At 54.9% G+C, this 57,220-nt stretch carries 59 protein-coding genes (1 of these 59 running past the window's edge); 39 read left to right on the top strand and 20 right to left on the bottom strand.

From position 1 onward, the window contains the following. The 4 genes in view from E8D52_12430 to E8D52_12415 are tightly spaced (at most 57 nt apart) and all read left to right on the top strand, a layout consistent with a single transcriptional unit that may run on beyond the window. Window positions 1–865 carry the 3' portion of a hypothetical protein gene (locus E8D52_12430; GenBank protein TKB67379.1) on the top strand. The gene continues 344 nt to the left of window position 1, outside the view, so the window shows 865 of its 1,209 coding nt (coding positions 345–1,209); its start codon lies off the left edge, out of view; it ends in the stop codon at window positions 863–865. A 7-nt stretch (window positions 866–872) separates the two neighbouring features. Further along, window positions 873–1,895 carry an aspartate-semialdehyde dehydrogenase gene (locus tag E8D52_12425; GenBank protein TKB67378.1) on the top strand — a complete coding sequence of 341 codons (1,023 nt, stop codon included), beginning with the start codon at window positions 873–875 and terminating at the stop codon, window positions 1,893–1,895. A 57-nt stretch (window positions 1,896–1,952) separates the two neighbouring features. Further along, complete coding sequence (locus E8D52_12420; GenBank protein ID TKB67377.1) at window positions 1,953–2,207, top strand: DUF2905 domain-containing protein; 255 nt, start codon at window positions 1,953–1,955, stop codon at window positions 2,205–2,207. Then, on the top strand, window positions 2,189–3,427 hold the full coding sequence (locus E8D52_12415; GenBank protein ID TKB67376.1) for a SpoIID/LytB domain-containing protein: 1,239 nt from the start codon (window positions 2,189–2,191) through the stop codon (window positions 3,425–3,427). The genes E8D52_12420 and E8D52_12415 overlap by 19 nt, the downstream gene beginning before the upstream one ends. Here E8D52_12415 and E8D52_12410 read toward each other — a convergent pair. Next, window positions 3,424–3,624: a hypothetical protein gene (locus E8D52_12410; protein TKB67375.1), complete on the bottom strand. Its 201-nt coding sequence runs from the start codon at window positions 3,622–3,624 to the stop codon at window positions 3,424–3,426. The genes E8D52_12415 and E8D52_12410 overlap by 4 nt on opposite strands. Before the next feature lie 15 nt (window positions 3,625–3,639). Between E8D52_12410 and queA the strand changes: the two genes are divergently transcribed. Beyond that, the gene (gene queA / locus E8D52_12405; protein TKB67374.1) at window positions 3,640–4,659 is read left to right on the top strand and encodes a tRNA preQ1(34) S-adenosylmethionine ribosyltransferase-isomerase QueA; all 1,020 of its coding nucleotides are present in this window, start codon (window positions 3,640–3,642) and stop codon (window positions 4,657–4,659) included. Between the two features lie 79 nt (window positions 4,660–4,738). Here the strand turns inward: queA and E8D52_12400 are convergent, their stop codons facing one another. From E8D52_12400 to E8D52_12380, 5 genes are all read right to left on the bottom strand, one after another. Further along, window positions 4,739–5,272, bottom strand: coding sequence for a hypothetical protein (locus tag E8D52_12400; protein TKB67373.1), 534 nt, complete (start codon window positions 5,270–5,272; stop codon window positions 4,739–4,741). Beyond that, window positions 5,253–5,594 carry a hypothetical protein gene (locus tag E8D52_12395; GenBank protein TKB67372.1) on the bottom strand — a complete coding sequence of 114 codons (342 nt, stop codon included), beginning with the start codon at window positions 5,592–5,594 and terminating at the stop codon, window positions 5,253–5,255. The genes E8D52_12400 and E8D52_12395 overlap by 20 nt, the downstream gene beginning before the upstream one ends. A gap of 246 nt (window positions 5,595–5,840) precedes the next feature. Then, on the bottom strand, window positions 5,841–6,017 hold the full coding sequence (locus E8D52_12390; protein ID TKB67539.1) for a putative toxin-antitoxin system toxin component, PIN family: 177 nt from the start codon (window positions 6,015–6,017) through the stop codon (window positions 5,841–5,843). Beyond that, window positions 5,977–6,219, bottom strand: coding sequence for a PIN domain-containing protein (locus E8D52_12385; protein ID TKB67371.1), 243 nt, complete (start codon window positions 6,217–6,219; stop codon window positions 5,977–5,979). Before E8D52_12385 ends, E8D52_12390 begins: the two co-directional genes overlap by 41 nt. A gap of 378 nt (window positions 6,220–6,597) precedes the next feature. Further along, complete coding sequence (locus tag E8D52_12380) at window positions 6,598–7,299, bottom strand: hypothetical protein (protein TKB67370.1); 702 nt, start codon at window positions 7,297–7,299, stop codon at window positions 6,598–6,600. Between the two features lie 257 nt (window positions 7,300–7,556). Between E8D52_12380 and E8D52_12375 the strand changes: the two genes are divergently transcribed. From E8D52_12375 to E8D52_12285, 19 genes are all read left to right on the top strand, one after another. Next, window positions 7,557–8,015 carry an RDD family protein gene (locus E8D52_12375; protein ID TKB67369.1) on the top strand — a complete coding sequence of 153 codons (459 nt, stop codon included), beginning with the start codon at window positions 7,557–7,559 and terminating at the stop codon, window positions 8,013–8,015. An 86-nt stretch (window positions 8,016–8,101) separates the two neighbouring features. Next, the gene (locus tag E8D52_12370; protein TKB67538.1) at window positions 8,102–9,133 is read left to right on the top strand and encodes a rod shape-determining protein; all 1,032 of its coding nucleotides are present in this window, start codon (window positions 8,102–8,104) and stop codon (window positions 9,131–9,133) included. After that, window positions 9,075–10,019: a rod shape-determining protein MreC gene (gene mreC, locus E8D52_12365; GenBank protein ID TKB67368.1), complete on the top strand. Its 945-nt coding sequence runs from the start codon at window positions 9,075–9,077 to the stop codon at window positions 10,017–10,019. The genes E8D52_12370 and mreC overlap by 59 nt, the downstream gene beginning before the upstream one ends. After that, window positions 10,016–10,516 (top strand): hypothetical protein, encoded by a 501-nt coding sequence (locus E8D52_12360; protein TKB67367.1) that lies wholly within the window; start codon window positions 10,016–10,018, stop codon window positions 10,514–10,516. The genes mreC and E8D52_12360 overlap by 4 nt, the downstream gene beginning before the upstream one ends. A gap of 9 nt (window positions 10,517–10,525) precedes the next feature. Next, window positions 10,526–12,397 carry a penicillin-binding protein 2 gene (mrdA, locus tag E8D52_12355; GenBank protein ID TKB67366.1) on the top strand — a complete coding sequence of 624 codons (1,872 nt, stop codon included), beginning with the start codon at window positions 10,526–10,528 and terminating at the stop codon, window positions 12,395–12,397. After that, entirely contained in the window at window positions 12,394–13,515 is a 1,122-nt protein-coding gene (rodA, locus tag E8D52_12350; GenBank protein ID TKB67365.1) for a rod shape-determining protein RodA, read from the top strand. The genes mrdA and rodA overlap by 4 nt, the downstream gene beginning before the upstream one ends. Window positions 13,516–13,676: 161 nt before the next feature. Next, a complete protein-coding gene (locus E8D52_12345) occupies window positions 13,677–15,191 on the top strand; it encodes an Rne/Rng family ribonuclease (protein TKB67364.1) in 1,515 nt (504 codons plus the stop codon). 101 nt (window positions 15,192–15,292) lie between these two features. Beyond that, on the top strand, window positions 15,293–16,411 hold the full coding sequence (gene dprA / locus E8D52_12340; protein ID TKB67363.1) for a DNA-protecting protein DprA: 1,119 nt from the start codon (window positions 15,293–15,295) through the stop codon (window positions 16,409–16,411). A gap of 247 nt (window positions 16,412–16,658) precedes the next feature. Further along, the gene (gene topA, locus E8D52_12335; protein ID TKB67362.1) at window positions 16,659–18,998 is read left to right on the top strand and encodes a type I DNA topoisomerase; all 2,340 of its coding nucleotides are present in this window, start codon (window positions 16,659–16,661) and stop codon (window positions 18,996–18,998) included. 280 nt (window positions 18,999–19,278) lie between these two features. Next, a complete protein-coding gene (locus E8D52_12330) occupies window positions 19,279–19,884 on the top strand; it encodes an acyloxyacyl hydrolase (GenBank protein TKB67361.1) in 606 nt (201 codons plus the stop codon). A gap of 335 nt (window positions 19,885–20,219) precedes the next feature. Continuing rightward, a complete protein-coding gene (locus E8D52_12325; protein ID TKB67537.1) occupies window positions 20,220–21,410 on the top strand; it encodes a TCR/Tet family MFS transporter in 1,191 nt (396 codons plus the stop codon). Between the two features lie 279 nt (window positions 21,411–21,689). Further along, window positions 21,690–22,475, top strand: a complete 786-nt coding sequence (locus E8D52_12320; protein ID TKB67360.1) for a hypothetical protein — start codon at window positions 21,690–21,692, stop codon at window positions 22,473–22,475. 62 nt (window positions 22,476–22,537) lie between these two features. Continuing rightward, window positions 22,538–22,948 (top strand): DUF393 domain-containing protein, encoded by a 411-nt coding sequence (locus E8D52_12315; protein TKB67536.1) that lies wholly within the window; start codon window positions 22,538–22,540, stop codon window positions 22,946–22,948. Between the two features lie 140 nt (window positions 22,949–23,088). Next, window positions 23,089–23,406, top strand: coding sequence for a DUF4258 domain-containing protein (locus tag E8D52_12310; GenBank protein ID TKB67359.1), 318 nt, complete (start codon window positions 23,089–23,091; stop codon window positions 23,404–23,406). Further along, window positions 23,403–23,645, top strand: a complete 243-nt coding sequence (locus tag E8D52_12305) for a YgiT-type zinc finger protein (protein TKB67358.1) — start codon at window positions 23,403–23,405, stop codon at window positions 23,643–23,645. Before E8D52_12310 ends, E8D52_12305 begins: the two co-directional genes overlap by 4 nt. Before the next feature lie 93 nt (window positions 23,646–23,738). Further along, window positions 23,739–24,035 (top strand): XRE family transcriptional regulator, encoded by a 297-nt coding sequence (locus E8D52_12300; GenBank protein TKB67357.1) that lies wholly within the window; start codon window positions 23,739–23,741, stop codon window positions 24,033–24,035. Window positions 24,036–25,149: 1,114 nt separating this feature from the next. After that, window positions 25,150–25,440, top strand: a complete 291-nt coding sequence (locus E8D52_12295) for a BrnT family toxin (protein TKB67356.1) — start codon at window positions 25,150–25,152, stop codon at window positions 25,438–25,440. Further along, entirely contained in the window at window positions 25,358–25,651 is a 294-nt protein-coding gene (locus E8D52_12290; protein ID TKB67355.1) for a hypothetical protein, read from the top strand. Before E8D52_12295 ends, E8D52_12290 begins: the two co-directional genes overlap by 83 nt. Continuing rightward, complete coding sequence (locus E8D52_12285; protein TKB67354.1) at window positions 25,578–25,856, top strand: hypothetical protein; 279 nt, start codon at window positions 25,578–25,580, stop codon at window positions 25,854–25,856. The genes E8D52_12290 and E8D52_12285 overlap by 74 nt, the downstream gene beginning before the upstream one ends. Window positions 25,857–25,992: 136 nt before the next feature. Here E8D52_12285 and E8D52_12280 read toward each other — a convergent pair whose 3' ends face one another. The 4 genes from E8D52_12280 to E8D52_12265 form a co-directional block, all read right to left on the bottom strand. After that, the gene (locus tag E8D52_12280) at window positions 25,993–27,228 is read right to left on the bottom strand and encodes a hypothetical protein (protein TKB67353.1); all 1,236 of its coding nucleotides are present in this window, start codon (window positions 27,226–27,228) and stop codon (window positions 25,993–25,995) included. Window positions 27,229–28,380: 1,152 nt separating this feature from the next. Beyond that, window positions 28,381–28,617, bottom strand: coding sequence for a thioredoxin family protein (locus E8D52_12275; GenBank protein TKB67352.1), 237 nt, complete (start codon window positions 28,615–28,617; stop codon window positions 28,381–28,383). A 261-nt stretch (window positions 28,618–28,878) separates the two neighbouring features. After that, on the bottom strand, window positions 28,879–30,195 hold the full coding sequence (locus tag E8D52_12270) for a nucleoside permease nupX (protein ID TKB67351.1): 1,317 nt from the start codon (window positions 30,193–30,195) through the stop codon (window positions 28,879–28,881). Window positions 30,196–30,433: 238 nt separating this feature from the next. Beyond that, a complete protein-coding gene (locus tag E8D52_12265) occupies window positions 30,434–31,114 on the bottom strand; it encodes an FKBP-type peptidyl-prolyl cis-trans isomerase (GenBank protein TKB67350.1) in 681 nt (226 codons plus the stop codon). A 376-nt stretch (window positions 31,115–31,490) separates the two neighbouring features. Between E8D52_12265 and E8D52_12260 the strand changes: the two genes are divergently transcribed. Next, entirely contained in the window at window positions 31,491–32,618 is a 1,128-nt protein-coding gene (locus E8D52_12260; protein ID TKB67535.1) for a dicarboxylate/amino acid:cation symporter, read from the top strand. A gap of 77 nt (window positions 32,619–32,695) precedes the next feature. Here the strand turns inward: E8D52_12260 and E8D52_12255 are convergent, their stop codons facing one another. After that, a complete protein-coding gene (locus E8D52_12255; GenBank protein TKB67349.1) occupies window positions 32,696–33,247 on the bottom strand; it encodes a DUF1269 domain-containing protein in 552 nt (183 codons plus the stop codon). Window positions 33,248–33,423: 176 nt separating this feature from the next. On the opposite strand from E8D52_12255, the gene ccmA reads away from it, so the two are divergent. From ccmA to E8D52_12190, 13 genes are all read left to right on the top strand, one after another. After that, on the top strand, window positions 33,424–34,044 hold the full coding sequence (gene ccmA / locus E8D52_12250; GenBank protein ID TKB67348.1) for a cytochrome c biogenesis heme-transporting ATPase CcmA: 621 nt from the start codon (window positions 33,424–33,426) through the stop codon (window positions 34,042–34,044). Window positions 34,045–34,055: 11 nt separating this feature from the next. Beyond that, the gene (gene ccmB, locus E8D52_12245) at window positions 34,056–34,724 is read left to right on the top strand and encodes a heme exporter protein CcmB (protein TKB67534.1); all 669 of its coding nucleotides are present in this window, start codon (window positions 34,056–34,058) and stop codon (window positions 34,722–34,724) included. Between the two features lie 9 nt (window positions 34,725–34,733). After that, complete coding sequence (locus E8D52_12240; GenBank protein ID TKB67347.1) at window positions 34,734–35,489, top strand: heme ABC transporter permease; 756 nt, start codon at window positions 34,734–34,736, stop codon at window positions 35,487–35,489. Continuing rightward, window positions 35,489–35,674, top strand: a complete 186-nt coding sequence (gene ccmD / locus E8D52_12235; GenBank protein ID TKB67346.1) for a heme exporter protein CcmD — start codon at window positions 35,489–35,491, stop codon at window positions 35,672–35,674. The genes E8D52_12240 and ccmD overlap by 1 nt, the downstream gene beginning before the upstream one ends. Further along, entirely contained in the window at window positions 35,658–36,140 is a 483-nt protein-coding gene (ccmE, locus tag E8D52_12230) for a cytochrome c maturation protein CcmE (protein TKB67345.1), read from the top strand. The genes ccmD and ccmE overlap by 17 nt, the downstream gene beginning before the upstream one ends. Further along, the gene (locus tag E8D52_12225) at window positions 36,137–38,128 is read left to right on the top strand and encodes a heme lyase CcmF/NrfE family subunit (protein ID TKB67344.1); all 1,992 of its coding nucleotides are present in this window, start codon (window positions 36,137–36,139) and stop codon (window positions 38,126–38,128) included. The genes ccmE and E8D52_12225 overlap by 4 nt, the downstream gene beginning before the upstream one ends. Further along, entirely contained in the window at window positions 38,125–38,652 is a 528-nt protein-coding gene (locus E8D52_12220; protein ID TKB67343.1) for a DsbE family thiol:disulfide interchange protein, read from the top strand. The genes E8D52_12225 and E8D52_12220 overlap by 4 nt, the downstream gene beginning before the upstream one ends. Beyond that, window positions 38,649–39,110 carry a cytochrome c-type biogenesis protein CcmH gene (locus E8D52_12215; GenBank protein ID TKB67342.1) on the top strand — a complete coding sequence of 154 codons (462 nt, stop codon included), beginning with the start codon at window positions 38,649–38,651 and terminating at the stop codon, window positions 39,108–39,110. The genes E8D52_12220 and E8D52_12215 overlap by 4 nt, the downstream gene beginning before the upstream one ends. Beyond that, window positions 39,107–40,402 (top strand): c-type cytochrome biogenesis protein CcmI, encoded by a 1,296-nt coding sequence (ccmI, locus tag E8D52_12210; GenBank protein TKB67341.1) that lies wholly within the window; start codon window positions 39,107–39,109, stop codon window positions 40,400–40,402. Before E8D52_12215 ends, ccmI begins: the two co-directional genes overlap by 4 nt. Window positions 40,403–40,669: 267 nt before the next feature. Continuing rightward, on the top strand, window positions 40,670–42,352 hold the full coding sequence (locus E8D52_12205) for a hydroxylamine reductase (protein ID TKB67533.1): 1,683 nt from the start codon (window positions 40,670–40,672) through the stop codon (window positions 42,350–42,352). Beyond that, on the top strand, window positions 42,349–43,401 hold the full coding sequence (gene haoB / locus E8D52_12200; GenBank protein TKB67340.1) for a hydroxylamine oxidation protein HaoB: 1,053 nt from the start codon (window positions 42,349–42,351) through the stop codon (window positions 43,399–43,401). Before E8D52_12205 ends, haoB begins: the two co-directional genes overlap by 4 nt. A 143-nt stretch (window positions 43,402–43,544) precedes the next feature. After that, the gene (locus tag E8D52_12195; GenBank protein ID TKB67532.1) at window positions 43,545–44,261 is read left to right on the top strand and encodes a cytochrome C554; all 717 of its coding nucleotides are present in this window, start codon (window positions 43,545–43,547) and stop codon (window positions 44,259–44,261) included. Further along, complete coding sequence (locus E8D52_12190; protein TKB67339.1) at window positions 44,261–44,857, top strand: cytochrome C; 597 nt, start codon at window positions 44,261–44,263, stop codon at window positions 44,855–44,857. Before E8D52_12195 ends, E8D52_12190 begins: the two co-directional genes overlap by 1 nt. Before the next feature lie 1,246 nt (window positions 44,858–46,103). Here E8D52_12190 and E8D52_12185 read toward each other — a convergent pair. From E8D52_12185 to E8D52_12170, 4 genes are all read right to left on the bottom strand, one after another. Continuing rightward, complete coding sequence (locus E8D52_12185; GenBank protein TKB67338.1) at window positions 46,104–46,616, bottom strand: DUF1566 domain-containing protein; 513 nt, start codon at window positions 46,614–46,616, stop codon at window positions 46,104–46,106. A 448-nt stretch (window positions 46,617–47,064) separates the two neighbouring features. Then, entirely contained in the window at window positions 47,065–48,069 is a 1,005-nt protein-coding gene (locus tag E8D52_12180; GenBank protein TKB67337.1) for a nitrite reductase, copper-containing, read from the bottom strand. Between the two features lie 112 nt (window positions 48,070–48,181). After that, window positions 48,182–49,162 (bottom strand): nitrite reductase, copper-containing, encoded by a 981-nt coding sequence (locus E8D52_12175; GenBank protein TKB67336.1) that lies wholly within the window; start codon window positions 49,160–49,162, stop codon window positions 48,182–48,184. A gap of 108 nt (window positions 49,163–49,270) precedes the next feature. Continuing rightward, window positions 49,271–49,732 carry a cytochrome c gene (locus tag E8D52_12170; protein TKB67335.1) on the bottom strand — a complete coding sequence of 154 codons (462 nt, stop codon included), beginning with the start codon at window positions 49,730–49,732 and terminating at the stop codon, window positions 49,271–49,273. A 668-nt stretch (window positions 49,733–50,400) separates the two neighbouring features. On the opposite strand from E8D52_12170, the gene E8D52_12165 reads away from it, so the two are divergent. Further along, the gene (locus E8D52_12165; GenBank protein ID TKB67334.1) at window positions 50,401–51,006 is read left to right on the top strand and encodes a hypothetical protein; all 606 of its coding nucleotides are present in this window, start codon (window positions 50,401–50,403) and stop codon (window positions 51,004–51,006) included. 99 nt (window positions 51,007–51,105) lie between these two features. Here the strand turns inward: E8D52_12165 and E8D52_12160 are convergent, their stop codons facing one another. The 5 genes from E8D52_12160 to E8D52_12140 all read right to left on the bottom strand — a co-directional run bounded on the left by E8D52_12160 (window position 51,106) and on the right by E8D52_12140 (window position 57,017). Beyond that, window positions 51,106–52,662 (bottom strand): M28 family peptidase, encoded by a 1,557-nt coding sequence (locus E8D52_12160; GenBank protein ID TKB67333.1) that lies wholly within the window; start codon window positions 52,660–52,662, stop codon window positions 51,106–51,108. A gap of 105 nt (window positions 52,663–52,767) precedes the next feature. Further along, complete coding sequence (locus E8D52_12155; protein TKB67332.1) at window positions 52,768–53,487, bottom strand: MOSC domain-containing protein; 720 nt, start codon at window positions 53,485–53,487, stop codon at window positions 52,768–52,770. A gap of 205 nt (window positions 53,488–53,692) precedes the next feature. Continuing rightward, entirely contained in the window at window positions 53,693–54,406 is a 714-nt protein-coding gene (locus E8D52_12150; protein TKB67531.1) for a hypothetical protein, read from the bottom strand. A 506-nt stretch (window positions 54,407–54,912) separates the two neighbouring features. After that, window positions 54,913–56,172 carry a methane monooxygenase/ammonia monooxygenase subunit B gene (locus tag E8D52_12145; protein TKB67331.1) on the bottom strand — a complete coding sequence of 420 codons (1,260 nt, stop codon included), beginning with the start codon at window positions 56,170–56,172 and terminating at the stop codon, window positions 54,913–54,915. Next, entirely contained in the window at window positions 56,169–57,017 is an 849-nt protein-coding gene (locus tag E8D52_12140) for a methane monooxygenase/ammonia monooxygenase subunit A (GenBank protein TKB67330.1), read from the bottom strand. The genes E8D52_12145 and E8D52_12140 overlap by 4 nt, the downstream gene beginning before the upstream one ends. Between the last annotated feature and the right edge of the window lie 203 nt (window positions 57,018–57,220).

Genomic DNA, 57,220 nt, shown 5'->3' with positions numbered 1-57,220 from the left:
GAGCGGAACGGTCCGGTATTGGACGAATCACGCAGTCGCGTCTCCCAAACAGTATGGTGGAGACGGCGGGCCAGCGGTGAGTGCCCATCTCAACTTCCCGACGGCGGTCGTGGTGGATCGGGAGGGGAATCTCTATATCGCTGATACGATGAATCATCGCGTGCGGATGGTCGATGCTGAAACCGGGATCATGTCGACCGTGGCCGGAACTGGTCAGGCACGCTTCTCCGGCGATGGCGGTCCTGCCAACCAGGCGGCACTCAATGAACCAGCGGCGCTGGCCATCGACAACGCGGGACGACTCTATATCGCTGATCAGAGCAATCATCGTGTACGGATGGTCGATCTCAAGACCGGTGTGATTCAGACGATTGCTGGAAACGGGATTGCGACGTACGATGGTGATGGGAAGCGAGCGATCGAGATCTCTCTTGCCGGTCCCAGTGGATTGGCGCTCGTGGCGGATCGGCTCTATGTTGCTGATACGTTCAATGGCCGAGTGCGATGCGTCGAACTCTCGTCAGGGTTGATGACCACAGTGGCCGGCGACGGCGGAGTCTATCGGTATGAGTCGCCATCGGATGCGCCGTCAGCCAGTCTTTCGCGCCCGACTGGAATTGCATTCGATCATGAGGGACATCTCTTTCTGACCGATTCAGACAATCATGTCATCCGGCAGTGGGATTGGGAATCAGGGATGGGCTTCTGCGTTGCGGGGCAAGGCGTTCCATCTTATTCCGGCGATGGCGGCGTCGCACGAGAAGCAAGTTTGTGTTACCCATTCGGTATCGTTGCCGATCGCGACGGAGCGTTGCTGGTGGCCGACACCTTTAATCATCGTATTCGCGTATTGGCATTGGAGTAGGCGCTTCATGATCAAGAAGAAACCAGGGTATACGGTGGCCGTTCTTGGAGCCACCGGCGCGGTTGGGCAAGAAACGCTGGAGATTTTAGAGGAACGGAAATTTCCACTTGCCAGCCTCCGGCTTTTTGCGTCTAAACGGTCAGCCGGCGAAGTGATGACCTGTCAGGACAGGGAGTGGACAGTTGAAGAGCTGACCGAATCCTCTTCGTTCGAGGGAGTGGATTTGGCGTTTATCTCGGCTACTGATGCCATCAGCAAAGAGTATGGCCAGCGATTGGGCGCGGCTGGAATCGTTGTCATCGACGATAGTGCTGTGTTCCGGATGGATGATCAGGTTCCTTTGGTGGTTCCCGAAGTGAATGCCGCTGCATTAGGCTTGATGCCTCGAGGAATCGTGGCTATTCCAAACTGTACGACCACTCCGTTGGTGATGGCACTCAAGCCCCTTCATGACGCGGTGGGGGTGAAGCGTGTGGTGGTGACGACGTTTCAGTCCGTTTCGGGGACGGGTTCGGCAGCGATGGACGAGCTGATGGAGCAAACCAAAGATCTCCTGGCGTTTCGAGACATCAAAATCGAAATCTATCCCCACCAGATTGCCTTCAATCTCTTGCCGCACATCGGCTCGTTTAATGATGGGGGTGACTGTTCGGAGGAGGTGAAGATTGCCAAGGAAACACGAAAGATTCTCAATGCACCGGGCCTTCGGGTCACCGCCACGACGGTACGGGTTCCCGTGCTGCGCTGCCATTCTGAGGCAATCAACGTTGAATTGGAGCGTCCATTGACGGCGAACGAGGCGCGTGCTGCACTGGCCGCCATGCCCGGCGTGATTGTCTATGACGATCCAGTGAAGAAGCTGTATCCGATGCCGCTCGATGCGACCGGAAAAGATGAGGTCTATATCGGTCGCGTACGGGAGGATGAATCGATCACGAACGGCCTCAATCTGTGGGTGGTCTCCGACAATCTTCGCAAAGGAGCCGCGCTGAATGCCATTCAGATCGCAGAATGTTTGGTCAATGGCTAGTGCTGTGTGCTGTGTTCCCCGACTGCTTGCAGACGCCGCTCATTGGGATGAAAGTCGATGCCGGAATGGACGACGCTTGGCAAGGTCTTAATCGGAATAGGGTTTGGAATCGTTGCGCTCGGGGTTCTGTTGGTCGTTGTGGAGCGGATTCCTGGCTTAGGGAACGCCTTCAGTTGGCTCGGTAAGCTCCCGGGCGACCTCTCCATCAAACGTGACAATTTCGGCTTCTATTTTCCCATCGCGACAAGTATTGTTCTCAGCATCCTTCTGAGTCTGCTATTCTATTTTATAGGATGGCTCTTTCGCCGATGATAGCCGCGCGGTTCTGGGCCGGCGCAGCGGGAGTGGGGATCTGCCTCGGCTCGATCATGATGCCAGAGGCGGGGGCGGCGCAATCGATTCGCGTGCTCTTGGCTCCTGATGTCCAGCAGCTGGAAGTACATACCGATCAGACCATTTGGGTCACTGATGAACATGATGAGGCCTGGTCGTATCGGCCTGTTTTGCGGATTAAGGTGCGTGGCCGTGCGTTGATACTCAACGGCAAACCGGTCGTGAGCGATCAGCTGACGTTACGGGCTGGGAATCACGACCTCAAGCTCTGGCTCAATGGAAACGGCAGGAGGACAGCACTTCACGCGAGTGATGACAAAGGTGGCCTACAAATCAGTGGGGTGATCCAGCTGGTTCGGCGAGGGAAGGGACTGCTCCTCGTCAATCATGTCGATTTGGAAGAGTATGTCAAAGGGGTGGTACCGGCGGAGGTCAATTCTGCCTGGCATCCCGAGATGTTGAAGGTTCAGGCCATTGCGGCCAGGACCTATGCGCTGTACCAACATATGCTCAGTGCCACACGGGACTACGATGTCGTTGCTAGTACCCAAGATCAGGTCTATCGTGGCCGTCACGGTGTCGATGAACGGGTGATCCAGGCGGTCGAATCGACGAGAGGCTTGGTGGTGGTGTACCAAGGTGCTCCGATCTATGCGGCATTCTCGTCGACTGCCGCAGGAATCACGGAAGATGCCATGAATGTGTGGTCGAAGGATCTCCCATATTTAAAAGGTGTCGAATGCCCGTTCGATCTTGAGTCTCCGTTTTATCAATGGAAGGCCTCCGTCAAGCTCGACACGTTGGAAAAGAATTTGCGGCAACGGGGATTTGCGGTAGGAACAATCTTGGGAATCACACCGCTTGCCTATAGCCGTGCCGGACGAGTGGCGACCATACAGATTGTGCACTCGAGCGGGGAGTTGACGCTACGGGGCGAAGACCTGCGCAAAATGGTGGGGTATACGGTGGTGCCCAGTACACAATTTGCCATCGACTCGGTCGGGCAGGATGTCGTCTTCTCCGGCTACGGGGCAGGTCATGCGGTTGGCCTGTGTCAGTGGGGCGCGAAAGAATTGGCGGAATTGGGCTATTCGTTTTCGAGCATTCTTCGTTACTACTATCCTGGGACAGAGATTCAGGATGCGTCCTTGACTCAAGCCCCTCCTGTGCCTCCGATCCCTGCGGCCCCTCCATCCTAGCCCACACGATTCATGAGTGCTTCTACTGCAACCGCCGATACGCCGCTACGACCATCTTGGCCGCCAGCTTCGCGCGGCCAGTGGGCAGGCTCGTCCTTCGCAGCCTCGACATACTGTTTCAAGTATGCCTCGGCCACCTCAGGACTCCGCATGCTCGTCTCGCTTGGCGTCTTGGCGGTTTCGTCACGAACCATCATGAATACTGTGGGCTAATGCACCTCTCCGAGTTCGATTTTCCGTTCGATCCATCCCTGGTCGCGTCGGAGCCCGTTATCCCGCGTGACCGCGCGAGATTGCTGGTGTTGGATCGAGCAACCCAACAACTGACCCATCGTCATGTTGCCGAGCTTCCTGCATTGTTGGAGCCGGGTGACCTTCTTGTCGTGAACGACACAAAGGTGATGGCCGCACGAGTATCTGGGGTCAAGAAACCGACTGGGACATCAGTCGAAGTGTTGTTCGTGAAGGATCTTGGTCAGGGCCGGTGGGAAATCATGGTGAAAGGTTCGTTTCGCGTTGGCCAGGTTATTGAGTTTGATCAACAATCTCGCGCAACGATCGTGAAGCGTGATGCGACAGGCACCGAAGTGTTGGTGGACAGTCCGGTTCCGATGACACAAGTATTTCAAACACGAGGGGTCATGCCGCTTCCACCGTACATGAAGCGCGCAGCGACGCAGGAAGATCATCGCTGGTATCAGACGGTCTTTGCCAAACACGAGGGCGCGATCGCGGCTCCGACGGCGGGGCTTCACTTGACGGAAGACTTGTTGAGACGACTGCGCGAAGCCTCGATCAACATGGCGACGGTGACGCTCCATGTTGGCCCCGGTACGTTCAAGCCTGTGACGACCGAGCGAATTGAGGATCACCAGATGGGAGTAGAAGGATTCACGATCAGCGAAGATACTGCGAACGTGGTCCAGGCGACCAAACGGGCCGGTGGCCGAGTGGTGGCTGTCGGTACAACAGTAGTTCGTACGCTTGAAACAGTTGCCAAAGAAAAGGGGGAGGTCGTTCCAATGTCCGGCGAGAGCCGGCTCTTCGTCACACCGGGATTCCAGTTCAAGATCGTCGATGCCCTCATGACAAATTTCCATCTCCCACGGACCACGCTACTCATGCTGGTGTCGGCGTTCGCTGGAATCGAGTCGATACGGGCTGCATATGAAGAAGCAGTCAACGAGCGGTATCGCTTCTATAGCTACGGCGATGCGATGCTGATTCTTTGAATTGTACTCGTGCGCGATACGAAGCCACTTTTCTTCCTGAGTGACGTCGTACGGCTCCCACTTGTCTTTAGGGCCCGAACTAGTTTTCTGTGGTTTCAGGGAGATTCTGGCAAAACAGATCGACGGTCTTGCGAAATAGGAAGAGGGCTGTATCCTGGGGAGAGGCTGCGAGAGCTGATTGCGCGGTGATACGAATGTCCTCAGCGCTGATCCGGTGCTGTTGGGCGACAAGCAAGGCATCTTCCAAATCTACATCGGTTCCCCGGCGCAGTTTCGCGAGAACGAAATCGAGTGGTGTGAGGATACGGATGCGGAAATTCGGCCGATCAACCAAGATCGTCGACCGGTCTCGGTAGCCTGGAGGCATGGCGACAATCGACCAGCCTGAAAAGTTTTGCGTCAGATCCGCCGGTACCTGTGCGTTGGTCAGAAAGTCCAATAAGCTACCAATCGGGCCTGCTACTTCAGCATCCACATCGTGAGTGGCGCGACCTGGAATTCCATAGGCCGGTAATGCCAGCGCACCGATGAGGAGAAGATCAAGCGTTTCCCCGGTTTCGGTGACATAGCGTGTGAGAAGGGAGACCAGTTGGTCAAGGGTGAGCGTAGACAAAGTAGAGCGCCTCGGCAAAGGTCCGATAATCCCGAGCGTCGATTGGCCCAGGAGTGGTCGGGAGCGGGGCACGGTTCAAGACGAAGGTGATCAGTCGTCGATAGTGTGTGTACCAGCGGCATGCTGTGAGATAGGCGGCCTGTACGGCTGGCTCCGAACTCCACGGTGTCAGATCCAGCCGGTCATTGACCAAAATTTCAAGCCACAGCACTCGTCGACCACGGGCCGTACGAACGGCTTCCTCAATAGATGACGTGCCCAAGTAAGCTGGTAGCAACCGCAGTGTGGGGGCAGTTGGGGATGTTGTGCTAGAAGAAGTCATAGTCGCAGTGTAGCATAGCGCTATCAAAATGGGGCGCTTCCGGGTTCCTCATGGATAGGGGTGAAAAGCGTGTCGGGCTACTTTTCTGATGGGGGTGCCCAATTAGGGTATGACTATAGTTGAACGTGCAGGTGCGTTGTGAGCTGTGGTAAAAGATTTTCGATGAGCAGAGAGCGTGTGCGCACGATCTGTACGAATGAATCAACCAGATCTCTCATTCCGATGGGATCATCCTTAAGAAATCGGCTAGTCTGACAATGGGAATGCTTTCGAACTCTTTTGCTTCAGCAGATGATGGTCGCCGGTGACGATGAGGTCAGCCTGTGCTGTCACGGCGCACTCCAGAATTCGATTATCAGGTGCATCGTTGAGCACCGCGATATTACGTGACGGGCGGACGATGGTTGCTGCTCGCCCTACGATCTTGAATCTTTAATGGGGCGGTGACATCCTTTTCTGGCTGATCAAACTTGGTACGGAGGATGCGAGCAGTCTCGGTCAGGATGGGAATGGAACTGTACAGTCCTATCTTTCGGCGATGTGCGACAAGAAATGCTTGTTCGCCTCGACTACCAGGAAGGATGAAAGCCGACACGAAGATATTCGCGTCGAAGACGGCCTTCATCAGCGATCTGTGAACATGATCCGTTCGACATCTTCTTCGGTGAGTACGTCTGCTTTGCAAATGCGGCGTGCCATCTTCCGTTGCAGCGCGAAGAATTCCTCGTCCTCGCGCTCCACCTCATACGCATTCACCATAGGACGGAATAAATTGTTTCTTGTCGCTCCTTCACGTTCCGCAATCTGTTCGTACTCTGTAAAACTCTGCCATGCCTGCTAGCTCATGGTAACCCGATTGCTACCACACTCTTTCGGACATCCGCCCAGGTATTTGGGCCACTTTCACCGCAGAGATAAGCTGTCGGTAGAGAATTATTTTTAAACAACAATGGTTTGTGCGGATATTTTCGATGGTGAATAAGTCTGACGGGTCGAACGATTCTTACAGCATCTCCCGCCTGATGACAACCGGCAGTTTCGCTTTCATGGACTGTTGGAACGAGACCAGGGCTCGTTGCTGTTTCTGCAAGAGCATGTCATCCAACACTCTTTGCTTGGCCTCAGCCATCTTCGCGGGGTCGTTCCCATCCGCAGGTCTGGTTATGAGCGACTGTCCTTCGGCGATCTCTTCGGGGGTGAGCGCAACGGAATCCCGAACGATCATTCGCGCTTTATTGGCCAGGACTTCTTGGTGCTGCATCGACTCAAACGCGGCTGGTGTGAGATGATTCGCGGCTAGGACGCGCTTGTAGAGCTCCGGGTCGAAGGCGCCGGTTTTCTGGAAGACCGGCATGTGTATGATGAGCTCACGCAAATCGGCATCAGAGACCCGCACGCCCATTTCTTCAGCTGCAATGATCCAGATACGACTGTCGACCAGTTGTCCGACGACGAAGTCCTTGAACTCTTCTTCCTTGAAATCGGTCTTGACGCTGTCTTTGTAGAGGCGGTGCATGTTTTCGTAGGTGCGCTTAAATTCGTCCAGGGAGACGGATTGATCTCCGATCGTGGCAACGGGTCCGCCAGCTTGTTCACCGAATCCCCACCAGCCCATTGTAATTATGAAAGCAACAGCCAGGGTTCCCATGATGGACTTGAGGAGCCACGGGTAGTTGTGAGCAGCATCGCGCATCGTCTTAATCATCTGAATCCTCTTCCTTTTGTGAAGCCAACAGTGTACTTATGGAGAGGTTGGAAGACAAGAGCCGCTTTTAACGGGAATGTCAGGAGATGGGTTTAAGTTGCTGGTTTCGGGAGTGTGCCGAAGGGGCGTATCTTTACGGGGAGAGTCATGAGAGGATTCAGGATGGCTCTGAACGCAACGCTCCAAAAAAGATTGTACATTGTTTGTGCAAGTTGCTGCTTTTTGCTATACTTTGCGACTAATTAGAAGGAGATCCCTTGGCAGGGGATGGGCTAACCTCGACGGCGCTAGAAGCAAGAGTCTATCCGAAGGCCCATGTCCTGAATAGATTCATCGCGAAGTTAATTGATCTGTTCATTGTCGTCGCTGCCGGCGAAATCGCTCCTCCGGTCGGCTTTCTTTCAGGCTTGGCCTACATTTTAATCGCTGACGGGTTTGCAGGAGGAAAAAGTATCGGCAAACGGTTGGTCGGTCTGCAAACGATGCGATTAGATGGCCGAGAGACGGCTGGCTTCCGAGAATCGATCATCCGGAATCTTCCACTGGGCGGTGCCCAGATAGCGTATGCGATCCCATATGTTGGATGGCTCGTCGCGCTGGCTGTTTTAGCGTTTGAAAGTTTTTTGATCATTGGGAATGAGCAAGGTCGTCGGTTGGGTGATGAAGTAGCAAGAACTCACGTGTTAGACGCCGGTCAACTTTCGGTTCCGGATTAGGTCCGTCGTACACGAAGCACACAGGCTGGGCGCTGGATTGCTCAGCCAAGATGAAGGGAGCGATCGCTGTGGGGTTTCCGGGAAACATGTTTGGGTGGTTCTCCGACGACCTGGCGATTGATTTAGGCACCGCCACCACGCTCGTGTATGTTCACGGGAAGGGGATCGTGCTGAATGAGCCTTCCGTGGTCGCGATTGAAAAGAAAAGTGAAAAAGTGCTGGCCGTCGGCACCGAGGCGAAGAAAATGCTCGGCCGCACGCCCGGGAATATTGTTGCCGTTCGGCCGATGAAGGAAGGCGTGATCGCCGATTTCGAGATGGCCGAGCAAATGTTGAAACATTTCATCCGAAAAGCCCACAATCGCAGCGCGTTCGTGCGGCCACGCATCATTATCGGTGTCCCCTCCCGCATCACGCAGGTGGAGCAACGGGCGGTGCGTGACTCGGCGGAATTGGCCGGGGCCCGAGAAGTCTATCTGATCGAAGAGCCGGTTGCGGCTGCAATCGGGTCCGGATTGCCGATCACGGAGCCGTCCGGTAACATGGTGGTCGATGTGGGAGGTGGGACGACGGACATTGCGGTCATTTCGTTGGGCGGGATCGTGTACAGCGAATCCGTCAAGGTCGCCGGCGATCGGATGGATGAAGCGATCATGAATTACATCAAGAAGAAGTACAATCTGCTCATCGGCGAACACATGGCGGAACGGATTAAGTTTGAAATCGGGTCCGCCTACCCGTTTGAGGAGCGAAAAACCATGATGATCAAGGGGCGGGATTTGATTTCCGGCATTCCGCGCACGTTGGTCATCGATGACGCTGAGGTTCGTGAAGCGTTGCAAGAACCCATTGGGACAATTGTGAATGCGATCAAGATTGCGTTGGAAAACACCCCGCCTGAACTGGCCGGGGATATTATCGATCGCGGGATTGTGTTAACCGGAGGCGGGTCGCTCCTGAAGGGGATGGATACCCGGTTCCGCGAAGAAACGAATTTACCAATTATTACGGTCGATGATCCACTGACTTCCGTGGTGTTGGGAGTTGGCAAGATTCTCGATGAACTGGATCTTCTCCGGAAAATATCAGTCATGTCTCAAGCGAACAACCTCCGGTAAGGTTCCATCCCTCATGCGGATGGTCAATTTACGCGTATCGTACAACGCTCGGCGTATCGCTCTCGGTCTTGCCGTCATTCTCGTGCTTGGCTTCCTGCTTCTACCCGGCCAACTCCAAAGTGTTTTCCAATCGATCGGTAGTCCCCTCGGATGGGTGATCAGTTGGCCTCTCCAGGCCGTGGCTGGGATCCATGATCGGATCGCCGATATCTGGGGACGATACGTGGCCCTCCAAGGGGTTGAAGAAGAAAATCAGCAGTTGAAGCGAGAGCTGGATCTGCTCAAGGAACAAAACGGGCAACTGCGAGAAGCGTCGGCGGCGACGGAGCGGCTGTCAGCGCTGCTGGAGTTTAAAAGGCAAGCCCTTCCCACATCCGTGGCCGCCCAAGTGATCGGACGTGATATCGGTAATTGGTATAAGACGATCATTCTGAACAAGGGGGCATCCGACGGGATTCAATCAGACCAGGGCGTGATTACTCCGGCAGGTGTGGTCGGTCGTATCGTCAAGACTACGGCCTCCACGGCCGTTGTCCTGCTCGTGACCGATCCCAATAATGCGATCGCCGGACTCATCCAACGTACGAGAGATGAGGGAATCGTCGAAGGGACGACGCAGGGACAGGCTCGACTCAAGTACATTCCGCTGTTGTCCAACGCACGGCCTGGTGATCATGTTGTCACGTCAGGACTGGTTGGGGGGTTCCCCCGAGGTATCCCGATCGGCACGATCATACGAATCGATAAAGAAGAGGAAGCGCTGTTTCAATCTGCGGAGCTTTCTCCGGAGGTAGATCCGAATCGTGTCGAGGACGTCTTAGTCATTCGGTCTTTCCCGCTTCCGACCGAAGGGGAGAGACTTGGCGTTCCAAAGCCCAAGCCATGAAAGCGCTGATTTATTGTACCGTCATCGTTGGTCTTGTGCCGGTTCAGTCTGTTCTTCTCTCGCACCTCAGCGTGTGGGGGGTGAAGCCGGATCTGGGTTTCGTTGCGGTGTGTTTGATCGGTCTCATCGCAGGAGAGCTTGATGGCTTATTGGTCGGGCTCGCACTTGGATGGGCGATGAGCCTGTTCTCCGCGCAAGACCTGATTTCGAGCGCGATCCTCAAGGGAGCCGTAGGGTATATCGCGGGTCTCGCAGGCCGGCAGGTGGTGTATCTAAGCCCCGTTGTGCTCGTCATGGGGCTACTCGTTGTCTCGTGTGTGATCGGGCTGGTTACGCCGCTCGCCCTGACGCTCAGCCCTCAGCAAGATCTGTGGTGGGCTGCCTGGACGGTCGTACTGCCCCAAGCCTGCCTTGATGCAGTTATTGGAGGAGCGATCTACTGGCTGCTGTGGAGTCGGTTGAATATTGAGCAGGTGATGTCCGAATCTCGAATGTAGGCGTTCAGTATGGCGACTGTGCACTATCCTGAAGCAGAGTTTGGCGACCTCCATCGACGGCTCTTCATTCTCCGTGTGGGGCTCTTGCTGGTGGTGGCGCTGCTCGGACTTCGCCTCTGGCATCTTCAAATTCGTGAAGGGCCGTACTATCGAGACTTGTCGGAAAACAATCGTACCAGACTGGTGCTGCTCGAACCGGCACGTGGCCTGATCTATGACCGGCACGGTGTTCTCTTGGCGAATAACGTCCCGAGCTTCAGTCTCTACGTGACGCTGGAGGACGTGAAGGATCGCGAAGTATTGATTCAGCAGTTGAGCAACTTGCTCGGCTTCGACCCGACCCTCATTCGAAAAAAAATGACCGTCAGAGGCAGCAAGCTGCTTCCGCGCAAGATCAAAGACCGTATGACCTTGCGCGATGCCATGTTGGTGGAATCCAACCGTCTCGATATGCCTGGGGTCATGATTCAGGTCGAGTCGCAGCGCAATTATCCAGGTGGAGTGACGGCGGCCCATCTCCTGGGCTATGTGGGAGAAATTTCAGCGGATCAATTGGAGAAACCCGAGTTTGTCGATCTCCACCAAGGTAGCATTGTGGGGCAATATGGTGTGGAAAAGTCCTATGATCGACACATGCGTGGAATGGCCGGACAAAAGAACGTTGAAGTCGATGCGCTGGGCCACGAGAAGAAAGCTGTGGTTGTCGAGCGACCGCAAGCGGGGAACGATCTCTATCTCACGATCGATGTACGGCTCCAGAAAGTGGCTGAGGATCTACTGGGTCAAGAATACGGCGCCATCGTCGCACTTGATCCGAGCAGCGGTGATATTCTGGCGATGGCCAGCCGTCCCGGCTTTGACCCAAACATGCTCTCACGGGAACTGACTGCCAAGCAATGGGTGGAAATCGTCCAGGATGAAGGACGTCCCTTGAACAATCGGGCCTCACAGGGGCAATACCCCCCCGGTTCTACCTTCAAAATTCCTATGGCCGTCGCCGCGTTGGAGACACAAACGATGTCGCCCTCCAGTACCGTGTTCTGTAATGGGGGATACCAGTTCGGCAAGCGGGTGTATCATGACTGGAAAGCCAGCGGGCACGGGTACGTCGATCTGCACAATGCGTTAGTGCATTCGTGTGACGTGTACTTCTATACGATCGGTCAACGGATGGGGATCGATGTAATGGCCGAGTTTGCGAAGGATCTCGGGCTTGGAAAGGCCACAGGCGTGGAGTTGCCATCGGAGCGATCCGGTATCATGCCATCAACTGCCTGGAAACAAAAGGCCAAGCATGAGCAGTGGTTGCCTGGCGAGACTATTTCAGCCGCCATCGGACAGGGCTATGTGACGGTGACACCATTACAGATGGCGAGTCTCGTCGGTACGGTGGCGAACAATGGCGTGATCTACCGGCCTCGTCTGGTGCAGGCGGTCATGGATCGAACGTCGGGGAACCTTCAAGAGTTGCCGGCCGTTCCGCGTGGAAAAATTAATGCGAAACCGGAAACCTTCCGCATCATCAAGGACGCGCTTGCGGATGTCGTCACCAAGGGAACGGCGACGAGGGCGAAATCCTCTATGGTGACGATCGGTGGAAAGACGGGCACGGCTCAGGTGGCGGCGCTCCGAACCGGACCGGAAGAAAATATTCCCAAAAAGCTGAGAGACCATGCGTGGTTCGTTGCCTTTGCGCCAGTGGAATCGCCGAAGATCGCCGTTGCCGTGCTTGCGGAACATATGGGGCACGGTGGGGCCGCCGCGGCTCCTCTTGCGAAAGAAGTGATTGAAACATATATGAAGCTCGCTCCACAGGTGCCGGCCGTCACCTCGGATCTATCCGGCGTGAAGAGGTCGGAGCGATCCGCGAAAGACTCATGATCGATCGATTGACCGAACATCGAGGACTTGATAGTTTTGACATCCGTTATGTTGCCTTGATCCTGGCCATCCTAGGGATCGGTGTGTTGTCCATTTATAGCGTCACGCATGGGCAGAAGGGTGGGATAGCCCCGTATTATCTCAAGCAGTTGATATGGATCGGTCTCGGTGCGGCGGCCTTTCTCGTCATGTGGGCATCGGACTACCATTCTCTTGCGCGGTTTGCCTATCCCGCCTACGCCGTGATCTTGCTGATGCTGGTGTTTGTATTATTCGAAGGGCGAACCAGCAAGGGTGCGCAGCGGTGGATCGCGCTAGGCCCGTTTACGTTTCAACCGTCTGAATTCGCCAAGCTGATCCTCATCCTGGTGTTGGCTCATTACTACTCGAAAGCCCCTCGTGTAGGATGGTTGCAGCGTGTCATTGTTCCGGGGCTATTAGTGTTGCCCGGTCTCCTCCTCATCTTAAAACAACCAGACTTGGGGAGTGGACTCAGCTTTGTCGCGGTGTATGCCGCGATGTTGCTCATGGTGGGCGTTCGTTCGAAAGCCTTAGGGTTTATCCTGCTCTTCTCGATCATGCTGTTCCCGTTTGCGTGGGAGGGCGTGTGGGGGTCCTTGCATGATTACCAGCGACAGCGCATTATGGCGTTTGTCGACCCCGGTTACGACCCTGGAGGGAAGGGGTACCATGCCTTGCAATCCAAGATTGCGATCGGGTCGGGAGAACTGTTTGGGAAGGGGCTCTACGGCGGCACCCAAAGTCAGCTGAAGTTTTTGCCGGAGGGCCATACCGATTTTGTATTCGCCGTCTTTGCAGAGGAATGGGGATTTCTCGGCGTGCTGGTCTTGTTGACGTTGTTTGTGGGGCTGATTTGGCTCTCGCTGGAGATCGCGTCCAAGGCGAAGGATCAACTTGGAGCACTGCTTGCCGTGGGGATCGTGGCGATGTTGTGTTTCTGTGTCGTGGTGAACATCGGCATGACGGTGGGGATGTTTCCGATCGTCGGCATTCCCCTGCCTTTGGTGAGCTACGGTGGAAGCGCCACGATTATGACCATGGCGGCATTAGGCTTGTTATTGAACGTCAAGCGGAAGAGGTTAAGCCTGTTTTATTAAACGGTGACCGATCAGGCGGAACGCTCGAGTTTCGTCATTCGGAGAAGCTACTATCGAAAGCCGGGAGCGCCGGTGTGTGGAGCGAGTGACGGACCTGGGCGTGGGCCTGCGTTCTAGCACTCTCAGCCGAGTCTTGTGGCTTGCAGACCAAAGGAGTCAATATGGGAAGTGAAATTGCGATCACTGTTGCGCGGGAAGAAACCCGTGTGGCCGTGCTGGATGGTGGAGTCGTCACCGATTTGTTCGGAGACCGCGCGAAGCATAAGGATTTTGTCGGAAATATCTATAAGGGAAAGGTGGCCAAGGTCTTGCCGGGGATGCAGGCTGCGTTTGTGGATATCGGCCTGGACAAGGCGGCGTTTATGCATGTCTCGGATCTACTCGTGGATGCCGAGCCTGGTGATATGCTGGTTGAGGCCGAAGCCGAAGAAGACGATAAAGACTCGGATATGCCCCGGCCGAAGCGTCAGAGCGCGAAGCCGATCGAACAACTGCTCAGTGAAGGCCAGGAGTTGATGGTCCAGATTTCAAAGGGCCCGATCGGCACCAAGGGGTCGCGCGTGACGGCCTACGTCTCGCTTCCAGGACGCTATCTGGTCTTTATGCCGAACGTCGACCATATCGGCGTGTCTCGGCGAATTCCGCGAGATGAAGAACGGGCGAGACTGAAAGAGATCATGCGCCGGGTGAGGCGCCCTGGTTTTGGGTATATCGTGCGGACGGTCAGTGAAGGCGTCAAGGAAGATGAATTGAAGTCCGATGTCGACTTTCTCCACGTTCTTTGGCAGGACATTTTGACGAAGCGAGAACGCTTGCCAGCTCCTGCATTGTTGCATTCGGATTTGAGCTTGAGCTTCCGTGTCGTGAGGGACTTGTTCGGCAAAAAGGTGGATCGATTATGGATCGATTCACGAGAGGAATACGAAGCCATTCGAGGCTTTGTGCAGCGATTTTCCCCTGAACAGACCTCGCGGATTCATTTCTACGATAAGGATGCGCCCTTGTTCGAGCATCTCGGGGTGGAGCAAGAAATTGCCCGCGCAATGAGCCGAAAAGTCTGGCTCAAGTCGGGAGGGCATCTCGTGATTGATCATACCGAAGCGATGACGGTGATCGACGTCAATACGGGACGCTTCGTGGGAAAACGAGATCAAGAAGAGACGATCCTTCGCAACAATCTCGAAGCGGCCAAAGAGGTCGCCTATCAATTGAAGTTGCGGGGCATCGGCGGCATTATCATTGTCGACTTTATCGATATGGAGCGGGAGAAGAATCGAGATAAGGTCTATCATGCGTTGATGGATGCCATGGCATCGGATAAGGCGAGAACGAGGATCTCCAGGATTTCCGATCTCGGCCTGATTGAAATCTCACGTGAGCGGGTACGAGAGGATCTCTTACGGTCGCTGTCAGAGCCCTGCCACTATTGCGAGGGCCGTGGATACACGAAGTCTCCTACGACTGTGGCGTACGAAATTTTCCGCGAGATCCGGCGGATTGAATCATCGGGTGATCAGCAACGGATTTTCGTGGGAGCCCATCCCACAGTGGCGGAACTGTTACAAGACGAAGAACGATACGGAGTGGAAGTATTGGAGCGAGACTGTTCCGCGAAAATCATCGTGACACCGGATAATCAGTTGCATCTTGAACAGTACGATCTGGTCGTGTTCTAGTTGAGCGTCATCGCTGCAGCCGCTTGTGTCGGGGGAGATGTGCTGCCTGCCGGACCCTCCAACTGTTGAAACGAACTTCCTCCTGATGCTCAAGATCGATCATGGACGATGCATCTTTGACCTCCTGGCTCACGCTCCAAGCGGTTGACGGTGTCGGCGATCGCACTCTTCTCAAGCTGATCCATGCGTTTGGAGCGCCCGATGCGGTGCTTAGCGCAACGAGGGATGACTTGATCGGTGTCGGGTGTAGTCCGGAACTGGCTGAGTCCGTTCGGCGAGGCCCAGAATCGAGTGTTCGGCGGCAGATCGATGGGCAAGTGAAGACGGTTGAACGCCTCAAGATCCAAACCGTCACTCTGTTCGATCGATCCTATCCGGCCCGTCTGAAAGCCATTCCCGATCCCCCACCGTTGTTATATGTGAGCGGAAGCGTCTTGCTGAAGGACGAGGTCGCGGTGGCGATCGTGGGTGGACGGCGGGCGACGCCATCCGGCAGACTCATCACCGAGGAGATTGCGAAGGACTTGGCAGGATGTGGGGTGACGATCGTGAGCGGCCTCGCTCGTGGAATCGATGCCGCGGCGCACCGAGGCGCGCTAACGGGGAAGGGCCGCACGATTGCAGTACTGGGGTGCGGCATTGATCGGACTTATCCATCAGAGCATCACACGCTGAGGCGGAACATCGAATCGCATGGCGCCGTTATTTCAGAATTGCCGATCGGTGCTGCGCCACAAAGTCATCACTTCCCTCGAAGGAATCGGATCATCAGTGGGCTCTCATTGGGCGTGCTCGTCGGCGAAGCCGCAACCAACAGTGGTTCCTTGATCACCGCAAAACTGGCGTTGGAGCAAGGTCGAGAGGTGTTTGCCGTACCCGGTTCCATCAAGGAAGACGCTTGTCGTGGATCGAACCGCTTGATCAAAGAGGGGGCGAAACTGATTGAAGGGGTCCAAGACATTCTCGACGAGATTCTTCCACAAATCGATGCGCGGCAGCGGGCCATGCTGTATCTTGACGGAGCCGTGGTGGACGCGCGCGCACCATTAGCAAAAGAAGATGCGTTGGTGTATGACGCCCTGTCCTATGAGGCGCGATCCGTCGATGCCGTCATCGAGAGCACGGGACTGAGCGCCGCGCAAGTATCGGCGACTTTGCTTTCGTTAGAATTGAATGGGCAGATCCGCCAACTCCCGGGTCAACAATACATTCGCCTGTAGCCTCAGCGAGGGATGGAATCCTGCCTCAACCGTCGCTCGAGTAAGACTCAACAGTTCGCTAGACGCGAGAAACGTCTTCACCTGTGAAAAGGATGTATGACGAACATAGCAGGTGCGGCCTATCACAAGGGTGATGCTGTATCGTCACCGAATGGTGCCTCGCCTGTTGCCGACTGCCATTCTAGTTGCACGAACCTTGGATATTTGGTACGGATGATACAATTCTTGAGAGGTCGATGGAGTCGTCATGGCAAAAAACTTGATCATCGTTGAGTCGCCGACGAAGGCGAGGACGATTACGAAGTATCTGGGCCGTGGGTATACCGTGATGGCGTCGGTGGGGCACATCAAGGATCTTCCGACCAGTAAATTGGGCGTCGATCTCGAGCACGATTTCGAACCGCAGTACGTTACCATTAAAGGCAAGTCGAAGGTGTTGGCTGAGATCAAGAAGAAGGCTGAGGAAGCCGACAAGATCTTTCTGGCGCCGGACCCTGACCGTGAAGGCGAAGCGATCGCGTGGCATCTTGAACAGGAGCTGCTGGGAAAATCGAAGAAGAAAAAAAAGGATACAAAAATCTTCCGAGTGTTGTTCAACGAAATCACGGAGTCCGCGATCAAACGCGCGCTGCAGTCACCGGGCGAGATCGACATGAAACGGGTGAATGCGCAGCAGGCACGCCGCGTGCTGGATCGTATCGTGGGGTATCAAGGCAGCCAATTGCTCTGGAATAAAGTTCGGCGCGGGCTCAGCATGGGGCGAGTGCAGTCGGTGGCCATGCGGCTGATTTGCGAGCGAGAGGCAGAGCGGGAAGCCTTCCGAACTGAAGAATATTGGTCGATCATTGCGCTGCTGGCAGGAACCAATCCACCGTCGTTCGAGGCGAAACTCCACAGCATCAATGGCGAAGAGGCGTCGATTGAAAATGCTGAGCAAGCCGGACGCATCGTTGGCGAGATTCAAGGTAAGGCCTTCGTCGTCCAATCCATCGAGCGCCGAGAAAAGAAACGGAATCCCGTCGCGCCGTTCATTACCAGCCGTCTGCAGCAGGAAGCCTCCAGAAAGTTGCACTTTTCGCCGAAGAAAACGATGACGCTGGCGCAGCAGCTCTACGAGGGGATCGAAATCGGAGCTGAAGGCGCGACCGGTCTCATTACCTATATGAGAACTGACTCGCCCCGTATTTCCAACGAAGCGATGGCCGATGCTCGCGAGGTGATTCAGTCCCGATTCGGGGCGGAGTATCTTCCCGCAACGCCCAACGTCTACAAAACAGCGAAGGCTGCGCAAGAAGCTCACGAGGCCATCAGGCCGACGTCGGCGAGCCGCGATCCCGAGTCGATCCGCCAGTACTTGGATCACGATCAGTACAATCTCTATAAGTTGATCTGGAATCGGTTCATCGCCTCGCAGATGGTGCCGGCCATCTTGGATGTCACGCGTATTGATTCCACACCGGTCAGCACCAAGGAGCGGTACGTGTTCCGTTCTACCGGAACGGTCGTGAAGTTTCCCGGCCACACGATCGTCTATATGGAAGGTGTTGACAAAGAAGCGCCATCGCAAAAGCCCAAGGCCGGGCAAGAGGCGGATGACGACGAGCGCCAGCTCCCGTCCTTGTCAGAAGGGGAGCGGTTGCGATTGGTCGAGCAGGACGGGCAGACGGTACCGGGCATGTTGTCAAAACAGCATTTCACACAGCCGCCGCCACGCTATAACGAAGCGCTCTTGATCAAGGAGTTGGAGGAGAAAGGTATCGGCCGTCCGTCGACCTATGCCGCTATTATTTCCACAATCCAAGACCGGAAATATGTGGAAAAGACGGAAGGGCGGCTCGTGCCGACGGAAACGGGAAAAACCGTCCACGATTTCTTGATCCAAGGCTTCCCTGATCTCATCAACGTGGATTTCACGTCGCAGCTCGAAGAACAGTTGGATGAAGTGGAAGAGGGGAGTAAGCCTTGGGTGACAGCGGTGCGCGATTTCTATACACCGTTTACCAGAGAACTGGAGCGAGCGAAGACGATTCCTGGGCCGAAAGACATCGTTGAGCCGCCGACCAACATCCCCTGTGAAAAGTGTGGTCGGATGCTCGAAATCAAGTGGGGACGGAACGGGAAGTTCCTCGCCTGTCCTGCGTATAAGGACGATCCGCCCTGCAAGAACACGCAGAATTTTGAAAAGCTTCCGGATGGCACGATCAAAATCGTTCCCAAGGAGGAGATCACCACTGATCAGGTCTGTGACAAATGCAGCAGCCCAATGGTGGTGAAGACCGGACGCTTCGGCAAGTTCATCGCCTGTTCTGCCTATCCACAGTGCAAGACCACCAAGCCGATGGTGCTTGGTGTCAAATGCCCGCAGCCCGATTGTGGTGGCGACCTCGTGCAGAAACGGACGAAGAAGGGCCGCTCATTCTTTGCCTGCAGTCATTATCCCAAGTGTGAGTATGCCCTCTGGGACCGGCCAGTGCCCAAAGTCTGTCCCACGTGTCAGGCTCCGTTCCTCATCGAGAAAATCAGTAAGCAAGATGGCCGCAGCGTCCAATGTCACAACCAAGAATGCGGTTACCGCGAGGCAGGGTAACCAGTCTCTGTTCCTTTTGATTACTTCGTTCTCACTCAGCAATCACCGCTATTCTTTTTTGAGGCGGCTGTGACGCGGCACCTCGGGGCACGAGCGTAGGGGGCACGGTGGATCCTTTGGCGTCTCGTTCAGACCAGTCGAGTGAAAGTCCGACAATCCTTGTCTGATTCCAGTCCGTGTTATAACGTACAAAAGTTCTGATTCCTTTGCTGGGTCGGCCTTGCGAAACTCGCTTGTGATGTAGGGTTGGAGACTTTTGCAAACTGGAGGTTGGAGATCGATGTTTATTCACCTGTTTGGCGCAATGGCGGTGTGGTTGTGCGCGAGTCTGGCGTGGGTGCCTCTGGCTTCGGCTCAAGAGGCATCTCCCGCTATCAGTGAACGACAGACAGTAGGCGTTGTGGTCGGCGGCATGGTACCGGTGCGATTCATGGAGGGGCAGTCGTCCAAACTTAACGGAGTGTCGGTCCATCCGTATTGGCAGATCGTAGTCAGGAGTCCTACCAGTCATGAATGGTGGAGTGGTTCTGTCGCCCTTGGGGTTGAGGCAGCGTTCTTGGGGATTGCGGAACCCACCAGTGCCTATGGCCTAGGAGTTACGCCCAAGGTGGTCTATACCTTCACCTCGTTTGGTCCCCTGAAGCCCTACATCGAAGGTGGTGGTGGGCCACTCTGGACCAACTTCGACGGTCGCATTCCCGAGCAAGGGTCGGACTTCAATTTTTTGGTCTGGGGCGGTGCGGGCGCAACCTATGATTTGACCACACAATGGGCGCTCAATGCCGGAGTCCGCTTCAGCCACATCTCCAATGCCGACACGGGTAGTCCAAACGGCGGGGTCAATTACCTGCTGCCGTTTATTGGAGTCTCTACGAAGGTTTTCTGAGCACTAGAAGTAGAGGCCTTCCCGCCGCAGTTGAGTCAGGAATGCATGAATGGGCAGGATGTTGCCATGTCTCATCCGCGAGCGAGCCGATAGCCTGCATCGACAATACTGATAAAAGCGCGCCCGAACCATTTTTGAAACTGTGCTGTTTCATCCGACCCCGCCTGACTTCATTGGATTCAACGTCGGCAGGCATAGAGCTGGTCGGTGCGCCATACCGCGAGGCTGTGTGGGGCAAAGTCTGCTAGGATGCGGCGGTGATAGACCACACGCCTGCTTCGACCGCGCCGCGCCAAGCTGCGGTGCTCTTCATCCTCGTCACCGTGCTGCTCGACATGTTGTCGTTCGGCATCATCATCCCGGTGTTGCCGAAACTTGTCGAGGAATTTCTCTCCGGCGATACGGCGCAGGCAGCCGTCCTCTATGGGTTGATGGGGACGGCCTGGGCCTTCATGCAGTTCTTCTGCTCGCCGATTCAGGGTGCCCTGTCCGATCGATTCGGCCGTCGACCGGTCATCCTGCTGTCCAATATGGGCTTGGGACTCGACTACATCGTGATGGCGCTTGCGCCGACCGTCGCCTGGCTTGTTGTGGGCCGCGTCATCTCCGGGATGGCCTCCTCCAGCTTCAGCACCGCCGGTGCGTACATCGCCGATGTCACGCCGCAGGAGCAGCGCGCGGCGGCATTCGGCAAGATCGGCATGGTCTTTGGCTTGGGGTTTATCTTCGGTCCCGCCCTAGGCGGTTGGCTCGGCGCGATCGATCCACGGTTGCCGTTCTGGGGCGCGGCCGCACTCAGTCTTATGAACGCCTGTTATGGATTTTTCGTGCTTCCTGAATCCCTACCACCTGATAAGCGGATGCCGTTCAAGTGGGCGCGGGCCAATCCTGTCGGCTCGCTCGTGTTGTTACGCTCACACCACGAACTCTTTGGCCTCGCAACGGTTGCGTTCTTCGGGTATCTGGCCCATGCGGTGCTCCCGAGCGTGTCGGTCCTGTATATGGGCTATCGCTATGGATGGGGACCTGCGAGCGTGGGGCTCATGATGGCGGGCGTCGGCGTCGCTGCGATGATCGTGCAAGGCGGACTGATCCGACCGATCACCGCCCGGTTCGGCGAACGTAGGACAGTGGTGATCGGTCTACTCTGCGGAGCAATTGGTTTCTCTGTCTATGGCATCGCACCGGAAGGCTGGATCTTCTGTCTTGGTATTCCCGTGATGGCCTTCTGGGGACTTGCCGGTCCGGCGAATCAATCGCTCATGACACGCCACATCAGCAGTTCAGAGCAGGGCCAGCTGCAGGGCGCCATCGCCAGCATCAACGGTGTGACCGGCCTCATCGGGCCGACCCTCTTCACGCAGACCTTCGCCTTCTTCATCCGATCCGACTCCTCTGCCGGCACTCAGCACTCAACCCTCAGCACTTCCCTGGATCTTCCCGGCGCGCCCTTTATCCTCGCCTCGCTCATGCTCCTCAGCGCGGCGATGATTGCCTGGAGAACGACGAAAGCAGGCGGATCATAGACAAGCGGCTTGCGCCGATTCTGGGTGCGATTTGTGTGCTGTGTCTGACGATCGAATTAAAACGCAGGTCTCATGGTCTCGATAACCTCCTTGCTGAACAGCATCTCCGGTTCCCCGCTCTCTGTTCATGAATAGAGCTCCAACCTTCTGGGAGCCGAGTGGGAAGAAGAGTGAGGGGTGTTAGTATAATGAACAGAGACTCGGAAGCCCCACTGTTGCCATAGCGTGATCGCCTGAGCACGGAATGTATATGCGGGTATTCGACGGAGGATCTTCCCTATGCTCAAAGTCACTGTAAGACGGGCTGTTGCCGTGTCGGCAGTCATCGCCTGTCTTGTCGGGAGTGAGGCTCCGTGTGCAGCGGCTGATCCCGAGACGAGCCCGCGACGGTTTCAGATCGAATTTGAAACTGGTGCGATCTGGCAGGGTCGGAACGAGATTCACATTCCTGATTCAGCGGTCGGGACACGTTTCTCGCTTACTGACATTCAGGACAGCACCCCGATCGTGCAACGACGGGTGGAAGCGACATGGCACCCGGGCCGACGGCATGCGCTTCGCTTTGTCTATCAGCCGCTTGACTTCTCCGGGGCCGGGTCGTTTGCCACACCGGTGTTGTTCGCAGGTGGCAGCTTTGCGCCCGGTGCTCCCGTGGAATCGGACTACAAGTTTGACTCCTACCGAGTGACCTATCGCTATCTCTTCTACGAATCATCAATGTGGCGGTTGAGTGCCGGCGCCACGGCCTTCATTCGCGACGCCAAAGTGGAGTTGAGGCAAGCCGGCTCGACAGCCACTGATAGTAACATCGGCTTCGTGCCGCTGCTGAGCGTGAATGCGGAATATCGCTTCGCGCCGCGTTGGATGGCCGTGGTGGATGTTGACGGGCTCGTGGCTCCGCAAGGGCGTGCCTTCGATGCCGCCGCGAAGATCCGCCATGATCTCACCGATCATTGGTCTGTCTCGGCGGGATATCGCACGTTTGAAGGCGGGGTGGATAACGGTGAGCGGTTCGCCTTCGGCTGGTTCCACTTCGCCGTGGTCTCGATCGGGTATCGGTACTGAAGCAGGTTCTCGTCAAAAGGTTCTACGCGAGGCGGTTGATGAACGACCAGCTTGATCCTTCCATGCACGAATGGGCCAAGTACGAGCGACTGATTCTCTTCGACGGGGTCTGCAATTGGTGCAATGCCTGGGTAGGCTTTGCGATTGCTCATGATCCAGATGGGCAGTTCAAGTTCGGGACGCTCCAGTCTGAACAGGCGCAATGCATCCTCCATGACTTGCATTTGCCCTCCACCGACTATCAGACCTTCCTCTTGCTAGAAGAGGGCCATGTCTATACCAAGTCCACTGCGGCGCTGAGGGTGATCCGACAGCTTTCCCGGTGGTGGCCCCTGTATTACCTCTGTGTGCTGGTGCCGGCCCCCCTCCGCGATGTGGTCTATGACTTCGTGGCGCGTCACCGCTATCGGTGGATGGGGCAAGCAGCCACCTGTCGCGTTCCGACTCAGGCAGAACGTGACCGATTTGTCTGATGATGCATAGAGGCAGGCTGAAATAGCGGACGTGTCATGTTGCGTGGTCTGTGGGGGGGTGCCGCGCAGAGATGGTCCTCATTGAGTACCTCGTGGGCGAGTCGATTGCACTTTGCGGTGAGTTTGCGTAAAGTTGGCGCGTGCTTGAACGCCTGCGAATGCTCCTGACAAAGGGCCGGTATCGGGTCACGTTGCATGCGGAACAGGAGCGTGATGCCGACCAGATTACGATCAACGAAATTGAACAGGCGTATTCGAGTACCTCCAGCGAGATCATTGAAGATTATCCGGACGATCCACGAGGGCATTCGGCACTTGTGCTAGCCTTTACGGAATCACAGGAGCCGTTGCATGCTGTGTGGTCGATTCACGAGAACACGGCCATCCTGATCACGATCTATCGGCCGGATTCGAAGCTGTGGACGAACTGGCGCAAAAGAAAAGGGAGGCGATCATGAAGTCCTGCCCGTTCTGCAAAGCCCCGGTGAAGCGAAAAACGATCGAACATGTCCATCGGTGGGGGAAACGCCTGTTTCTATTTAAGAACGTGCAGGCTGAGGTGTGCAGTCAGTGTGGGGAGACATTTTTAAAGCCTGCGGTCCTTCGACTCATGGATCGGTGTACAGCGACGGGCAAGGTCGGGCGAGCGCGGGTGAGTATTCCCGTGATTAGCTTGCCGGACAAAGTCAGCGCATAATGGCAGGGCTTCTTGAGCCGGCCAAGTAGTTCCTGCTTCCTACCTTTATACATGCCAGATATCGGTCGCTTTCATTCAGGAGCTGTCGACTCGATGAAACTAAAGATTACCCCGTCCACTGGGAATGTGTTCTGTGACCTTGGGTTTCGCCGTGAGGAGGCCGAACATTTACTGGTCCGGGCGGACCTCATGATCCAGATACAGAAGCTTGTCCTGGCTCGCGGCCTCAAACAGAAGGCTGCCGCTAAGACCCTGGGCGTGACTCAGCCGCGCATCAGCGATCTCTTGCGTGGGCGTATCGACCTCTTCAGTACCGATGTGCTCATCGATATGCTGGCTCGCCTTGGTGCGACGGTTCGTCTGACCGTCAAGGTTCGTCCGGCGGCGTGAGTTGTCTCTTGTAATATATAAGTCGATAATCATGCCTGGCACCGGGCTATGACCCGGACAGCTCAAGTTCGGGACACTCCAGTCCGAGTAGGCGCAACGCATCCTCCGTGACCTGGATTTATCCGCCACGGACTATCAGACCTTCCTCTTGCTGGAAGCGGGCTATGTCTAGACCAAGTCCACGGCGGCGTTGAGGGTGATCCGACAGCTCTCTTGGTGGTGGCCCTGTATTACCTCTGTATGTTGGTGCCCGCTTCTCTCCGTGATGTGGTCTATGATTTTGTGGCGCGGCACAGGAACCGGTGGATGGGCCGATCGGCCACCTGTCGCGTTCCAACTCAGGCGGAACGTGAGCGATTTGTCTGATCATGAATAAAGGCATCCTGAGGCATGCGGACGTGTCGTCTCATGTCGTCTCGATACCGCCTTGCACAAAAAACCTAAGTCCAATCGTACGGTCCGGTGAGGAGTTGCTTGAGATGTGTAACGAGTGGAAAAGGCTCTCGACTCCTAAGTGTCCTCTCAACAGATTCTAGGGCTTGGGGCACTCGATGTGGATCAGAGTTTCTCCTGGTCTACAACCAGCATGAGGTGGACAGTGCTCAGGCGTGGATTGTCGTTCTTGTGCTGCCTGTAACTCGCCGACAAAGTCTTGACTGCATACGTAACGTGTTTGCAGATTACAGCTGCATCGGGCAGGCGGGGCTAGAAAATAGCGGAGTCCTGACTTTGTCCTGCGCACTTCAAGTGGCTTATTCTGATCAAGATCGGCTGCGATTTTCGTCTCAATCCCGCGTGGCGCTGGCTGTAGCTGGTGCAAAAATGAAACCGCGTCCGTGCTAGCGAGCACTCCAAGAAGGCTCATGACAACACAAGAAACAGTCATGGTTCACCCCCAATACGCAAAGCACGTCGCAAAACATAACATGACAGACGTGAAATGGCATAAACATACGTCAATACCCATCTTGGCCTCGCTCCTGCTCCTCAGCGTTGCCGTAGTTGCCTGGCGCACGACAAAAGCGGCGGGATAGTTTGGTTCGTGCTCAGGGGAGGTAGTAACGTGAGGTGGATTGTATTGTAATGAGATGTCAATTACTGTATATACAGTTGGGTGTTTACTTGGGACGTTCCGAAGGCGATCGCCAATTTTGAAAAGCATGGCGTGTCGTTCGAAGAAGCGGCAACTGTCTTTGGCGATGGCAACGGGCTCGACTGGGACGACCCCGCACATTCATCTCAAGAGCACCGGTTCAAACGACTCGGTCGATCGGTGAGCGAACGGCTGTTACTCGTGGTGTATACCGTACGAGGGGTGAAGTATGAAAAAGAAACGTTCCGAATCATCAGCGCGCGGCCGGCGAGTCGGCGGGAACGCCAAGCCTATACCCGACGCACAGATTGATTTCTCGGATATCCCGGATTCTACGCCCGAGGAGCTTCGACGTGCGCGCCGGGTAGGACGACCGTCCAGCGGAATGGCGAAACAGCTGATTGCCATCCGCCTTTCACCACGGCTCTTGAGTCAGTTGCGAAAAATGGCTGCCAAACGCAGAAAGCCCTATCAGACGCTCATCCACGAATTATTGGAAAAAGCAGCGGCCCCCGCGGCATAGGGCTCACGAATCACATCCAGAAACCTATCGCGGCTCGCGGCCTCAACAAAGAACAGCCGCCAAGGCTCTGGGCGTGACGCAACCGCGCGTCAGTGATCTCCTCCGCGGGCGTATCGACCTCTTCAGCACCGATGCGCTCATCGATATGCTCGCTCGCCTTGGTGCGACGGTTCGTCTGACCGTCAAGGTTCGTCCGGCGGCGTGAGTGGTTCTTATACTTCACAGGTCGTTACTCATGCCCAACCGTATTGTCTAGACATGCACGATACAAGATCTGAGCCTGAATTTCTTCGACATGTGGCAGTTTTGTTAAGATTAGGAACTGCCGTATGACTCACTCGCTACTTGTTGTTATAGCTGCGTAGTGCCTCAATGCCCAACATGATCCAGCCTCTATTATCCCAAATTGTCTCTAGAGCACCCTTCTCTACATAGTGAGTGACTTGGCCATCATTGGTTACCGTCGTTGACGCTTTTACATTTTTCTCTCTGTCCATAAAACTCTGGGCAACCTTCCCGTTTGGCAGTGTCATAGCCTGAAACCGACTATTTTCTTTCGAGTCCAGCAAATCAAACCCAGCATACCCATCTTGGTTCGTGTAGGTAATAGATCGCGTGACGCCTGTTGCGTCTAAGAAAAGTTGATTAGCCAGGCCACCAGTGTAAACATTCAGTGAGATTCTCTCTTTGCCATTCCTGTCGCTGAAAAGCTGGTTAACTCTCCCGCTGTTGAAAAGGTTCATCGAGAAGCGCTCTTTATTGTCTTTGTCCATAAACTCATGATAGGCCCCCCCATCTTTAGCTGTGTTTATGCGCATCCATGCTCCACTATTACCGTTTATCCATTCTGTCCCTGCTAATTCTGCCATCTTGGGATGATCAGTTGGGTTGACATAACTCCCTATCCGGATTGCCCCATTTTCGTTAAACAATTGGTGTCGTGCCACTCGTTGAGAATCAATAACAGACCGAAGTGCAGTCTTGCCTTCTTTATTTAGAATGTCTGCCCCGGTCCATCCTGGAAGTTTGGGATGGTCAGCTGGGAAAACATAGCTAAGCACACCGCTTTTCTCATTCTCGTCATGAAGTATGTGCCGTGTCACCCGTTCGCTATCGATATAGGACTCAAGTGCTATCTTGCCTTCTCTATTCAGAATGTCTGTCCCAGCCATTCCTGCGGATTGAGGATGGTCAGTAGGGAAAACATAGCTATGCACTCGCTTTTGTCCATCCTCACCAAATAAACTCTGTCTGGCTACCCCTTCTGCATCAACCATGAGAGCGATTCGTTCATTTCCTTTTTTGTCTCGAAGCGTTTGCACAAGACTGCCGTCTTCCTTAACGGTAACTTCAAAACGAATATTGCCTGCGGTGTCTTTAAGGACGATCTTCTCTACTTCAACCACTCTCTGTTGAAGAATCACTGGGGTGGTGCATCCTGTGGCGGTAACTGCTAGTGCGAGGCAGACCAGTTTCAGTACCCAACGATTGCCATCATCCCCCATGTTGCGACTCCTTTGTTTGTCACTCACGACAATTGACCTGACTGTATATCCAAAGAACTTGGTGTTCGGCATGACTATTGACTTATCACCTTGCCCGTTTCTGCGTTGTGTAGCACCGAAATTCACCGGGCTGTCAGCGTGACTGTGAGCAATAAGAGCAACCAACCACCAACGTCCAACCACAGTGAGCTGCGCATCGAACACCCCTCAAGGTGAAAGTCATATGACGTCAATCAGCGTCGCTGAAATCCAGATGTGCACTGGAACAAGTCCAATCGATCATGATGGTAGTCGATTAGGAAACTGTGTAACCTCATGTGAGTTCCTTTCAGCAAGGAACGGACCAACGATGAGTTCACAAGAACTACGTAAATTCCCAAACATTGTGTTGTTACCGAAGAAATAGAAGCCTGCCGGGTGAATCTTTTTCGATTCAGGGAGTATCTAAATGGATTCACTGTTTCTCCTCGGAACTACTGATCTCCCCCGATGGGGCTTCAGTTCTCAGGCTCTTCAGGCACATTTCGTGGAACTGGTCGTACTCAAGCGCGGAGGGGATGGTAGCGCCGGAAAAGGAGCAAAGAAATAACTCGTTAGTTTAGGGACGTACAGATCTTCAAGCTAGATGCATTAAGCTCTACTCATGTATAGAGCTGTATTGGCAATGGTGGTGTTGGAGGTAAGAAGAAAGGAGCGAAGTCAGAAGATTTCGTAAAAAGTTGCCAATCCAAACCTGCTCCGAAGAAGAATGGGGTGGGAATCAATGATGAAAAGCCGATTGCGCCACCTGTTGAGATGAAGTAGTCATCGCCACACCTTTTTTTGGTTCAACATCCGATGAGGATCCGAAGAATGGGGTCGGTTCTTGATTTTGCACTTCCTGTTCCCAAGGTGGCGAGGTTGATCGGCGTGCCTGAGAGGTGAGCTCAAGTCATGACCCATGAGGATTGCATTCGTGCATCCTGTCGTCACGTGAGTGGGGTGCACAGTCAAGTACGGACCCTCATCGCTAGGCGCGGAATCGAAATGCTTGGCATTGTTCAGGCCGAACCCCCCGAGGCGGCAATCTCACAGGTGGCAAAGTGACTCGAACGTTGCCCCGCAGTCAACAGTGCATGCAACGTTCGCACCTCGAGGGCTAAGCGCGCCCGTTTGGCGCAAAAAAAAAGGGGCGTACCGTTAGGCACGCCCCTTACTCTTAGTGCCGCTAGCTAGCAGAACTGGTTACCTCAATGCCTCAATGCCGGCGCCGAAGTTAATGTGAAACGCCGCTCCATTCATCACCAGAGCCGGAACCGACTTGACACCGGCAGCTTCGGCTTCTTTCACGCGCTCTTTGCTTGTGCCGAGATGGACGTGTTCCACGTCATATTTCGACGGATCCAGAGCGGTGGCAACGCTTTGCTCGGCTGCGACGCACACAGGGCATCCCGCGTGATAGAAAATCGCTTTGCTTTTCATAATGGTTTCCTCTCGGTTGTAATGGGTTGGGATAAGATTACGTATCTGCGACAGGGTAGAACCAGCGTTGGGCTCAAGGTAACATGCCCGTGCGGTTTCCCAGCCACTTGTCAATAACATACTGACAGTCTGATATTGAAATCAATACAAAAATGGGCGTGTCTGGGTTTCGCATGGGTAGGCTGAAAGAATATAAGGGGTCGGATACTGTTGTTCGTTTTCCGCTGTTGGAGAAAGGGGTTCGGTGAGCACCGATTTGTTCTACGAAGAGGAGAGGACTCCCGCAATACAGCCGGTTAGTAACGTCGTCAAATAGGCGGTCCACAACGCACGCAGTCCTAGGAGCGAGATATCTTTTGCCCGATGCGGTATCAAAGCGGAGATGCCGCCGACAAAGATGCCCATGCTTGCCACATGTACGAATCCGCAGAGGGCATAGGTCATGGTCGTGAGGGACCGTGGTGAGAGCGGCGGTGGAGACGCGGCTTGCGCGGCAGCCAACTTGAAATAGGCCGCAACTTCCGTCTCGATAAACCGCGACCCCAGCAAGTCCGCGCCGATCTGCCATTCCTCAGGCCGGAGACCGAGGAGCACGGCGAACGGCCAGGTCAGCCAGGCGAGGATTCGCGTCATGGAGAGCGGCACGCCACCGATCGCTGGAAGCTGTGCCAGCGCCACATCTACCAACGCTTCCAATCCAAGAAACACGATCAGTAAGGCGGCAATGCCGACCGCCATTTTTATTCCCTGTCCTGCACCATCGATCAACGCGACAATGAGGTTGGAGGGCGGCGAATTCGCGTCACTGTCGGAAGAGGGCGATGAGGTCCGGCCGGTAGGGTCAGAGGGCACGCCGCTCAGTGTCACAGGCTGTCCATCTTCGGGAAATGCAAGCTTGCTGATGAGCACCGCACAAGGAATCGAAATAATTGATGCGGAAATCAAATGCCCTGCGATTTGAGGTACCGCATGTTGTAGCGCCGACACGTAGATGCCCATGACGGTGCTCGCCACGGTTGCCATCATGCATGTCAGTATCAAGAGCAGTTCCGACTGCGTCATGGCTGCGAGGTAGGGACGGATAATCAAGCCTGCCTCGATCCCGACGAAGATATTCGCGGCGCCGGAGAGCGACTCGGCTCCCGATAAGCCCATGGTCCGGCAAAAGAGCCGGGCAAACAATCCCACGATCGCTTGCATGGCGCCCAGATAGTAGAGACCCGCCATCAAGGCGGCAAAGAACACGACTGCCGGCAGCGCTTGCGCCGCCAAGATGAACCCGATCGAAACTGTCCCATCCGGCAACGTCTGGCCAGGACCAAGTGCGAGGGGCCCAAGAAGAAACATCGTGCCTTTCTGGGAGGCGGTGAGCACGGCGACCACCAGATCGTTGATCATGCTCCAGAGCCAGCGGGAGCCTGGAAACCAAAAGGACACGATGCCGAGCCCCCAGGCCAACGCCGCGCTGCCCCCAATGGTCCTCCAGTTCGGCCGAGTGCGCGTCCCTGTGACCCAGGCCAGCCATGCGATCGTGACGAAACCGATACCCGCAATGAGGCGATAGCGCCATTCTCCCACCGTCAAATTCTCCTTCTGATGAAAGCCCGCGGGAGGCTACGCTGAGAGCCGGTTGCCGTCAAGAGCAAATGTGGTGTGCACTCATACTGAGCGACAAGAGGCAGAGGTCGGGGCTAGTAGAGTGGGGTCACCTATGAGTTGACTATTAGGTGACCATCATGGTGACTCTTGAGGGAAAGAACGCGAGGGCGAGCGGGATATGCTCCCGCTCGCCCTCGTGCGAACGTGTTGCGTGCAGCTACTTGGGAGCAATGATTTCGAAAAGTTCGATCTCGAATACTAACGTGGCGCCGGGCTTGATAAGCGGGGGCAAGCCCTTGTCGCGATAACCAAGACTCGATGGGCAGACCAACTTACTCTTGCTGCCGACTTTTATTTGCTGGATCCCTTCCACCCAACACTTGCTCATTTCATTCACTCTCAACATGACCGGCTCGCTCTGGGTGGTGGTACTATCGAACACTGTTCCATCGATCAGGGTTCCTTGATAGTGCACCTTGACCATATCGATAATTTTCGGCGTGGCGCCGGTCCCTTCCTTGATGGTCTTGAGAATCGCGCCGGACTCGGTTTTCTTGGCGCCGGATTCTGCTGCGGCTTTCGCAAGGAACGCGGCTCCTGCTTTCTTTTCCGCTTCTGCAAGAACCGCAGCGCGGGTCTGTTGCAGTTCTGAAATCTTCATGCCAAACGCTTTGAGGTCTACCTTGGGGGGCTGTTTTGAGAACCCATCGATGAGGCCGGACTTCACGATTTCAAATTCAGCTTCGTTCAAGGTGAAATTGCTGAGCGATTGGTTGATGGCCAATCCTAACGCATAGAGTGTTTTTTGTTCCTCGGTCCTGAGCTCTGGGGCTGCCGCGAATGCCCCAGCGGTTCCAAGGCAGAGTAGGGTTGCCAAACAGGAAACAATAACGCGCATGAGCTGTCCTTTCTTTTGTGTATGACTGCGATAGGCCTGATATCAATCAGGCTTAGATCGTATGTAGGGTAAGCGATCTTGCGGGTAGGGCTCAAGACAATTTAGGGAGAAACGAAAGCGGGGTCAGTTTGAGGTGATCCCATCGTTTTGTTTCCCCTCACACCGATCATCTGACCCAGCAAGAGTCTTCTTCGTGGTACATTCGGCAATCACTTCCCACTGGAGAACAGTGAGTAGGGCAAAATAGGAGTCTCAGCTGGTGGACGACAAGGCCTCAGATCACGCAACGACTGCTACGCCGAATACAGGCCTGATTGCGCGGTGGCAGAATGTCCCGCTCTATGCGCGTATTGGAATTGCTTTGGTCCTCGGCGTCATGGTGGGGTTTCTGCTGGGAAGCGAGGCGGCGGTCCTCGCGGTTCCGGGGAAGCTCGTGTTGCGACTCCTCGGGGCTCTCGCGCCCGCGCTGATCCTCGCGGCGATTGTGCACACGTTCATGACGACGCAGCTCGGTGGGCCACTTGCGGCGCGGCTGCCACGGTTGTTGCTGCTCAACACGTTGGTTGCGATCACGGTTGGTCTAACCGTCGCAAACGTGATTCAGCCAGGACAAGGGGCGGGACTGACGCCACCAGCTCCGCACGACGAAACGGCAAAATCCGCCAATCCGCTCGCTCTCTTTCTTGAGAATGTGCCCAAGAGTCTGCTGGGGCCACTCGGTGACGATGGAAAGGTGATCGGTGTCATCTTCATCGCCGTGGCGTTTGGCATGGCCCTCCGCAAAGAACGTGAACGGTCGCTTGGAACGGTCGGACATCTCGTCGAGCTCTTCCTGGAATCGCTCATCAAGATTTTGCACTGGATTATCGCGGTTGTGCCGTTGGCGGTCTTTGGCATTGTCGCGAGTATCGTGGGGACGGAAGGCTTCGCTCCGTTCAAGGCGCTTGGGATCTTTGTGGTAAGCGTGTTGCTCGCGCTCGCAATTCAGGCGGGGTATTACCTCCTCCGTATCCGATTTGGTTCGTGGGTGCGTCCGGCGGATCTCATTCGCGGCGGCCGCGATGCACTGGTCATGGCCTTCTCGACGGCCAGCTCAACGGCCACGATGCCGGTGACCTACGCGGCGCTCAAGGAGCGCGTGGGATTGCGCGAGCAGTCCGCCAGCATGGGAGCACTGGTCGGCGCAAATTTTAACAATGATGGCACCGCACTGTACGAGGCAATGGCGGCGCTCTTCATCGCGCAAATGATCGGGATGGACCTGAGCTTCCAGCAGCAACTGCTGGTCGTGCTGACGAGCATTGTTGCTTCGGTCGGCGCCGCCGGTATTCCAGAAGCTGGTCTGGTGACGATGACCATGGTCTTTACTGCTGTCGGACTGCCTGTGCAATACATCCCAGTTTTATTGACCGTGGATTGGTTTCTCGATCGCTGCCGCACGGCGATCAACGTCATGGGGGATATGAACGTCAGTTGTCTGTTGGATGGGAAGCAGAAGGGCTGAATGTCAAGATAGGTCGCGTCCCTGACGTTCGTCCCGAGCCTGCGCGCTAAGGACGAACGTCATTCTGGGATGCACTATTAGGCTTTGGCTATCTTTTGTTTGTGTTCGTGTGTGAGGGCCGTCCGGAGTTTCTCCTCATGCTCCTTACTGAGTGACGTCTTGAGAATCGTTCCTTCGTGTGGTGAAATCCTGGCCAGCACCTTGTCTTCGTCAACGCTGCGAATCAACAAGAAGATGGCTGAGGTGCCCCGTTTGATCGTGCTGCCCAATTCCTTGATGAAATTATCCGGAATCCCATAGTCGCTCAATAACCCAAACTCACTGGCTGCAGTGGTCACGGCTCCGGCCCCCGCCCCGCCGGCGAGGCTGCCGATCAGGCCAGCCAAGGGGTTCATAAAGAGCAACCCCATCAGCCCTCCCCACAACACGCCGAGCGACACACCATGTGTGGTCGCACCGCCGAACACATCGACACACTGCTTCAGATGGACTTTCCCATCCAAATCGCGGACGACGATGACCGCGTCTTCCAGGTCGAGGATATAGTCAGTTTCCATGGCCCGAAGTTCGTTCAGCACCCGATCGGCCGTGCTCGAGTCCTTAAAAGCGATACACACCAGTTGGCTCATGATCCAGCTCCTTTAGCGATAGAGATCCCACAGTATTCACCCTGGCAGCTGCTCCAGCTGCTAGGACGGGCACAAGTTACTAGGCCAATCATACCGAGTGCAAGCTGAGCTTTGTGCCCCTTGTTTTTCCACGCTCTGTTCCCTTACTCTCGATCTTTTCCTGTTGAGTAGCCCTTATGTTGCAAGCTGTTGGACTCAGTTGCCGTCGAGGTGAACGTCGGCTGTTTTCAGATCTCAATGTCAAGGTTGAGCCGGGAACCCTGTTGGCTGTGGTGGGTGAGAACGGCAGTGGAAAAACAAGCCTGCTTCGGATTTTCTCCAGCCTATTGCCCCCGGAGGAAGGTTCAGTTCTCTGGGATGGTCAGGATATCCATCAACTCAAAGAACTCTATGCGGGGCAACTGACGTATCTTGGGCATCTGAACGGGATCAAGGACGATCTGACTCCGTTGGAAAATCTGATGAGTGCCACGTCTCTGGCCGGGGAACCTTGTTCCAACAACGGAGCAAAGGAAGCCTTGGAGGCGATCGGGCTGAAGCGCCCCATTCATCATTTGCCGTCCAAGGTGCTCTCGCAAGGCCAGAAGCGCCGTGTCACCCTGGCGCGGCTCTGGCTCTCCACGCGCCCCCTGTGGCTGTTGGATGAACCGTTCACGTCTCTCGACGCGGCCTCGACGAATGTGGTGACGCAGCGGCTGCTTGCGCATGTGCAACGTGGAGGACTGGCGGTCTTGGTCACGCACCAAGAGGTCGCGCTTCCCGCAGAGCGGCTGCAACACCTGAGGCTGGTTGGATGAACCGCTCCAGTATGTGGGAGGCCGTCAGTGGCATCGTCAAGCGGGATCTCTTGCTTGCGATGCGGCGTCGTTCAGATGCGGCGATGTCGGTGTTCTTTCTCGTTATCGTGGCCAGCCTCTTTCCCCTGGGCGTCGGTCCGGAGCCGGCGGTGTTGAAAACGATCGGCCCCGGCGTGCTGTGGGTCGCGGCCTTGTTGGCTTGTTTATTGTCGCTTTCACGAGTATTTACAGCGGATTATGTGGACGGGTCCCTCGAACAGATGGTCTTGGTTCCCCAGCCTTTGGCGGTCCTGGTGGCCGGAAAGGTTTTCGCGCATTGGCTGATTTCCGGGTTACCCGTGGTACTGCTCTCGCCGCTCCTCGGCCTCCAATTCGGCTTGGATGGAGAACCCCTGGGAGTGTTGGCGTTGTCGCTCTTGCTTGGGACGCCGACGTTGAGTATGATTGGTGCGATCGGTGCCGCGTTGGTCCTTGGCGTGCGGGGGAGTGGTCTACTGGTTGCCCTCCTGGTGCTTCCACTCTATGTTCCAGTATTGATCTTTGGGGCCGGCGCTGTCACCGGTAGTATGGCTGGAGTCGGCGGCGAAGCAAATCTGTCGCTCCTTGGGGCCAGTCTGGTGCTCTCGCTCTTTCTGGCGCCCTGGGCCACGGCAGCGGCGATACGTATTGCGTTGGAATAGAAGGATCTCATCACCGTGAATTGGTCGAAGTATTCGGCACCACAAGCCTTTTATCCCCTAGCAGGTCGACTGATCCCCTGGTTCGCGGTTATTGCGGTGGCGCTAATGGGGGTCGGGCTCTATATGGGGTTCTTCGTTGCGCCGACTGATTTTCAGCAGGGAGAATCGTACCGGATCATCTTTGTTCACGTTCCCGCAGCCTGGATGTCCATGTTTCTCTATGTGGTCATGGCTGTCTGGGCCGGTATTGGAATGGGACTCAATGCCCGATTGTCTTTTATGATGGCGCAGGCGATTGCGCCTACTGGAGCCATGTTTACGTTCTTGGCGTTGCTGACTGGAGCGATGTGGGGGAAACCGACATGGGGTGCCTGGTGGGTGTGGGATGCCAGACTGACCTCGGAGCTTATCCTCTTATTCCAGTATGCGGGGGTCATGCTCTTGCGGACGTCGATCGATGACATGCGTCGCGCCGACCGGTCAAGTGCGGTCTTTTCGTTGGTCGGAGTCGTCAATGTGCCGATCATCTATTTTTCGGTACAATGGTGGAACACCTTGCACCAAGGCGCCTCAGTCAGCATGTCGACGGGGTCGAAAATGGCGGCGACCATGTTGATGGCGATGCTCATCATGACGGTCGCGTTCTGGCTCTATAGCATTGCCGTCGTTCTCGCCCGCGTGCGATGCATCGTGGTCGAGCGGGACTCGCTACCGGTCTGGGATGAGAAACCGGCGGTGAGTCAGGAAGTGGCGGAGGTTCGCTGATGCAGTGGGGGAGCGCGTCTGAATTTTTTGCGATGGGCGGATATGGGCTGTATGTGTGGACCTCGTTTATCGCCACGGCGCTCTGTATGGGGTGGGAAGTGCTGGCTTTGTGGCGCCGACGGGCTGCGGCGCGCGCCGAACAGCGCGCCGGGTTATTAGGAGACACCGATGAAACCACGGCATAAACGTTTTGCCTTTATTGGTCTGGGGTTGGTTGTCTTGGGTGTGGCGACCGTGCTGATCTTAAACGCCTTCCAGAGCAATCTCGTGTTCTTTTTCACCCCCACGCAAGTCGTCAGCGGAGAAGCCCCGCACGGGCGTAGCTTCCGGATCGGTGGGATGGTTGAAGACGGCAGCCTCGTTCGTGAGAATGATGGGTTGACCGTCCATTTTACCGTGACCGATACCGCGAAGCGCGTGTCGGTCACGTACAAAGGGATTCTCCCCGACCTATTCAAGGAAGGGAAGGGAGCCGTTGCGCAAGGGCAATTGGGTGTCGACGGCACGTTTGTCGCCAGCGAAGTCCTCGCAAAACACGATGAAAATTACATGCCCCCAGAAGTGGCGGATGCGCTGGCGAAGGCTAAGGCCTCCGGTGCCCAGCAAAGCAAATCACTTGTTGTTCCTGATGGTAGAAAAGGGTCGCTATGATTCCAGAAATCGGTCATTTTGCCTTGATTCTCGCGCTCTGCGTCGCGCTTGTACAGGGGATTCTCCCGATCTACGGTGCGGCGGTCGGCAACTCCGCGCTGATGTCTGTGGCGAAGCCGGCGGCGCGCACCCAATTCCTCTTGGTCCTCACTGCGTTCGGCTGCCTGGCCTATGCCTTCGCAGACAAGGATTTTTCCGTGTTGTATGTCGCGGCGACTTCCAACTCGCAATTGCCCCTTCACTATCGTCTGGCTGCCATCTGGGGTGCGCATGAAGGATCCCTGCTCTTGTGGACCTTCATCCTGACCATCTGGATGTTTGCGGTCACGCTCTTCTCTTCCCATCTTCCAGAAGCCACACGTTCCCGGATTCTTGGGGTTATGGGTTTGGTGAGCGTGGGGTTCCTCCTGTTCATGTTGAGCGTGTCCAATCCGTTCGAACGGCTGATTCCTGCGGCTCCCGATGGGCGTGATCTGAATCCGCTCTTGCAAGACCCTGGCATGGTGATCCATCCGCCGATGCTCTATATGGGCTATGTCGGTTTCTCGGTTGCCTTCGCGTTTGCCATCGCGGCGTTGTTGGGAGGGAACCTTGATGCAGCCTGGGCCCGTTGGTCTCGCCCCTGGACGACGGTTGCCTGGTGTTTTTTGACGGTCGGTATTGCGATGGGAAGCGGCTGGGCCTACTACGAACTCGGATGGGGTGGGTGGTGGTTCTGGGATCCGGTTGAAAACGCCTCGTTTATGCCGTGGTTAGCTGGAACCGCGTTGGTGCATTCATTGGCTGTGACCGATAAACGTGGCGGGTTCAAGGTGTGGACGGTCTTGCTCGCCATCATGGCCTTTTCATTGAGTCTCCTTGGGACGTTTCTTGTCCGTTCGGGTGTGTTGACCTCCGTGCATGCGTTTGCCACCGATCCGAAGCGAGGTCTCTTCATCCTAGTCTTTTTGGCGATCGTCATCGGTGGGTCGTTGGCCTTGTATGCGTGGCGCGCTCCAAAAGTTGGGTTGGGTGGCAGCTTCGCGATGTTGTCGAGAGAAGGCATGCTGTTAGCCAACAACGTGTTATTGGTTGCCGCGATGGGCTCGGTGCTGTTAGGCACACTCTACCCTTTGTTTTTAGACGCGTTGGATCTCGGGAAAATTTCTGTCGGACCTCCGTACTTCGATTCCGTCTTCGTGCCATTAATGGTTCCGGCCATATTTTTAATGGGAATCGGCCCGCTGGCTCAATGGAAGAAGGCGAGTGTGCCTGATTTGGCGAAGCGGTTGAAGTGGGCATTCGGGGTCAGTCTTGTTTCTGCACTCACGTTACCGATAGTCCTGGGGAACTGGACGCCCCTGCTGAGCCTCGGCCTCTTGTTGGCGATTTGGATTGTGACGACGTCCGCGATTGGGCTGCGTGAACGGTTGGCGCATGTGAACGGGAATAGTCTCGTCGAACGTTTGGCTTCGGTGCCCAGATCATACTGGGGGATGCTCGTAGCGCACTGTGGGATTGCGGTCTTTATCGTCGGCGTGACGATGGTGAAAGGCTTCGAATCTGAGAAGGATGTGCGGATGAATGTGGGTGAGACGGCAAGTATTGGCGACTATACGTTCCGATTCGATGGGACTCAGGATGTGGTTGGGCCAAATTATACGGCAGCTCGTGGGACGTTCCGTGTGAGCTATGATGGCCGTGAAACGACGGTTCTGTACCCGGAGAAACGACGGTATCCCGTTCAGAATCAAATCATGACCGAAGCGGCCATTGATCCGGGGTTCTTGCGTGACCTCTACGTGTCATTGGGAGAGCCGATCGACGACGGGGCTTGGAGTGTGAGGCTCTATCATAAGCCGTTTATCGATTGGATCTGGGGCGGGTGTTTTATCATGGCGTTGGGCGGCGCACTGGCCATCAGTGATCGCCGGTATCGATTGGCATGGCGCAAGCAAGAACCGGTTGTGCCTGTACCCACGCGAACGGCTAGGCGAAAAGTGGCATGAATCGGTTTCTTCTGCCGTTGTCTATCTTTGTCGTGGTCGTTGGTTTTCTGGGCATCGGACTCACGCTCAACCCGCGCGAAATTCCGTCTCCGTTGGTGGGGAAGGCTGTACCGCATTTTTCCCAGCCGCAGCTCTATGATCGTGAGAAAGTGTTGTCTCCGGCAGACCTGAAAGGGAAGGTGTGGCTGCTTAATTTTTGGGCTTCGTGGTGCAACGGATGTAAGACCGAGCATCCGGTGTTGATGGAGCTGGCCAAGTCCGGTGAGGTGCCGATCTATGGCATGGATTATAAGGATCAGCAGGACGAAGCCATGACCTGGCTCAGGCGATGGGGCAATCCCTACCCGATTGTCGGGGTGGATGAGGCTGGACGAGTCGGCATCAATTTTGGAGTCTACGGAGTTCCTGAAACGTACGTCATCGACAAGCAGGGCGTGATTCGTTATAAGCAGATCGGGCCGTTGAATCCTGACACGGTCGCCCAAAAAATTATCCCACTTGTGAAGCAGCTTGAATCCGAATGAAATGGTTGATGCTCATCATATTGTGTGTATCCGGGTCGGCGTGGGCTGGGGAAGCCAGGCCATTGACCGATGATCCCGTCGCCGAGGCACGACTCAAGCATCTCGCCGTCGAGCTGCGATGTCTGGTCTGTCAAAATCAAACCTTGGCCGACTCGAGCGCTCCACTGGCAGAAGACCTGCGTCGGGAAGTTCGAGAGATGATCGCCAAGAATATGAGCGACCCGGAGATCATCGAGTTTCTTGTGTCGCGATACGGAGACTTTGTGCTGTATCGACCGCCGTTAAAAGCCACGACCACGCTGCTGTGGCTTGGCCCGTTTGTCTTAATGGCGATCGGGGTGACGGCGCTGGTTATGACGTTGCGGCGCCGGTCACGTACGGTGGTCGAAGTGTCGGTGACGGATGAAGAACATCGACGAGTTGAACAACTCTTGGCAGAAGGAGAGAAACGATCATGACCGTGACATTCTGGGCGATTGTGTCCGCCATGACCGTATCCGTCCTGGGATTAATCGTGCGCCCGTTGTTGAAGCGCCCAACGCAACTGACTAATGAACAGGAAAAAACGTTACCGGTGTATCGACAGCAATTCGCTGAGCTTGAACAAGATCTCACCAACGGGCTGTTGACGGATGACCAGTATCAGACGGCTCGACATGAGCTAGAGCGCCGGGTGTTGGAGGAGACTGGTTCGACCGAAACATCATCGATGATGTCCGGAGGGCTCGTGAATATTCGGCTTGTCGCACTGTCGTTAGTGTTGGCCATTCCGGCAGCCAGTGGCGTGCTCTATTGGACATTGGGCAATCCAGCCGCGATGACGCACCCGACGGCGTCACCGATGTCGGCTCAGGGCGGTGCCGACAATGAGCGCCAAATGACCGAGGGGCTCAATGCGATGGTCGAGAAGCTCAAAAAGAAGCTGGAGCAGAATCCCAATGATGCGACAGGCTTGACCATGCTGGCGCGCTCTTATATGGCCATGGAGCGGTATGCTGATGCCGTTCCGACTTTCGAGAAGGCTATCAAGCTGAATCCCAACAATGCGGATATGCTTGCTGATTATGCCGATGCGCTTGCAGTTCACCAGGGGCGCAAGCTCGAAGGCAAACCGGAGACGTTGATCGACAAGGCTTTGAAGGTTGATCCCAATCACGTGAAGGCTCTGATGCTGGCAGGCACCGTGGCCTATAATCGTAAGGATTTCGTTCTTGCCGTCAAAGATTGGGAACGGGCGCGCGCGAACTTGCCTCCCGATTCCGAACCGGAATTTACCGAGCAAATCTCGGCCGCTATCGACGACGCGAAACGGCGGATGGGTGGTGCTCCAATGATGGCCGCGGCGAATGCTCCTGCGGCTTCATCGGCTATGCCGTCTGATCATCCTCCGGTCAAAAAGGCCGGTGCGTCGCGCGCGATTACAGGAAAAGTGGTGTTGGGGCCGAGCCTGGCCGGCAAAACACTTCCGGATACACTCTTTGTTTTTGCGAAAGATGTGGCCGGTCCACCAATGCCGGTGTCGATCGTGCGGGCATCGAAGAACGATTTACCCTTCACCTTCCGGCTCGATGACTCGACAAGTCCTATGCCATCTCGAAAGCTGTCGGACATCGATACAGTGGTCATCGTGGCCCGATTGTCGAAATCTGGACAAGCAATGCCTGGAAGTGGTGATCTGGAAGGGATGAGTCAGCCGATTAAGCCAGGGACGGAAAACATTACTATCATTATTGACCGAGAGCGCCCGTAGTGGTCGTAGCATCCGTTAAATTTCTCGCTGAGTTGCACGACACTCGTTTGGAGATTTTTCATGGGAAATATCTTGACAGTGTGGTGGACGTCAGCTATATTCCGACCGCATTCTTTTAAGGTACTCTGAGTAACGTAAAGTAGAAAACTATAACCACATCATCATGATGTATTGTGTCCAGAAGTATTTTTTGAAGGACAGTCCATGCTGCCCATCATATACGGAAGGAGTATTACTGTGACCGTAAAGCATTTGGCGAAGTATGCCATGGTTGTCTGCGGCCTGCTGCTGGCCGCACCAGTGCATGCGCAGTACCCTAGTGTCCCGAAGGAAACGTTCGAGGCGCTGAACATTGATCGGTCCGCGAGTCCCAAGGAGTTTCATGAGGCCTTGACGAAGCGCTGGCTGGATCCAGGCAGAGGCGCGGGGAAAGGGCAGTACGGCCAGTATTGGGAGCCGATCGCAATGAGTAAGTACTTCGACCCAATGTCGTTCTACAAGCCACCGACATCGGTCAAGGAAGTCGCGACGCGTGAGCAGTGCGTGAAATGCCACACCGACGAATCGCCAGGTTGGGTGGCGATGTGGAAGAGAAGCACGCATGCCAATCTAGACAAGATTCGCAAGCTGACCCCGAACGACGACACCTTCTACAAGAAGGCGAAGCTGGAAGAAGTTGAGACAAACCTGCGCTCGCTTGGTAAGCTCGGTCCAAAAGAGAACTTAAAAGAAGTCAGCTGCATCGATTGCCACGTGGGGATCAATACCAAGAATAAGGCTGACCATCGCGTGGACATCAAGATGACAACCTCTGATGTCTGCGGCAATTGCCATCTACTAGAATATGCCGAGCGCGAATCAGAGCGCGACACGATTTTATGGCCGAAGAACCAGTGGCCAAGGGGTCGTCCGTCACACGCATTGGATTATAGGGCTAACGTTGAGACGGACATCTACGCCGGAATGTCGCAGCGCGAAATCGCTGACGGCTGCACCATGTGCCACACCAACCAGAATAAGTGCGACAACTGCCATACCAGGCACGAATTCTCGGTGGCCGACTCCCGCAAGCCAGAAGCCTGCGGTACCTGTCACAGCGGGGCCGATCACAACAACTATGAAGCCTACAATGCGTCGCAGCATGGGCTGGGCTACCAGGCTTCTAAGTCTAGATGGAATTTTAATGTACAGCTCAAGGATGCAGTTGTGAAGGGTGGACAGAAGTTCCCCACCTGCCAGAGCTGTCATATGGAGTACCAGGGAAAATTCACCCACAACACGGTGCGTAAGGTTCGTTGGGCAAACTATCCCTTCGTGCCTGGCATTAGAGAGCCTGTATTTGGCGAATGGGGCCAGAAGCGCCTGGATGCATGGGTTAAGACCTGCACCACGTGCCACTCCGAGACCTTTGCACGCTCGTGGTTAGAGTTTATGGATAACGGTACGTCTCATGGACTTGATAAATACGATGAGGCTCACAACGTCGTCCATAAACAGTACGAGGCTAGACTCCTCACAGGTCAGAAGAACAACCGACCTGCGCCTCCAGCACCGGCTAAGGCCTTGTTCGACCAGTTCTGGCAGATCTACTGGTCAAAGGGCAACAGCCCTACAGCCATCGAGCTCAAACTGTTCGAGATGGCTGAGGACCACCTGGTGCAACTGCACGTAGCACTGGCGCACCAATATCCAGGCTACACCTACACCGTCGGCTGGGCAGCCATGAACCGGGCTTATGTCGAAATCATGGACGAAGACACCAAGCTGAAGGAGAGGATGGTCCTGATGGAGCGCGTGTCTAAGCTCGAACAGCAGGCCAAGACGAGTAGCCTGCTGGATTTTGATACCACTGACGGGAAATTTACGCTCGGCAGTCTCGGTGGAGGTATGCTTCTGACAGGTACCCTCGCGCTGGCCGGATGGAGCAGGCGTAAGAAGAACCAGCGGTGACAATAGACGCCGCGCAGACGATGGAATCAGCGCTGACGCGGCAAAGCAGTAGAGTCCTCCCGTTGCTAGGAATAGTCCTAGTGGCGGGAGGATTTCTTTTGCTTGGTTGGGTTGCATTTCTGTGGTTCGATCCAGGTCCATCCCCGTATCACTATCGCTTGGTGGAAGAAGGCGGTGTTGATAAGTTTCCAAAGCTTGAGCTAGGTCCATGGTCTGACCTAAGCATTAGTAAACAAGAGGTTCACATAGAAGGAATGGAGGAACCGGTAGCCTCCGCCTATCTAGCTCGCCGTGGAAATACAAAGCCCGTGATGCTCGCCTGGGAAAATCACGTTGGCGAACCAATGGTCTTTGTCGACAGTAAGCTCTCCGAGCTGTCCATATTGGCACCCGTGATTTCCAAGAATCTGCCGAAAGACGCAACCATCCTGGCCTGGTGGGACACTTCGCGCCAGATTCAAATCTTGACCGGGTCAGAGACGGTCTTCACCTCCCATCTCAGTGAACCTCTTATCACGCCGACGCTCTGGCGTCAGCGAACCGAGGCCATCGCGAAATACGAACGCGACTTCTGGGGCTCTTCGCCAAGCGAAGAAGAGAAGCGCAAATTTCAACGTTTTGCTGACGCCCTATTGGCAGAGCCAACAGAGGGTGCAGCGATCCTTCGAGAATTGACCGGCGGGCGTGAAGGCTATGTCGTAGTCCACATCTCAGATCTCTACAAACTTGGGATGATGCGCCCCGATGGCATCGGTGTCGCCTATAAGGACTTCACCGTAAAGGGGAGTGGGGATGTGCATGGGCTCAATGTGATGGTAAAGCGTTGGCAATCGGACAACAAGTTCACCTCCCATACGGTGCATGGACTCTCGGAGACTAACGTGCGCGCCTACTTCCTTACGGATGACAAGAGCGTGAAGACGCTGCTCGCACAGATGCTGCCTATGACGACCTCGTTGATTCTGGAACTTAAACCCCTCGAGATGGTCTACAAAGAGGGAGGCTATTTAGTGTATAAGATTCCATCTGCACAGCCCTCGAATAACTAATTTTTTGAGTGGTAGAAAGACAGAAGTAGAAAGACGGTTATTGAAAATCATCCACGGTCACGATAGAGTAATGCATACGTGCTTGCTCACGCAGGACCACGAATAGTTTTTATTAGGAGAAAGGAGCTACCGTGAATCATCCCATGACAATCGCACTCGCCGCTACGGCGTTGTTCGCTGTCTTAGTCGGAACCGCCTCTGCTGAAGGTACATTTGAAGGTAGGAAGAAGTGTTATAACTGCCACAAGGGCGAAGGAGAGTCGTGGGATAAGACCCTTCATGCCAAAGCTATGGATTCGCTCAAAGCCACAAGAGGCAAGAAAAAAGACGAGGCCATGGTTAAGGCAAAGCTTGATCCTAAGAAGGATTACACCAAAGACAAAGATTGCGTGGGCTGTCACGTCACCGGCTTTGGGAAAGAGGGCGGTTACACGGTTGAAGAGCCGGAGAAGTTCGTGACGGGAGTAAGCTGTGAATCATGCCATGGAGCCGGAAGCGACTATCGTAAGATCCACCGGAAGGCCGGGGAGGCCTACGAAAAGTCCAAGAAGGAAACCCCTCGTGAGTCTCTGGCTGAAGCTGGACAGGACTTTGAATTCGTCGAAAAGTGCAGCGCCTGTCACCTGAACTATGAAGGGTCGCCCTGGAAGGGTGCGAAGAAGCCCTATACGCCATTTACCCCAACTGTCGACAAGAAGTACTCGTTTGATTTTGAAAAGTATGTGCGAGACGACAAGGCGATGCACACCCATTTCAAGCTCGAAGGAACATTCACTGGCCCTCCATCTCCGAAATTCCACGAGGAATTCCAGAAGAGTGCCAAGCCAGCGGTGAAGGCCGACAAGGCTGAGGAGGAATAATGTCAGGGAAGGCCGGTACGTTCATTGTCGGGGGAGTGGTCGGCATCCTGTTGATCGCGGTGGTCTTCGGGGGTGAAGCCGCTGTCTCAAGAACAGAGTTCTGCATTAGTTGCCATTCAGAAATTTATCCGTATGAGGAGTTGAAGAAGTCCTCTCACTATGGGGCCCTTGGGGCGGATCCTGGTTGTAAAGATTGCCATGTGCCACAAGGCTTCTCCAACTTCCATAAAGCCATCTATACCCACGTGGTTGACGGGCTGCCCTTCCTCATTAAGGAATTCACCACCGACTACTCGACGGTGGAAAAATTCAATGAGCATCGCCCAGAGGCGGCCTTTCGGGCCAGGATGAAATTGAAAGAGTGGGACAGTCTCACGTGCAGGGCCTGCCACAAGAATGTGAAAGCGCCAGGTGCGTCAGCCAAGGCTGCGCATGCAAAAATGCAGACCGAAGGCGCCACGTGTATCGACTGCCACCAGAACTTGGTGCACAAGAAAGTTCCAGAGCACGATCTCAATGCCAGCTTGGCGCAGGACAAGCCGGTATTGAAGGTTGAAAAGAAGAAGAAAGACGATGATGAGGACGACAAGGATTAGCTTCGTCTTCGTATCGTTGTAATGAAGAAACCGCCTTGCATCTGGGCAACCAGGTGCAAGGCGGTTCTACTTTGTGCGCGTGTTAGAGGTTGAGTCCATACAGTCTTGCCGTGGTTGACCTCACCGTCTTCGCCGCAACCCGCTTGTTCAGAGTGTCTTACTACTATCTGACGGCAAGGGCTGTACAAGCTGATACTCACGCCGCTCAGGGCCTTGCAGGTGGACGGTCGCGGATGCATCACGCCATTTGCTGAGGCCACAGTCCATTCTTGGCATGGGAATGGGCTTCCACAGAGCCAGTGCTTGGGCTATATCAAGCCAATTTTGCAAGCAGGGTGGACACTGAAACGACGATGTCATGCCAAAACGTAACGGGGTAGGGCAGCCATTATCCTGATTGGACTGAAATATGTCACATGCCTAGCACCAAGTTGAGGGCTTTAACGGGATGCTGGAAAATTCACTCAGCAGCGTTCTCGCATCGCTCAGAGGCTCAATGTACCGAAGCCTACGTCTCGCCGCTTTGCTCACCACGGCATTGCTGGATGGTCTTTTTGAGCCTCCTGTGGTTATTGTCCCATCTGTACGGTAGGTCAGACTTCGCCGGAATTTTATTGAGACACCGAGTTTTTCCGCAGCCTGCTAATCTCTTAGTGGTGGGCCGTTGGAAAGGCTTGTTAGGTCTTGCGAAGCCTGTACGAGAGAATATTCAGACACCGATACACCGCACCTCGTAGGCCATCAGTTCATCGTTGAAGAATCCAGTCGAGCGTCTCAACGGTAAGGTCTGGACCTAATTCATCGGAGTTATCCTGAAGTTCGTTGAATGTTGCTGAGTGGCTCCGCCGTGGGATACTGGACGGTTCAGAAGAGTGAAAGGCTATGCCGCGATTGCACCGGGCATGGCAAGGATTGAAGCCGAACAGACCGAGCCGCAGCCGGCGTCGACGAAGAAGGCAGCGTAACCATTACCATGGGGTTGTTCAGAAACTTTCAACGGAGATCTTGATAATTCCAATTCATCACCCCACCTGGACAGGGCTCAGCCTACTACCCCAACGACAGACGGCATCCTGATGAGGCACAGGAGTGCTGGTCGAGTACCGCACGAGTGATCGACGGGAGAAGCCTGAGTATTACAGGATTTTTAGTAGTAACGCTGTGGGTGAATCAGATGGGGAATCGAGTAGGGGGTGGGTTGCGCCACCCCCTACTCATTTAATGAACTAAAGAGGTACTTCTAAGTCTACTTATTATCGCGCACACACCAGACAAAGTTCTTGTTGATCTTAAAATCGTTGCCGATGATGCCATAGTCGAAGTTGACGTCCCACGCACTAAACGAATAGTCTTCGTGTTCCGTCGACGTCCAATAGCCATGAAACTCGATGTTGGAGAATGGGTGGCCAGTTGGGAGGGCCGGGGGAGGATAGATCGTGTGATCCGCCAGGGTCTCCAACTCTTTGAGTGTGGGCAGGCGCCAGTCTTTCTTGCCACCGACGGTCTTTTTCGCGCAGACACCGGCGGCACTTTTCCAAACCGTCATGGCTCTCGTCGGGATTACCTCCCAGACCAGCCCCGTCTCATTATCCAACGCCCCCTCATTATTCATGGACTCTAGCACGGTGAACCGCGCGTTTTCCGACGTAGCCGCTTCAGCGGGGGTGGCTCCTGAGCCGAAACCAGCCAGCGCCAGGCATCCGACAGCCAGCCCAACAGCCCCGATGCCGCTCACCCAGTTGCTTCTTCTGCTTTTCATCTCGACCCTCCTGTATGTGAAGTTGTTGCACCGCCGGACTGCTGCGTGACCCACGACATCAGACCACACAGCGAGGGATGCTTGTTTAGGTTTGGAGAAGTGTTTGCGCGTAATTCGGAAGCCGCTGAAATGGAAATGGCCGACCCTCCTGCCAGATTGCCGATCGTTGAAATTCGAGAATCAGCATGGGACATCTTCTCAGATCCGTGACGCATTAAGCGCATGGTTAATATCAGGAGACTCTTTGCTTTGTCAATACCTTCCGCAGAATCAATCTGTTCCACTAGCTTTGATGGTGGTGGCCGCGGTGTGAGAGCGTCTTACCTCGAAGTCGGCTTAGAAATCCACACAGCCACTCGGATGCCCAACAGCAACACGGGGAGGGAGAGGCTGCGCCTCTCCCTCCCCGTGTTGCGTTACTCTGGTACGACCCGTTCCCGGTAGAGTACTACAGCCCTTTGAACAGGGCAGGATTGGTTGGACCATCGATCTTCAGCAGGCCAAGGGCGCCTTTTTCGGTGCGGAAGAGCGAGTGGTCAACCGAAACAAACGTCCCGGGCATTTCGCCTTTAAATTCTCCTAGGGTTGCTTCACCAGGTGTCACCAGGGTGCTTTGGATATGCTCAAGTGGCGCTTTTGCCACGTTACCTGCGGGCCAGACCCGGTCTAACATCTCACCAATGACGTGCCACGAAGAATCAAAGTTGACTCCGGCATTGCCATAAAACCATCGAGTGGTCTCTCCTACTTTGGATCGGAGCGGAACTTTGACCAGTGCGGTCATATGGCCATTATGCACGATATAAGACGCATCCGCCTCTTTCACCTTTTGCTCTGAATAAACCAGGGTATCGTTCTTCTTGCCATCCTTCATGTAGAATTCGCTCTGCATGACATAGAACTCTTTTTCGACAGGCTTCAGCCCACCAACCGGCTCAACGACGATCAAGCCGTGCATGCCACTCAAAACATGTTGTATGTTGGATGGCGCTGCAGTGGAGGACTGATAGATAAAGACACCTTGGTTGGCGGCCTTAAATGTGATCTGAGCTTCCTTCCCGGGCTCCGCATTCACCAAGGCTGCTCCACCACTGACCTTCGTGAAGTCAAGATTGTGGCTCTGCTTGCTGCCGCTCTTATTCTTCAAGCGGATTTCAACCGTATCGCCCACCATGACGCGAATCATCGGCCCTGGCACCATTCCATTAATACCCCAGAACTCATAATTATTGTCGTCGCTAATCGGACCCACCCACTCGGACGCTTCCAGGTTGACCACGACGGTTGCGGGCTGGGTTCGCGTGATCGGAGCGGGGACATTGGGTGCCTTCGTGAGTTGGGCCTGGATGGTCTCCGCTGATACTACGCCTGCATTGATGGCAAGACACGGAGCCATGACCAATGCGCTGATCAATCCGGCATGACGCATGTTATGCAACAAACTCTTGGGCATGACGACTCCTTTAATTTTGTATGACTCTGCCGGCCATCATCCTGATCACCTGCCTGCAGAGTCCTTCAGGCCATGGTAATTGGCCTAGTTGGCTGGATCCTCTCCTCTACCTTCAGTCTACCTTCAGCAGACCAAGGGCGCCTTGTTTCTGTCGATCCTTCACTGGGTCAACTAACGTATAGGTGCCCGCCTTGACTTTAAACTCGACCACGACCGCGCCACCTGCGGGAACCTTGGCAACCTTGACATTCTCCGCCGGTGGTGCGTTCAGAGAACCCTCGGTGTACACTCTGTCGAACGGCTGTTCGAGGAGCTGAAAAGAGTCGACAAAGTTGGGTCCTGGGTTGGTGAAGAAAATCCGAACGGTTTCTCCGGCCTTGGCTCGAAGAGGAGTTTTGACCATCGAGCTCGCATGGCCGTTATAGACGACATGGGAGGGGCGCTCGTCTAACCCATTTTCGTACGAAAACTCCAAAGTATCGCCCTTGGAGTAGCCCTCTTTCGTGTAAAACTCGCTTTCCGTGATCTGGAATTCTTTATCGACAGGCTTCAGCCCACCCGCTGGCTCAACGATGATTGTCCCGTACATGCCATTCGCAACGTGCTCAGGAATGGATGGTGATGCGGTGGCGCAGTGATACAAAAAGATGCCAGGGATGATCATCTTAAACTTTCCCCCGCTCTCCTGCCCTGGCTCGCTATTGAGCAGGCTTGCTCCGCCGCCTGGTCCTGTGATCGCATGGAAGTCGATATTGTGAGATTCCTTGCTGTCCTTATTGTTCTTCATGCGGATTTCAACCGTATCGCCCACCATGACGCGGATCATGGGCCCTGGCACGCTCTTATTAAAACCCCAGAACTCATAATTGTTATCGTCGCTTAGCGGAGCGGTCCACTCATCTGCTGTCAGGTTGACTACAATGTTGGCGGGCTCGGTCCGTTTGATGGGAGGGGGAACATTGGGTGCAAATCCCAGTTGGGCCTTAATAGTCTCCGCCGACACCACGCCTGCATTGATGCCGAGATATGGAGTCATGATAAATGCGCCCACCAATCCGGCGGTGCGCACATAACGGGAAAAACTAATAGACATGGTGCCTCCTTTGATTTTTGACCGCCCTGATAGTTTTTTCTCTCATACGAAGTGGGACGAACCGAATGGTTTCAGCCCCGGCTCAGGGCATTGTCGATACCCGCCTGCTTAAGGTTTGTAACATGAGTGGTCGTGCGGCTTGCCCCCGTTCGAGAACATGTTCTCAAACGCCATCACATGCCAGATCTGCTCTTCTGTCAGGCTGTTCTTAAAACCTTTCATTTTCGTCTTCGCGATACCTTCCGATATCCGCCAGAACCAGAAACTATCGGACCAACGGCAGATATTTTTAGGATCGCGCATATCCCGCGCACCTTTTTTTACCGGTGTGCCGTCCTTGCCATGGCAGCTGCCACAGTTGACGTTCGGATTCACGTCGCCCTTGTAAATCTGCTCTCCCTCTTCGATAGCCTTAGGATCCGTCCACCCTCCAGCCGGCATATGTTTGTCTGCGTAGTCGGCTGGAACCGGGGGCAATGGGGCCTCATCTTCAGCGAAAGCCATGCCTCCTGACAGAATCAGAGCGCTCCCCATCATCATGATCGCCAAACCGAAATTCCTTCCCGTCATTCCTGCCTCCTTATTTTTCTAAATAGTGAGTCTGATATATCGACGACATTCTACCGCATGGGGCACATCAGTTGTGTTCCCCATGAGGCCACCACATCAAAAAATAATTTAATCCTACCACGCTGATGGCAACAGAGACCACCAAGGCACAACCACACGCCGGGAAAGTTGCTCTACCATGCCACTGTTCACTCAAAACGCGCAAGGCCATGTAACATAACAAATTACCTAGTGTCAAGCGGTCGCACGATGTCTTCTTGAGCGAACACAATTTAGAAATGCTCTCTGATACTTCTACGGGTGACTCCAGTTGGTCTTGATTGAGATGATGCGGGCATGAGCCGACCGGAGTACCCGAAGGACATGCGGGCTTGCCGGTTTCGTAAGTCAGAAGTGTTCAGGGTAGTCCGCAGGGCTCAATTCCATGTTCGACGTATTTGACTGAGAATGTCAGTACCACGTGGTTTGTGTAGCATTGCAGCGGTCTGGCCCGGTAGTCCCGTTTGCGCACTGGATGCATTGACAACCTCGGCGACCTCCGTGCAAGATGAAGTACGCGGGATTGCGCCGAATCAGCTGTTCGTCATTCTCTGCTAGCCGATCGGTAGATTGCCGTGATGATTCATCGAGTTCACACACAGGGGCAGCAAACACGAGGGGCTCATCAGATGGCGAACGGTACGATCCTGTCTCGAGTCGGTTGGTTTTCGATGATGATTGTCGCAGGCGTTGCCTTGGCCGGTTGCGACAGCACGGTGCGGCAAATCGGCAAGTCGTCGACGGAGTCGGCGTCTGTCGCCCAGACGGAGAGCCGGGAGAAGCATACTGACCACACCTATGGCTTTACCATCAAATATTCTCCAAAAGATTACGTGCTTCTCACGGAAGGCCCCATCCAGACCACCACTCAGCCGACGGCGGTCCAGCGCGTACGCTTTCAACGAAACGACATCGCGGTCGGCCAGGTTGCAGACCATGAATCTCCGGGATTGACTATCAACGTGTTCGCACAATCGCCGGAACGCTCGCTATACGATTGGCTCGACTCATACGGACTGCTGCCTCCCGGCAGCGAGATTTCTTCGGTTCGACTGACAGGCGTGAAGGAAGGGTTGAGAGTTACCCTCAGACAGCAACCTGCGCCTAACGAGTTCGTCTATCTCGCGACCGATCGGTATGTGTATGGCCTTGTCCCTTATGGCGCCAAGGGCGGAAAAATGCTGAGGTCGTTCCGTCTGCTTCCGGATTCCTCACGGGCTCATATGCGCCATTGATCCGAGCGTACCTTAGCAAGGTTCCGCAGCACGATCTGAACGCCATGTGAAGAGCTGAGCATAGGCCGGCTCTCTAGCCCGAGCCTAGCGCACATTCTTCTATTGAGTATTCGCCAGTTGCCAGGTGAGTGCGAGGACATACCGGGCTATGTTTCGCAAAATTTCTGGATTGATCGTGTCAGCGGTGTCGGTAGGCTGATGCATGTGCGGGTGGATCCCGCCGCTTGCGATGCTGACGGTTGGAATTCCTGTTTCTTTGAACGGTTCGTCGTCCCCGCCTGGCAAGAATCCGTAATAGTCAAGCTTGCGTACCAAACCCACTACGTACCCTGCTTCCTTCAATGTGGATTTTGTAAGCTCTGTGACACGGAGGATTAACACTCCGTCTCCCGCTCCAACATGGTCAATGTTGAGCATGGCTTTCGTTGAGCCGAGGGGGATGGCAGGTCTCGCTGTATAGTGGCGTGACCCGAGCGAATCTCTCTCATGTCCACTAAATGAGAGAAAGAGGATCGACCGTTGAGGACGTAGGCCCAGTTTCCCAAGGGCCCGTCCGACCTCCAGGAGTACGGCCGTTCCAGATGCATTGTCGTCAGCGCCAGGAAACCAGAGGCCCGCTGGACGTCCGAAATGGTCGCGATGGGCGCCGATGACGATGGTATCCGGCCCTGTGCCAGGAATCATCCCGACCACGTTCGTCAGCAAGCCATCCGCTATCGTGGTTTTCCAATGGAGAGATGCATATCGATTGACGAGGCGCGATTGCGCTGCTGGGGCGTTATTGAGTAGTTCTTGGAGGGTGCGAAGGCGGTTATCAGGATTGGACTCGTCTCCGCTTCCGGCGAGGAGCGTCTCCGCCAATTTCGTGCTGATCCACGCGCCAGGGAGGGCTTGGTCAGGGGAGAGCTGCCCATACAATGCGCTGGGTCTTCCCGTGGCGCCGCGGCGAATTTCATATGGGCTGATAATGGGCCCTGTTGCGGTCAGATAGGCTACGGCTCCTCGATCTCGTGCGACGCGGACCTTGTCGGCGTGGCTGACAGGGCTTGGGTAGTGATCCGGTTTGCCGCGCAGGAAGAGCACGATGCAGTTCTTCACATCGACGCCGGCGTAATCGTCGATTCCCTGAGCCGGATCGACAATGCCGTAACCGACGAAGACGACCTGACCCTGGAGATCGGCAGAGGGGGAGTCAAAGACCGGGAGGTAGTCTCTACCCAGCTGCGCTGTGACCAACTGGTCCGCTGCGCCGGTGCGAACGACCGGGTCTGGTTCGACGAGTGGTGTGGAGATCATCGAGGCCATGATGCCAACGGGCTCTTCCTTGCCGGCTCCGGGAGAAGGGAAGGCGATTCCCTTGTTGTCAATGAGCGGGAGTTGTACCCCTGCCGCAGTCAATTCCTGTGCAACCCATTGTGCGGATCGCAGGTCATCGGCGGATCCGGCTTGCCGTCCGTTGAACGCCGGACTGCTTAACGTGCGCACGTCGGCGAGCATCCGTTCGCTCGACAGGCCAGCGAGTGCATCAGACCATGCGCGCTGGTCTTCCTCCGATTGCGCGTAACCTCGGCTCCCCAAGGGAAGCAGAGGGAAGATGATTCCCAGGAGAATGATCACAACAATGGATGGGGAGCAGCTGCGCGTCGAGCCGTTCATGCAGTAAGCCTTTTAAGATGGCACGGAACTATAACATAGACAGATTCGGTAACGCAGGCTGACTCGTTGTAGAGCGGTTGCAGGCCAATCTACTTTGTGCGCGTGTTAGAGGTTGGGTCCATACAGCCTTGCCGTGGTTGACCCGACCGTCTTCGTCTCAACCCGCTTGTTCAGTGTCTCACGCCATCGGACTGCAAGGGCCGGACACACTGCGAGGCTCTGAGCGGCTTGCATATCATCTGTCCGTCGATGCATCACGTCGTTTGCGTAGGCCACTGTCCATTCTGGGCAGGGACGTTCCACAAGTATCAGGCGTGACCCAGCCTGAACCGTTCCCTCTTTGATGACCCGGAAATACCAGCCAGTCCGTCCGCTCTCTTGTACAAGGAGGGCCAGGTCCTTTCTGCGCCAGCGCCGTGCTAATTTCCAGCAGGGCTGCCGTGGCTGTGAGACCTGAACGAGCGCCTCTCCGGTCTCGAAAATATCACCAAGGCAGACCTCAGTCTCAAGCAGCCCTTCTGTGGTGAAATTTTCCCCAAACGATCCGAAAGGGAATTCGGTTGCTTCCAGCACCTGTTGCCAATAGGGGTAATGTTCGACGGGATAGACGTTCACGGCCTTTTCAGGGCCACCGTGATTCTTTAAATCGGCCTGGCCATCTCCGTTCAGGTTTGTTGTACCAAGCCAGACTGGGTCGGTGATAGGAAGCTTGAAAAAACCGGTTGTCCAAACCTCATCGAAGCGATCGGACGATTCTCTGCTCCCTACGGTCTGTGGTTGCCCAACTTGCAAAGAGATGATTGTTCCAACTGCCTGATCTTTCATAACAGTTCCTTGCTTAATCCATGCTGACCAGCGTACTAAAGTGATTGGGTAGGACTAGGTGGTCTTGCGAGGAGGCACCTTGCGCTCGTGATCGTCGCAATGGGTGCTGGTGATTGACTGCCGATCTGTGTCGATGTGGGCGAAGCAGCTGGGTGTACGTGCCTATAGGAAATTACTAGTACCAAGGAGTTCATGCGTATCAGCTTTATGAGATTCCCGTTCGATTCAAGACCCCGCTCGACCGGTACCAGGCACAGAGACGTTTGATTCCACGCAACGTTGGCCCTGCTGCTCCAATAGCGACCGCATCAACGAGGCAATACCATACGCTGGCGCCACTGGGGGGATTTCCTTGTGCCCATCCCAAGAGCGGGTCTATAGCTGCCCATTGCCACGCACCGACGGTCGTACCGATCAATTCAAGCCACGTCGTAATGAAAAATGCAGCGAGATAGACCAGTGGTGAACGGCCTGCCACCAGCCAGATTAAGAATATGCAAAACAGCAACGCACCGACCGCGTCCCCACGTTCAGCATATCCGGTAACGCCCCAGATGGCCCAGGTGCCCCACACGCCTATGACAAATAGAGCAATTTTTCTGGGATGGCGTACAAAGAGGCCTGATCGTGCTAGCGCCACGGCGGTCAGGTACACCATGCCGTGGCCAGGTGGGACGTAAGCCGGTACATTCTCGAATCGGTAGGTATAACCTCCCATATAGATGGAGGCGAAATGCTCTCCGAGCGTTGCAAAGATCACTGCAATCAAGACTTGTACTCGTGTTTCTTTATTTTCACCCAGCAATAAGGCCCCAAGAAAAACCCATGCTAAGGCTCCTAATGCATGTTGTCGCTCGACGCTGGCACTGATTTCGAACAAGGAACTCACGGCAACGCTCAGGAATGTAAACGCAGCAATAGCATAATCGCGTAGTCGATGCGTACTGGCGGTATTGGTGTTCGGAAAATGCCTGAGGGCGGTGCGCCTGACCCTATCGAACCAGAGTCCCGGAGAAGAAGTGGGTGAGGAAGCTTCCATATGTCAAATATGATCTAGAGGGTGGCAACCTAGGTAGGCTTTCAGGATCGCGACATTCAAGATTGTTCAACCTGCAGTGGAAAATACAGTCGGTATCATACAGGACCCCTATCGACCAGGCAAGTTCCAGGCAAGTGTCCGATGATTAGGTAATCATACAAAAATCTATTCAGAATAGCGCTATTTAGGAGCGCCACCCAGATTCATGAACGGACACAAGGCTGCGGAGGTCACACACCTATTGGAAAAGAAGTGAAGAGATCAACGAGAAAATAGCGGAGCGAGGAGGAGGCGAATGAGTGAGGACGGGGGGCAAAGAAAAACGCCGGTTCGTCATTCCACCGTGTGATGGAGACGAACCGGCGTTTCCTTAGACCCAGACTACCTTATGCTCCCATCCGTGTGAAGACTGGGAGTACTGGAGCCCAGACTGGATTAATGAGTCGCTCACCAGAATCGGTCCAGGACATGAACAATCCTGCAAAGCGCTGATCCGGATCGTGGAGAATGTCCACCAACCGTTGCACTTCCCACAGAACGTCCTTGGACTCGACTTTAATGTCAACTGTTTGGCCAGGCTGGATTGCGGCTTCGTAATCCATCGTCAGACCGGCTGGTGCAACCAGTTCGGCTGGATAGGCTGCATCAACCCTAGATGCACCAAACTTGTTGGTGAATCTGATGCCTGCTGTCGTGAACTCACCGATGGTTATCGGTGATGTGCCGTTATTGGTCGCATGAAGAACCATGCGCAATGCGCGGCCCGGAACATCGTACTCTGCATGAATAACGTCAACCGTCAGCGGGTTGGGCTTGATCGGCATCGGCTTGATCTTTGCCTCACCAGCCTGGAGAGGGACGCTAATCGGGTGCTTTGCTTCTGCAGCCATGTACCCGGCAACTACAACAGTTAATGTGAGGACCAACACCGCAACACCAACTTTTCGGTCAATGGGGTCAAGCAGAATCTCGTCCCCATACGCCGCTAGGACTCGAGCGCGAATCAGGTACATTGGTCTGATCGCAAAGTACCCGACCCAGAAGATTCCGAGAGCGATCCACCAGAAATGCCAGGCAATTCCAGTCATGCTTCCCATCGTCTCCGAGTCGAATGTTTCATTGGTCAGGGTCTTGATCGGATTGGTGAAATCCTCATAGCGACCCGTGATGTCCATCCATCCACCTGGTCCCGCGATTGGACCGGCTTCCTTGACGGCAAACATGGGATGGATGTGATGGTGGCCAGGGAGTCTGGCCTTTAATTTGACGATGTACTCATAGTCACGGCCAATTTCCATTGGTCCCGAGACGAACATCGGCGTTCCATTGACCTTCGAGCTCAGACGCACGAAGACGGAGCTGGGGGACCCGACATTGATGAAGGTACGGGTTGGCTTCACCACCGCACGAGGCCAATCCTCGGATAGGTGGAACTTGCCCTTCAGCTCTGTCACACCATTGACTGGGGTCGTCTTTCCAACCCATTCAGTGTCATACCAATTCACAGTGCGCATCCGCAGGAATGGTTCCTGCGATCGCTCCCCGTGAGCGAATGCAGGGGTAATATCGAGAGCCGGCGTGGCTGCCAGCGTCACCACCCCGCAGAGTCTAATCATCCACAGTTTGAAGACGTGTTTGGCAGTCATGCTTTCCCCCCAGAAAGTTTAGCTTTGTCGCCTTGTGGTCCCAAAGTGGCGTATGCAAATACATCGTACACCTTGGTGGTCCGCTGTCTGTCATCGGTGATGTAGAAGTATGAGGTGCAGAAGAACTTCCCAAACTGCCACCACAGGATGTACGTCAACGAGGACGCGAATGCGGAGAAGAACGCGGAGATCATGGTGCTGTGACCGCCGAATGTGCGCAGCGATCCAACTTCGATCATCCGAATGTACTCAGGAGTTCCGGTACGAACATACATGAAGCCCATGTAGTCTGCCCATGAGAGCAATGCGCCATCAACGACAAGCGGCGTATGGCTATAGGCAAATATAGGCCAGTTGCTCGGATAGAACAACGCCGCGAACATCCATGCGCCGATCACTGCCGTCAACGTCCAGTTCCTGGTTAACAAGAGGGTGATGTCGAGAACCAAGGCACCGGGAATCGCTGTAGCTGGCATGACGAAGTTGGGTGGATAGTTAGACCACCACCACCACGAAGTGTAGACGGCCATCCATTTCCCGGCACCAAGCGCCAGAATGCAGAGCGTCGCACCGAATGGCTGCCGGTAGTTCACCCAGTTGTAGTACTGGATGGCGGCGCAGAAGGTGATTAGGGTAACTGGTGTCACGATCGGCCACCACTGACGGTCCTTCCAATCGAGCCAGAAGTCCCAGTCTCCACACAACAGAGCCGTGTGCATGTGGAAGGTTCCGATGATGGTGACGAACAAAATTGGAATGAAATAGATATAATCGATTTTTCGAGACATCGCTACCCCTTCAGGGGGTAACTTTGAAGCCTTGATAATCTCATCGGTTCTAAACATAACTGACATCCTCCGTCATTTCAGTCGGTCGTGGCTGACCAGGCGTTCTGTTCCCTAAGAGTTCCTGATCAGCCGCCGATACCGACCCATGGTTCATATAGTCTGCATCCGCCCAGTTACTTAGTACCCGGCCTTGGCGTTCGGATTCACCTGGCTGGGGAACGGATCCAGAATGGCCTTGGGCGCGTTGTTCCAGATCACAT

The organism is Nitrospira sp. (assembly GCA_005116745.1).
Lineage (GTDB): Bacteria > Nitrospirota > Nitrospiria > Nitrospirales > Nitrospiraceae > Nitrospira_D.
The sequence above is the reverse complement of the archived record's forward strand: the minus strand, read 5'-3'. Positions and strand labels throughout refer to the sequence as shown.

Coding starts and splice junctions, on each gene's coding strand:
- E8D52_12410 (TKB67375.1), bottom strand. CDS start 3,624: ATGATGGTTCGTGACGAAACCGCCAAGACGCCAAGCGAGACGAGCATG.
- E8D52_12300 (TKB67357.1), top strand. CDS start 23,739: ATGAAACTAAAGATTACCCCGTCCACTGGGAATGTGTTCTGTGACCTT.
- queA (TKB67374.1), top strand. CDS start 3,640: ATGCACCTCTCCGAGTTCGATTTTCCGTTCGATCCATCCCTGGTCGCG.
- E8D52_12185 (TKB67338.1), bottom strand. CDS start 46,616: ATGAAAAGCAGAAGAAGCAACTGGGTGAGCGGCATCGGGGCTGTTGGG.
- E8D52_12220 (TKB67343.1), top strand. CDS start 38,125: ATGAATCGGTTTCTTCTGCCGTTGTCTATCTTTGTCGTGGTCGTTGGT.
- E8D52_12170 (TKB67335.1), bottom strand. CDS start 49,732: ATGACGGGAAGGAATTTCGGTTTGGCGATCATGATGATGGGGAGCGCT.
- mrdA (TKB67366.1), top strand. CDS start 10,526: ATGGCGACTGTGCACTATCCTGAAGCAGAGTTTGGCGACCTCCATCGA.
- rodA (TKB67365.1), top strand. CDS start 12,394: ATGATCGATCGATTGACCGAACATCGAGGACTTGATAGTTTTGACATC.
- E8D52_12260 (TKB67535.1), top strand. CDS start 31,491: ATGGTGGGGTTTCTGCTGGGAAGCGAGGCGGCGGTCCTCGCGGTTCCG.
- E8D52_12160 (TKB67333.1), bottom strand. CDS start 52,662: ATGAACGGCTCGACGCGCAGCTGCTCCCCATCCATTGTTGTGATCATT.
- E8D52_12180 (TKB67337.1), bottom strand. CDS start 48,069: ATGCCCAAGAGTTTGTTGCATAACATGCGTCATGCCGGATTGATCAGC.
- E8D52_12345 (TKB67364.1), top strand. CDS start 13,677: ATGGGAAGTGAAATTGCGATCACTGTTGCGCGGGAAGAAACCCGTGTG.
- ccmD (TKB67346.1), top strand. CDS start 35,489: ATGCAGTGGGGGAGCGCGTCTGAATTTTTTGCGATGGGCGGATATGGG.
- E8D52_12265 (TKB67350.1), bottom strand. CDS start 31,114: ATGCGCGTTATTGTTTCCTGTTTGGCAACCCTACTCTGCCTTGGAACC.
- E8D52_12280 (TKB67353.1), bottom strand. CDS start 27,228: ATGCCGAACACCAAGTTCTTTGGATATACAGTCAGGTCAATTGTCGTG.
- ccmA (TKB67348.1), top strand. CDS start 33,424: ATGTTGCAAGCTGTTGGACTCAGTTGCCGTCGAGGTGAACGTCGGCTG.
- E8D52_12190 (TKB67339.1), top strand. CDS start 44,261: ATGTCAGGGAAGGCCGGTACGTTCATTGTCGGGGGAGTGGTCGGCATC.
- E8D52_12370 (TKB67538.1), top strand. CDS start 8,102: ATGTTTGGGTGGTTCTCCGACGACCTGGCGATTGATTTAGGCACCGCC.
- topA (TKB67362.1), top strand. CDS start 16,659: ATGGCAAAAAACTTGATCATCGTTGAGTCGCCGACGAAGGCGAGGACG.
- E8D52_12290 (TKB67355.1), top strand. CDS start 25,358: ATGAAAAAGAAACGTTCCGAATCATCAGCGCGCGGCCGGCGAGTCGGC.
- E8D52_12395 (TKB67372.1), bottom strand. CDS start 5,594: ATGACTTCTTCTAGCACAACATCCCCAACTGCCCCCACACTGCGGTTG.
- E8D52_12255 (TKB67349.1), bottom strand. CDS start 33,247: ATGAGCCAACTGGTGTGTATCGCTTTTAAGGACTCGAGCACGGCCGAT.
- dprA (TKB67363.1), top strand. CDS start 15,293: ATGGACGATGCATCTTTGACCTCCTGGCTCACGCTCCAAGCGGTTGAC.
- E8D52_12330 (TKB67361.1), top strand. CDS start 19,279: ATGTTTATTCACCTGTTTGGCGCAATGGCGGTGTGGTTGTGCGCGAGT.
- ccmE (TKB67345.1), top strand. CDS start 35,658: ATGAAACCACGGCATAAACGTTTTGCCTTTATTGGTCTGGGGTTGGTT.
- E8D52_12380 (TKB67370.1), bottom strand. CDS start 7,299: ATGATTAAGACGATGCGCGATGCTGCTCACAACTACCCGTGGCTCCTC.
- E8D52_12360 (TKB67367.1), top strand. CDS start 10,016: ATGAAAGCGCTGATTTATTGTACCGTCATCGTTGGTCTTGTGCCGGTT.
- E8D52_12385 (TKB67371.1), bottom strand. CDS start 6,219: ATGAAGGCCGTCTTCGACGCGAATATCTTCGTGTCGGCTTTCATCCTT.
- E8D52_12325 (TKB67537.1), top strand. CDS start 20,220: ATGTTGTCGTTCGGCATCATCATCCCGGTGTTGCCGAAACTTGTCGAG.
- E8D52_12175 (TKB67336.1), bottom strand. CDS start 49,162: ATGTCTATTAGTTTTTCCCGTTATGTGCGCACCGCCGGATTGGTGGGC.
- E8D52_12145 (TKB67331.1), bottom strand. CDS start 56,172: ATGACTGCCAAACACGTCTTCAAACTGTGGATGATTAGACTCTGCGGG.
- E8D52_12205 (TKB67533.1), top strand. CDS start 40,670: ATGGTTGTCTGCGGCCTGCTGCTGGCCGCACCAGTGCATGCGCAGTAC.
- E8D52_12195 (TKB67532.1), top strand. CDS start 43,545: ATGACAATCGCACTCGCCGCTACGGCGTTGTTCGCTGTCTTAGTCGGA.
- E8D52_12165 (TKB67334.1), top strand. CDS start 50,401: ATGGCGAACGGTACGATCCTGTCTCGAGTCGGTTGGTTTTCGATGATG.
- E8D52_12140 (TKB67330.1), bottom strand. CDS start 57,017: ATGTTTAGAACCGATGAGATTATCAAGGCTTCAAAGTTACCCCCTGAA.
- E8D52_12415 (TKB67376.1), top strand. CDS start 2,189: ATGGCTCTTTCGCCGATGATAGCCGCGCGGTTCTGGGCCGGCGCAGCG.
- E8D52_12315 (TKB67536.1), top strand. CDS start 22,538: ATGCACGAATGGGCCAAGTACGAGCGACTGATTCTCTTCGACGGGGTC.
- E8D52_12420 (TKB67377.1), top strand. CDS start 1,953: ATGCCGGAATGGACGACGCTTGGCAAGGTCTTAATCGGAATAGGGTTT.
- E8D52_12225 (TKB67344.1), top strand. CDS start 36,137: ATGATTCCAGAAATCGGTCATTTTGCCTTGATTCTCGCGCTCTGCGTC.
- E8D52_12305 (TKB67358.1), top strand. CDS start 23,403: ATGAAGTCCTGCCCGTTCTGCAAAGCCCCGGTGAAGCGAAAAACGATC.
- mreC (TKB67368.1), top strand. CDS start 9,075: ATGAACTGGATCTTCTCCGGAAAATATCAGTCATGTCTCAAGCGAACA.
- ccmI (TKB67341.1), top strand. CDS start 39,107: ATGACCGTGACATTCTGGGCGATTGTGTCCGCCATGACCGTATCCGTC.
- E8D52_12215 (TKB67342.1), top strand. CDS start 38,649: ATGAAATGGTTGATGCTCATCATATTGTGTGTATCCGGGTCGGCGTGG.
- E8D52_12320 (TKB67360.1), top strand. CDS start 21,690: ATGCTCAAAGTCACTGTAAGACGGGCTGTTGCCGTGTCGGCAGTCATC.
- E8D52_12425 (TKB67378.1), top strand. CDS start 873: ATGATCAAGAAGAAACCAGGGTATACGGTGGCCGTTCTTGGAGCCACC.
- E8D52_12275 (TKB67352.1), bottom strand. CDS start 28,617: ATGAAAAGCAAAGCGATTTTCTATCACGCGGGATGCCCTGTGTGCGTC.
- ccmB (TKB67534.1), top strand. CDS start 34,056: ATGTGGGAGGCCGTCAGTGGCATCGTCAAGCGGGATCTCTTGCTTGCG.
- E8D52_12155 (TKB67332.1), bottom strand. CDS start 53,487: ATGAAAGATCAGGCAGTTGGAACAATCATCTCTTTGCAAGTTGGGCAA.